Here is a 56825-nt window from a genome sequence, read left to right as displayed (position 1 = left end):
GATCTTCGCGCCGCGGAAGGAGCTGCGGCGGCCTCGCGGCGCGGGCCGCGCTTCCTGGCGCGCCGGCTGCGGACGGCGCGAAGGCGGTGGTCCGGTCCAACGCACCCAACGCCACATTGGGGCGCTTGGGCACCCACCTACGCGAGCCCCGGAACTGTCGGTGCCCACCGGTAGCGTGGAAAACGGGGGCTGCTCCGAACCGGAACACCGTGAAGGCCACCTTGAGGAACTTCAAGTTCCTCAAGGTGGCCTTCACGAAACGCCAGGAGAGCCGGGGTCAGGAACCTGGCTTGCTCCCCGTCGGGGAGAGCGGCTTCGCGCCGTTGCCGTTCGCGGGCTTGGTCGCCGGGCCGTTCTGCTTCGCGGGCGCACTGCCCGGCTTCGGCGCCGGGGCCGGCTTCGCCGCCTGAGGCGCGGGCTTGGCCGGTGCGGGAGCCGCAGCCGGAGCGGAGGCGGCAGCCGGTGCGGAAGCCGCAGCCGGTGCGGGAGCCGCAGCCGGAGCGGAGGCGGCAGCCGGTGCGGGAGCTGCAGCCGGTGCGGAAGCCGCAGCCGGTGCGGAAGCCGCAGCGGGAGCCGAAGCCCCAGCCGGTGCCGGCGCGGGAGCGGGAGCCCCAGCCGGGGCCGAGACCGAAGCCTTCACCGAAGCCGGGATCGGCGGCTGGACCACCGGAACCACCGGCGCAGCGGGCGTCGTGGCCGACTCCGCGTTCGTGTCGCCCCCGACCAGCTTCGACGCCTGCGGGATCACGGCTTCCTCGGGCAGCGTCGCCAGCTGCGTCTCGCTCCGGTTGAGGATGTCCTCCGCCAGCGCGAGGCTCTTGCGCGCCTGCTCGCGGATCTCCGCCAGCCGCTCGACCTTGCGGTTGGCCGCCGTCGTGCGCTGGGCCGCCTGGGTCGTCGCCTCGTCCAGGCGCCGCTTGGCCTCCGCCGTGGCCTCGTCCAGGCGCCGCTTCGCCTCGGCCGTCGCCTCCGCGATCCGGCGCTCCGCCTGGTTCTTGCTCGCCGTGCGCTGGTCGGCGATGTGCTTCTCCAGCGCCGCCCGCTGCGCGGCCTGGGACGCGTCGAACTCGCGCTCGATCTTCCGCCGCTTCCGCTCCGCCTCGTTGTCCAGCAGCTCGCGCCGCTGGGCCGCCTCGACGGTCAGCCGCTGGACCTCGGCCCGCGTCTCCGCCAGCGCGTTCTCGTGCTCCGAGTGCAGCAGGTCGGCCTGCTTGTCCAGCTCCGCGACGAGCTTCGAGTACCGCTCACGCAGCTTCGTCGACGCCTCGGTCGACGACGCCCACGTCTTCTCCGCGGCCGCCTCGGCGCGCTTGACGATCTCGTCCGCGCGGGCCTGGGCGAGCGTGACCGTGCGCTGCATCCGCTCGTCGAGGTCCTCGAGCCGCTCCGGCGGCTTCTTCAGCTCCTCCACGCGTGCTTCCAGAGCGGCGACCTGCTGCCGGACGGACTCGGCCTCGCGCGTCGCGGCGGCGGCCTGTGCCACCGCGGCGTCGCGCTCGCCGAGCACCCGGCGCAGCTGGGCTTCGACGTGGTCGAGGTACTGGCGGACTTCGTTGCGGTCGAAGCCGTGCCAAGCCTGGGTGTACTCACGACGGAGGGGGAGGAGGCCGTTGAGGGCGGTTGCGGCGGGGTCGCGCTCAGGAACCATGCGCCCGACCGTACCCGGGCACCCGCCGCCTCCGCCGTCCGGCTTAACGAATCACCGACACGTGTCGCGTGTCGCCGGAACGGCCGCACCCCTCGAAACGCTGCGTCACCAGTGGAAGCCGCGCGAGAGCCGCGCCAAGGCCATCGCCGCGCGCGAGAGGTGAATCTCGCCACGTCCGATCTTGAGCTTGCCCGAACCGCCCGCCGCGGTCGAATCCGGGAAGATCCGGAAACCCTGGTACGCGATCGCGTCGGTGAGCCCCGGCGTGAGCGTGTACGCCAGCCCGATCGCCTGCCCCGCCGGGGTTCCGATGTGCTTGGGCCGCTCGACGAGCGCCTTCATCACCATGTCCGCGGCCTGCTCCGGCGACTTCGTCGGGAACGCGTCGTAGATCTTCGTCGGCCGGATCATCGGCGTGCGCACCAGCGGCATGTGGATGGTGGTGAACGTGATCCCGTCGCCGTGCGTCTCGGTCGCCGCGATCCGGGAGAAGTAGTCCAGCGCCGCCTTCGACGCCGCGTACGCCGAGAAGCGCGGCGCGATGCCCTGGACGCCGATCGACGACACGTTCACGATGTGCCCGAACTTCCGCTCCGACATGTGCGGCAGCACCGCGAGGATCAGCCGCACCGCGCCGAAGTAGTTGATCGCCATCGCGCGCTCGTAGTCGTGCATCCGGTCGTACGACAGCTTGATCGACCGGCGGATCGACCGCCCGGCGTTGTTGACCAGCATGTCGATCCGGCCGTGCTCGGCCAGCATCGCGTCGACGGCCTTGTGCACCGAGTCCTCGTCGGTCAGGTCGGCCGGGTACACCGACGCCGTGCCGCCGGCGGCGACGATCTCGTCGCGCACCTCTTCCAGCTCGTGCTGGCGGCGCGCGACGAGCAGCGGGACACCACCAGCCGCCGCGACTTTGAGCGCGGTCGCCCGGCCGATGCCCGACGACGCGCCGGTGATGATCACGCGGCGGCCGTCCAGCTCACCGCGCGGGCCGTGCTTGCGGGCGCGGAACGGGTCGAGGTGCTCGCGCCAGTAGCGCCACAGCGTCGGCGCGTACTCCTCCAGCCGCGGCACGTCGACCGTGCCCGCGAGGGCCTTGCGCGTCTCGGCCGAGGAGAACACCGACGGGAACGCCATGGTCTCCAGCAGCACCGGCGGGATGCCGAACCGCTCCATCACGGCGTCGCGCGCGATGGTGACGCCGGGGATGTGCTCGGTCAGCTTGACCAGCCCGACGATCCGCTTCGAGACGCCTTCGCCCAGCTGCACGGTGATGGTCGGCGCGCCCGCGGCCCGCGCGAACGCGTTGTACACCGAAACGACCGGCTGCGGCTCGGGGTTGACCAGGTGGAAGGCGTGGCCGTCGAGCCCGGGCTTGACCACCAGCTCCAGCAGCGCCTCGGCGACGTAGTCGACCGGCACGATGTTGGTGTCGCCGAGGTCCGGGCCGACGAGCGGCAGCACGTCCGGCAGCCCGGCCAGCCGGTTGATCGCGGGGAAGAGGTAGTACGGGCCGTCGATCTTGTCCATCTCGCCGGTCTCGGAGTGCCCGACGACGACGGCCGGCCGGTACACCCGCCACGGCACCTCGTGCTGCTCGCGGACGATCTTCTCGGCTTCGAACTTCGTCCGGTGGTACGGCGTGACGAGCCGCTGGCCGGCGTCGAACATCTCCTCGGTGAAGACGCCTTCGTGGTCGCCGGCGACGGCCACCGACGACACGTGGTGCAGGCAGCCCGCGCGCAGGTCCGCGGCCAGGTCGACGACGTGCTGCGTGCCCTCGACGTTGGCCTTGACGCTGGCTTCGTCGTCGGCGGTGAGGTCGTAGAGGGCCGCGAGGTGCACGACGTGGTCGACGCTGCCGCGCAGCTCGTCGCGGTCGGCTTCGGACACGCCGAGCAGCGGCTCGGCGAGGTCGCCGGTGACGAGCGTGACCCGGTCGGAGTGCGGCCACTGGTCGACCAGCGCGGCCAGCTTGGCCCGCGAGGGCGCGCGCACGACGAGCGCCACGCGGTCGTCGTCGGGACGGGAGAGCAGCAGCCGGGTGAAGTGACGCCCGATCAGTCCGGTCGCCCCGGTCACCAAGAACGTCGCCATTGTCTTCTCACCTCTCGCCGCATCGCCCTGACCCTGGCATTCTGCTGCATCGTGACGGCACAGACCACCGCTCGGCGACGTGAAGTTACTCACGAGTAACTTAGTGGTACGCGGTGTCCCCCGTGTCTTCCGTGAGCAGCGTCTCGCCGTAGAGTAAAGTTGTCTTTACTCGACGGGAACCGCACGTCCCCGGCGGTCGTTGAACCCGATGCAGCGATGATCCACGAAGCAGCAGATCCAGGAGGATCAGGTGCGTTCCAGTAGCAACCCGGCGTTCCGCAACCTGCCCGGCGGAACCCAGACTTACGGGCAGTACGGGCCCCCGGTGGGCTTCAACCAACCCCAGGGCGGCGTGCCCGGGTACGGCCCCGGCCGGGCGACCGCCGGCGAGGGCGACCGCCCGATGACCGTCGACGACGTCGTCGTCAAGACGGGGATGTCCCTCGGCGTCGCGCTGCTCGTCGGGGTGGTCACGGCGATCTGGGCGCAGGTCCAGATCGCGGAGACCGGCCGGATCCCCGGTGCGCTCCTCGGCGCGATGCTCGGCGGCCTCATCGTCGGGCTCGTCGTCTCGCTGGTGATCATCTTCCGCCAGAAGCCGAGCGGCCCGCTGACGCTGACGTACTCGGCGGCCGAAGGCCTGTTCCTCGGCGCGCTGAGCGGCGTGTTCGAGGCGATCTACCCCGGCATCGCGCTGCAGGCGATCATCGGCACCGTGGGTGTGTTCATCGGCATGCTGGTCGTCTACAAGACCGGCGCGGTCAAGGTCACGCCCAAGCTGACCAAGTGGATCGTCGGCGCCGTCGTCGGTGCCGCGGTCCTGATGCTGTTCAACCTGATCAGCACGGTGGCGTTCGGTTTCAACCCGCTGCGCGGCGGCGGCACGATCGCCATCATCTTCAGCATCGTCTGCATCGGCATCGCGGCTTTCAGCTTCCTGCTCGACTTCGACCAGGCCGACCGGATGATCCGCGAGGGCATGCCGTCGAAGTGGGCCTGGTACACCGCGTTCGGCCTGATGACGACGCTGGTCTGGCTGTACCTCGAGATCCTGCGCCTGCTCTCGTACCTGCGCGAGTAACCTGGCTCACAGTCCCGCAGTGAAGGCGCTCCGTAATCGGCGGGGCGCCTTTTCTGTCGGTAATTCGTGCATTTGTGGACCCCGCTGCGGACCGCGCTCACCCTGCGTGTTGGATGTGCCGGTCGGTTCTTATTTCACATGTGTGAGGTTCACAGTGAGCGTTCCCCCTCCGGCCCCCGGGGGCCAGCAGCCGGTGGGTCAGCCCGATCCCTACGGTCCGCCGCCGGGCGGTCAGCCGCAGCAGCCCTACGGCCAGCCGCAGCCGCAGTACGGCCAGCCGGGTCCCTACGGCCAGCCGCCGCAGGGCCAGCCCGGACAGCCCGGCCCGTACGGCCCGCCGCCGGGGCAGTTCCCGCCGGGGCAGGGCTTCGCTCCCGGCCAGCCGGGCTTCCCGCCCGCGCCGCCGGCTCCGCCGAAGAAGTCGAAGGCCCTGTTGATCCGCCTCGTCGTCCTCGCGGTGGTCCTGGCCGTCGGCGGCACGGTGGCGTACATCAGCTTCCTGAACTCGCCCGAAAGCTCCAAGGTCGGCGACTGCCTGAAGGTCACCGAGTTCAAGTCCGGCGCCGAGCCGAGCAAGGCCGACTGCAACGACGTCAACGCGAACGTGAAGATCGCCGCCAAGCTGGACGGGTCCGGCGACCAGTGCCCCGGCACCGGGGACGGGGCCTATGACACCTACACCGTCAGCGGCCGCAGCTCGTACAAGCTGTGCCTGATGATCAACGCGAAGCAGGGCGACTGCCTGGCGAACTTCTCTTCGCAGACCCAGGGCTACAAGAAGGTCCCCTGCTCGGACCCGAGCAAGGACGCCGAGCTGGTCAAGGTCGTCACCGGCCAGGCCGACAAGAGCGTCTGCGAGGGCACCGACGCCACGCGCGTCGCGGTCTACCCGGAGCCGGCCACCACGATGTGCGTCAAGACGAACGAATAACCGCTCCACACGACGAAGGCCACCGCGCGCGAGCGTGGTGGCCTTCGTCGTGTCCGGGGTCAGGAAAGGCGCTCGATGATCATCGCCATGCCCTGGCCGCCGCCGACGCACATCGTCTCGAGGCCGAACTGCTTGTCGTGGTGCTGCAGCGAGTTGATCAGCGTCGACGTGATGCGCGCGCCGGTCATGCCGAACGGGTGGCCGACCGCGATCGCCCCGCCGTTGACGTTCAGCCGGTCGAGGTCGATGCCCAGGTCCTGGTACGACGGGATGACCTGCGCCGCGAACGCCTCGTTGATCTCGACGAGGTCGATGTCGCCGATGGACAGCCCCGCGCGCGAGAGCGCCTGCTTGGACGCCTCGACCGGGCCGTAGCCCATGATCTCGGGCGAAAGCCCGGTGACGCCGGTCGAGACGATCCGCGCCAGCGGCGTCAGGCCCAGCTCACGCGCCTTCGTGTCGGACATGACGATCAGCGCCGCGGCGCCGTCGTTGAGCGGGCAGCAGTTGCCCGCGGTGACCCGGCCGTCCGGGCGGAAGACCGGCTTCAGCCCGGAGACGCCCTCGACGGTGACGCCGGCGCGGGGGCCGTCGTCCTTCGAGACGACCGTGCCGTCCGGCAGCGTCACGGGGGTGATGTCCTTGGCCCAGAAGCCGTCCGCGATGGCCTTCTCGGCGAGGTTCTGCGACCGGACGCCGAACTCGTCCATCTCCTCGCGCGTGACGCCCTTCAGCCGCGCGAGGTTCTCCGCGGTCTGGCCCATCGCGATGTAGACGTCGGGGACGAGCCCGTCCTGCCGCGGATCGGTCCAGCTGCCGGTGCCCGACTCCGCCGTTGCCTGAGTGCGCTTCTCGGCCTCGGCGAACAGCGGGTTGTGGGTGTCCGGCCATGAGTCCGAGCTGCCCTTCGAGAACCGGGACACGGTCTCGACGCCGGCCGAAATGAAGACGTCGCCCTCGCCGGCCTTGATCGCGTGGAACGCCATCCGGGTGGTCTGCAGGCTGGAGGAGCAGTAGCGGGTGATCGTGCACCCGGGCAGGTGGTCGTAGCCGAGCTCGACGGCGACCGCGCGGCCCATGTTGAACCCGGACTCGCCGCCCGGCAGGCCGCAGCCCAGCATCAGGTCGTCGATGTCGGCGGGGTCCAGTTGCGGCACCTTGGCCAGTGCCGCCTGGATCATCTGCACGGTCAGGTCGTCGGGCCGCATGCTGACCAGCGAGCCCTTGTTGGCGCGCCCGATCGGCGAGCGCGCGGCGGAGACGATGACGGCTTCGGGCATGACGGACACATCCTCGTATCGGCTGTCACTAAGCGGTTGCTCACATACTGCCGCGTGGCGGGCCCGGGAGAAAGCCGAAGCCGGTGTGAGCTTCCCCGGAGGCTGGCAGGATCGTCCGGGTGGGGACCGAAGACGGCGTGCTGCGAACCAGGACGATCGTGCTGTGGAGTGCCGGCCTGCTGCTGGTGGCCGCGGTCGCCGCCGCGCTGCTGCTCGTCCTGCTCGGCGGTGGCCGTCCGGAGGACTCCGCCCGGCTGGACGCGCTGAAGACCGCCGCCAACATCGTCGTCGGCACCGGGGGTGCCGCCGCCCTGCTGCTCGCCGCGCGGCGGCAGCGCTCGGCCGAGCTGGACCTCGTGCAGAAGGACCACGACGCCACCGAGCGCCGCGTCACCGAGATCTACGGCAAGGCCGCCGACCAGCTGGGCAGCGACAAGGCGCCGGTCCGCCTCGCCGGCCTGTACGCCCTCGAACGGCTCGCCGGCGGATACGAAGAGCACCGGCAGACGATCGTCAACGTCCTCTGCGCCTACCTGCGGATGCCGTTCGAGAAGCCCGACGAGGACCTCGAGGAGCTGCAGGTCCGCAAGACCGCCCAGCGGATCCTGCTGCTGCACCTGCGTCCCGGGTCCGCCGAGCGGCCGGACGGCGGCTTCTGGCCGGACATCGACCTCGACTTCTCCGGGGCCACGCTCGTCGCGTTCACCCTCACGCACTGCTCGATCCGGTCGATCACCTGCTACGGGACGCGGTTCTCCGGACCGGCGTCGTTCCGCGGCACCGAATTCCGCACCAAAGCCGACTTCAACAAGGCGAACTTCGACGATCGCGCCGATTTCCGCGGCACGGTTTTCACTGACGGTTGCGAATCCTTCAACGGCGCCGTTTTCGCTGGTCCTGCCGTTTTCGGCAAGAAGTCGACGGCTCGGCTCGCCGGGGCGGAGGCGCGAAAGGGGTTTTCCAGAACCTGGCCACCGGGGTGGGAAGAACGTCCGATCGCCGATCGCGGGGACCGGGTGAAATTGACACGAAAAGACGAACCGGGGCAACCGGCGGGCCGATAGGATCGTCCCAGCAAGTGAACGCCGTCAAGCCACGGCACAGGAGGTGAAGTGGCGATGATCACCGACCGGGCCGCCTACTGGCTGTCCACGACCCCGCGGACGGGGTGTCGCACGGTGTCCGGCGCCGGGCGGAACCTCCGGGACGGGATGACGGCTCAGCGTGCGGCGGCCCTCGGGCCGGTATCGGCGTAGACGCGCGGCTTGGTGGCCGCCTCCGGTCTCCGCCGGGCGGTCCGACCCCGCGCTCGCGACCCGTCACTCCTGGCGCGCACCCGGACGACCGCCCGGGCCCGGCCGCCCACGAGTGGACAACGCCACCGGTGGGCCGTTTAGGCTGGTGTCCGTGGAGTACGCAGAGCACATCGCAGACCTCGTGGGCAACACCCCCCTGGTCAAGCTGAACTCGTTGACCAAGGGGCTCAAGCCGCTCGTGCTGGCCAAGGTCGAGTACCTGAACCCGGGTGGCTCGGTCAAGGACCGGATCGCGCTGCGCATGATCGAAGCGGCGGAGCGCTCCGGCGAGCTGCGTCCCGGCGGCACGATCGTGGAACCGACGTCCGGCAACACCGGCGTCGGCCTGGCCATGGTCGCCCAGCGCAAGGGCTACCAGTGCGTGTTCGTCTGCCCGGACAAGGTCAGCGAAGACAAGCGCAACGTGCTCAAGGCGTACGGCGCCCGCGTCGTGGTGTGCCCGACGGCGGTGCCGCCCGAGCACCCCGACTCCTACTACAACGTCTCCGACCGGCTGGTCCGCGAGATCGACGGCGCCTGGAAGCCCAACCAGTACGCCAACCCGCAGAACCCCGAAAGCCACTACCTCTCCACCGGCCCCGAGCTGTGGAAGCAGACGGACGGGAAGATCACCCACTTCGTCGCGGGCGTCGGCACCGGCGGCACGATCTCCGGCACCGGCAAGTACCTCAAGGAGGTCAGCGACGGCGCCGTGCGGGTGGTCGGCGCCGACCCGGAGGGCTCGGTCTACTCCGGCGGCAGCGGGCGCCCGTACCTGGTCGAAGGCGTCGGCGAGGACTTCTGGCCGGACACCTACGACCGGAACATCGCCGACGAGATCATCGCCGTCTCCGACGCCGACTCCTTCGACACCACGCGGCGGCTCGCGCTGGAGGAGGGCCTGCTGGTCGGCGGCTCCTGCGGGATGGCCGTCGCCGCCGCGCTGAAGCTCGCCGAGCGGCTCACCGAGGACGACGTCGTGGTCGTGCTGCTGCCCGACGGCGGCCGCGGCTACCTGACGAAGGTGTTCAACGACACCTGGATGTCCTCCTACGGCTTCCTGCCGCCGGACTCCTCGGGCGCGACGGTCGCCGACGTGCTCACGAAGAAGAGCGGCTCGCTGCCGGACCTGGTGCACTCGCACCCGAACGAGACGGTCGCCGAGGCCATCGCGATCCTCTCCGAGTTCGGCGTCAGCCAGATGCCCGTGGTCAGCGCGGAGCCGCCGGTGATGGCCGCCGAGGTCGTCGGCGCGGTCAACGAGCGTGACCTGCTGGACGCGCTGTTCACCGGCAAGGCGCAGCTGGCCGACCGGCTCGAGCAGCACATGTCCCCGCCGCTGCCGACGATCGGCGGCGGCGAGCAGGTGAGCTCCGCGATGAAGGCCCTGGAAGGTGCCGACGGCGCGCTCGTGCTGGTCGACGGCAAGCCGGCCGGGGTCGTCACGCGGCACGACCTGCTCGGGTTCCTGGCCGGTCGCTGACCGAACCCGAAGACATCCATATCGGCGGACCCGGCAGGGGCGTTACGAGCGCCCTGCCGGGTGATCCGATAGCGTGGACGTGAGTAGAACACTTTCGCGTCCTCGTCAAGGGGGTTCAAGACCCACATGAGTGCACCGCAGCCGCCGAACCAGCCGTGGGGTGGCGGCCAGCCACCTCAGGGCCCGCCGAGTGGCCCCCAGCCGCAGCAGGACGATCCGTTCGGCAGCCCGGAGCCCACCCAGGTCGTGCAGCCGAGCCAGCCGCCGAGCGGTTCCCCGTTCGGGGAGACGCCGGAGCCGACGCAGGTCGTCCAGCCGGGTGACGGCGGGGCGGGCGCCACCCAGGTGGTCCAGCCGGTCGACGCGAACGCGACCCAGATGGTGCACCCGGTCGGCGGTCCGGTCGCGGAGTCCACCCAGCTGGTGCCGCCGGGTTCCCAGCCGCCGGCGATCCCGTACACCCCGCCGCCGAGCGCGGCCGACAACCCCGCCGCGGCGTTCGGCCAGCAGCAGGGCGGCTTCGGCCAGCAGGGTGCGTACGGCCAGCCCCCGCAGCCCGGGTACGGGCAGCAGCCGGGCTTCGGGCAGCCCGCCCAGCCGCAGCAGGGCTTCGGCGGTCCCGGGTTCGGCGGCCCGCAGCAGCCGGGCTTCGGCGGCCAGCAGCCCTTCGGCGCCGCTCCGGCGCCGGGCGGCAACGCGCAGTTGTTCGGCTACATCGCGGCCGGCCTGCTGGCGGTCTTCGGCCTGCTCGCGCTCGTGTTCTTCTTCGTCGACATGTTCGACTCGAACTTCACCGACTACTCCGACGCGGTCAGCAAGGCCACCGACCAGGAGATCCAGGCGGCGAAGGACGCCAACCGGTACATCTCCCCGGGGCTGCTGAACATCTACTACATCGCCGTCCTGGTGGGGGCGCTCGCGACGCTCGCCGCGGCGGTGTTCACGTTCCTGAAGAACAAGATCGCGTCCTTCCTGGCCGCCGGCGGCGGTTTCGTGCTGCTGCTCGCCGGGATCCTGATCATGCTCGAGCTCAGCATCGACCTGCCGAGGGGCATCGACCTGAAGTTCGGCAACGGCCAGGCGCTCTACCTCATCGCCGGCGTCTTCGTGCTGGCGATCGGGCTGCTGGGGCTCCTCCCGCAGACCGCGCCGTTCGTCGGCCTCGGCGGTGGCGCCGCGCCGGGCGGGCCGCAGGGCTTCGGCGGTCCGCAGCAGGGTTTCGGTGGACCGCAGCAGCCGGGCGGCTTCGGCCAGCCGGGGCAGCCCGGCCAGGGCTTCGGCCAGCCGCAGCCGGGGTACGGCCCGCCGCCGGGGTACGGCCAGCCGGGCGGACCCAACCCCTCCAGCGGCGGTTTCCAGCAGCCGCCGCAGCCGGGCGGGTTCGGTCAGCCGGGCGGACCCAACCCGTCCAGCGGCGGGTTCCCGCAGCCGTCGAGCGGTGGCTTCCCGCAGCCGGGCCAGCCGCCGCAGCCGGGCGGGTTCGGCCAGCCGCCGCAGGGCTACCCGCAGCAGCCGGGGCAGCCGCCGCAGGGCTGGGGCACGCCGCCGGGCCAGCAGGGCCCGCCGAGCGGCGGGTTCGGCCAGCCCGGTCAGCCGGGCCAGCCGCCGCAGCAGTGGTGACCTGAGACGCGCTTTCGTGCCCCGGAGCCGATTCGGCTCCGGGGCACGTTGCTTTTCCGCGCCGGACACCCCATTGTCCGAAGAGGACAATGGGCCGGGTAGCGCACTCGCGGTAATCGCGTGACAGCATTTCTGCCACTACCGCACATAAATGATCTTGGGTTCCGCCGTCCGGCCGAATTCCTTTCTTTTTCCGGCCTGTTCACGCCGATCCCGACTAGGGTGAGCGCCGTCGCTCGCGCTCGTCGATGGGGGAGTTGTGCCCGGTCCGCACGGATATCCGGTCTCGCATTCGCATTCGTATTCATCGAATCGGCCATCCGGAGTAACGGCGGTTCTCGCCGCGGTGCTCGGATTGCCGGCCGCGGTCGCCGCGGGGTACGTGCCGGTCAAGATCTTCCTCGACATGCCCGCCGAATTCAGCCTCGGCGCCCTGCCCGGCTGGGTGCTGACGGACCTCGCCGGCTACCTCGTCGCCGGCCTCGTGCTCCTGCTCGGTTCGCTGGCGACGCTGTTCCGCGCGACGGCGGGCGCCGTCCTGCTGGGCCTCGGCGCGCTGCTGGCCGTCGGCGCGCTCCTGACCGAGCCGCTGTCGGTCGGGGTGCCGCCGGCCCGGTTCGCCGACGCGATGTTCACCCACGGCGGGTTCGCCATGGTCGACCGCGTCGGCCTCGCCGCGCTCTCGGTGCTCGTGCTGGTGCTGGCGTTCCTGCCGCCGACGTTCCGGTACCTGCGCTACCGCACGCCCACGCTGCCGGTCCTGTCCGGTCAGGGCGCGTACTCGTCGCGGAGTTGGTGAGTGGACGTCACGGCCCCGCCCAAGCCCGGTGCGGCGACCGCGCTCGCGGCCGGGGTGCTCGCCCTGATCGGCGGGCTGTGGTTCCTGCTGGGCATCTTCTGGGCGAGCCTCGTCCTGGGTTACGGCCAGTCGGACGTGCTCGTCCCCGGCCAGATCACCGACGTCGTGGTCGGCCTGCTGCTCCTGCTCGGCGGAGGCTCGCTGCTCGCGCGCGTGGAGGCGGGCCGGGTGCTGTGCCTGACCGCCGCGGTCCTCGCGCTGGTCGCGCTGATCGTCGGCATCGTGCTCCGCTACCAGCGGATCCTCTTCCTCGTGGGCGGCCCCACGGGCATCGACCCCGATGTGCCGCGCGCGATCGTCGTGGTGGCGCCGTGCGTGGTCCTGCTGGTGCTCGCGGCCCTGCCGGCCACCCGTGGGTGGACACGGCGATGAGATCCATCCCACCTGACGGGAATGCCGGGGGCGGCCCGTACGCTGAACCGATGGTGGACGACTACTCCGTACTGGGTTTCGAGACGCGCGCGATCCACGCCGGTCAGAAGCCCGACCCCCGCACCGGCGCCGTGATCGTGCCGATCTACCAGACCTCGACCTACGCGCAGGACGGCGTGGGCGGGACCCGCGAGGGCGACTACGAGTACTCGCGCACCGCGAACCCGACCCGCACGGCGCTGGAGGAGGCGCTGGCCTCGCTGGAAGGCGGCCGGCACGCGCTGGCCTTCGCGTCCGGCATGGCGGCCTCCGACGTGGTGCTGCGCAGTACCCTGCGCCCCGGCGACCACCTTGTGCTCGGCAACGACGCGTACGGCGGCACGTTCCGGCTGATCGACAAGGTGCTCAGCCTGTGGGGCGTGGAGCACACCGTCGCCGACCTCGCGGATCTCGACGCGGTGCGCGCGGCCATCCGGCCCGAGACGAAGCTGATCTGGTGCGAGTCGCCGACCAACCCGATGCTCGGCATCGCCGACATCGCCGCGCTGGCCGGTGTGGCGCACGAGGCCGGCGCCCGCTTGGTGGTCGACAACACGTTCGCGACCCCGTACCTGCAGAACCCCCTGGCCCTGGGCGCGGACATCGTCCTGCACTCGACGACGAAGTACCTCGGCGGCCACTCCGACGTCGTCGGCGGCGCGGTCGTCACGAACGAGGACGAGCTGCGCGAGCAGTTCTTCTTCCTGCGCAACTCCGCGGGCGCGGTCCCGGGGCCGTTCGACGCCTGGCTGACCCTGCGCGGCATCAAGACGCTCGCCCTGCGCATGGACCGGCACAGCGACAACGCCGAGCGCATCGTGCAGGCGCTGGTCAACCACCCCAAGGTGGCGAAGGTCTACTACCCGGGCCTGCCGGAGCACCCCGGCCACGAGGTCGCGGCCAAGCAGATGCGCCGCTTCGGCGGGATGGTCTCGTTCAGCCACGCCGACGGCGAGGAAGCGGCGCTGGAGGTGGCGTCGCGCACGAAGCTGTTCATCCTCGCCGAGTCGCTGGGCGGCATCGAGTCGCTGATCGAGCACCCGGGCAAGATGACCCACGCGAGCACGGCGGGCTCGACCCTGCAGGTCCCGGCGGACCTGCTGCGCCTGTCGGTCGGCATCGAGGACGGCCGCGACCTGGTCGACGACCTGCTGGCTGCCCTCGGCTGAAACAACCCCAATGTGGCGTTGGGTGCGCTCAACGCACCGAACGCCACATTCGGTGCGTCAGACGCACCCAACGCCACATTGGGGCGCTTGGGTCAGCCGAGGTCGAGGCCGCCGCCGTAGAGGCGGTCCACCCGGAGCTTGATGACGACCCGCTGGTCCTCGACCATGTTTCGCAGGAACGCGGCTTCGTCCTCGGGGTCGCTGAACGGCGCCTGCATGGCGAGCAGCTCCCGGCCGGTCTCGTCGCCGGGGACCGAGCTGACCGGGGACACCTCGGCCAGCCCCTCGGCGATCGCGAAGGACATGCGGTCGTCACTGCTGACATAGAGCGACGCGCGCGGGTTGCGGGCGAGCTGGCGGACCTTGGCCCGCCCCAGCGTCGACCCCACCCGCACGACGCGTTCCGCCGGGTCCCACGCGTAGGCGACGGTGGACACGTGCGGGTGACCCGCGCGGTTCACGGTGGCCAGCGCGCCCAGGCTGTGGGCACCGAGCAGGCGGCTCACCGCTTCTTCGGTGGGCTTGGCGGGGCCAGGCCCCCGGCCCGGCTCGTAAACGGTCTGTGTCATGCCGTTGATCATCGACGACCCCGCACCGGCCGCGGAAGAAGGCACATCGCCGTGCCAGGGGAACATCGGGGTAACACCGCAGGCAGCGAACCCGGCCGGCGAAACTTTTCTCAGGGGTTGTAGTTGCCGTGCACGACGCCGCCGCTCTTCGGGGTGCCGTTGGACGGCAGGCTCGAGCCGTCGACGCAGCCGCCGACCAGCTCGACGTGGCTGTCGTGGCGGATGTACTGGGCCGGGCCGCAGCTGGCGCTGTCCACGGTGAGGTACGCCGCTCCGGTGAGCGCGGCCGCCGACGCCAGGCCGATCACGAGCGGGAGCAGGCCGGCGGAGCGGGTGGCGCGAGCCCGTCGGGCCGTCTTCGCGTCGTTCCCCGATGCCATGGTTGCTCCTTGTTTACCGCGTGTTGACGCGACCCAGGGTACCCGGCTCGCGGTCCGGTCAACCTGAGGAGTTCCTGAGTGGCATCATCCCGGCCATGGAACTCGTCACCCTCGAGCGGATCCGCGCCGCCCGGGAGCTCCTCAAAGGAGTGACCCGGGTGACGCCGATGGAGCACGCGCGCGACCTGCGCAAGCTCCACGGCGGCCCGGTGCACCTGAAGTGCGAAAACCTGCAGCGCACCGGGTCGTTCAAGATCCGCGGCGCCTACACCCGCATCCACGGCCTCACCGAGGACGAACGCGAGCGAGGGGTCGTCGCGGCCAGTGCCGGCAACCACGCGCAGGGCGTCGCGCTGGCGTCGTCGCTGCTCGGCATCCGGTCCACCGTCTTCATGCCGCTGCGGGCCCCGCTGCCGAAGCTCGCCGCGACCCGCGGGTACGGCGCCGACGTCCACCTCCACGGCGCGCTGCTGGAGGAGACCCTCGCCGCGGCGATCGAGTTCGGCGAGCGGACCGGGGCGGTGTTCATCCACCCCTTCGACCACCCGGACGTCATCGCCGGCCAGGGCACGGTCGGCCTCGAGATCCTCGATCAGGTGCCGGGGGTGAAGACCGTCCTGGTCGCCACCGGCGGCGGCGGGCTGGTCGGCGGGGTCGCGTCGGCGGTGAAGGCACTGCGCCCGGACGTCCGCGTGGTCGGTGTCCAGGCGGAGGAGGCCGCGGCGTACCCGCCGTCGCTGGCCGCGGGCGCGCCGGTGCGGCTGGGCCAGACCGCCACCATGGCCGACGGGATCGCCGTCGGCGAGCCCGGCCTGGTCAGCTTCGCGCACGTCGAGTCGCTGGTCGACGACGTCGTGACGGTGACCGAACAGTCCCTGTCCCGTGCGGTGCTGCTCTGCCTGGAGCGGCGGAAGCTGGTGGTCGAGCCGGCCGGCGCCGCGCCGGTCGCCGCGCTGCTGCAGCACGTGGGCGCGTTCGAGCCGCCGGTCGTGGCCGTCCTGTCCGGCGGCAACGTCGACCCGGTGCTGCTCCTGCAGATCATCCAGCACGGCATGACGGCGGGCGGCCGTTACCTGCGCCTGCGGCTGCGGGTCCCGGACCGGCCCGGCTCCCTGGTCGGCGTGCTGTCCTGCGTCAGCGAACTGGGCGCGAACGTGCTCGACGTCGAGCACTCGCGCATCTCGGGCACCCTCGACCTCGGTGAGGCCGACGTCGAGCTCGCCCTGGAAACCCGCGGCCCGGAGCACTGCAAGGAGGTCGAGGTCGCCCTGACGAACGCTGGTTACACGGTCGTCTGAGGTGCCTCGCCGGTGATCGCCGCCAGCGCCAGGTCCTTGGCCGGTTCCGGGACGTCGGCGGGGGCGGTGAAGCGGCGGGCCCGGATGTGGGCGAGGAGGTCCGGGTCCGGCGGCACCCCGTGTTCTCGCAGGTAGTACGCCACCGCGCCGGGCCAGGCCCAGGCGCCGTCGGTGCGGAAGTTCATCGGGACCGCGTCCGTGCGCTCCGGCGCGAACGCGTCCGGGCCGTTGCTGCGCGAGGCCAGGATGACCGGGCCCGCGTCGAGGTACGCCAGCACCCGCTCGGCCTCCGCCGGGGCGAGCGGCTGACGGCGGATGAGCGGCCGCCCCGACGCGTCCAGGCCGTCGTAGATCCGCGGCGTGCGGACTTCCCCGCCGGCGGCCGGCGGGGTCAGCCCGGCGCGCTCCCGCAGCCACCCGGGGATGTGCTCGTCGGCGCGCGGGAAGAACCGCAGCTCGTCCTGGAACCCGATCGGAGGCGGCGGCCGCCGGAACGGCGGTTCGAGGTCCGGCCGCACGAAGTCGACGTCCGGCGCCTGCCCCGGCTCGAACACGAGGATCGCGCCCAGCCAGGTGCCCAGGCCGGGCTGGTACATACCCGACCGCAGGACGCCGAGCAGCCGCACGGCTTCCGGGTGCGGCGACGCCGGCCGGGGCACGCCGTCCGGCCCGGTCACCAGCAGGTCGGTCTCGACGTGCCGGCCCGCGGCGCGGTATTCGACCCGCAGCTGCCGCCACCCCGGAGGCAGCTGGGCCGTCAGCACCGCGCCGATCTGCCGGACCAGCTCGCGCTGCTGGTCCGGTCCCGGCGGCTGGTTCATCTACCGGATCCTTTCGGGCGTCGGGTGGCTCACGTCGTGTGCTCGCCGACCCACGAGCCGGCGAGGAGGTTCGCGGGCAGGTACTCCGACTCGACCTCGATGGTGACGCCCGCGTCGCGGGCCAGGCACGCGATGGCCAGCGGCCCGAGCGCGACGTACCCGCTCGGGTTGTTCCGCTCTTCCTCCGTGGACCAGTAGCGCCGGTGCAGCTCCAGGGCGTTGTAGAGGGCGTCGTTGAACTTGGCGTCGTCCCGCTGGGTGAGGTGGTAGAACATCTCGATCGGCGGGTAGTAGCGCTGGAGGACGGCGTCCGGGTCGAGCTGCCGGAGCCCGGCCGGGTCGGTGCCGGCCATCGCGTTCAGAATCTGGTCCACGAGACCTTCGCCGCGCGTCCAGTACGTCTGCAGCGCGCCCACCCACGAGTAGACGAACTCGTCGTACTCGATCGTGGACGCGCGCAGCAGGTCCTGCGGGATCGAGGCGAGCAGGTCGATGCGCGGCCGTTCCCGGCAGATCATCGCCAGCCACAACGCGTCCAGCCACATGGTCGCGTTGCCGTACATGTTCGGCCCGACCGCCGCCCGGCGGAGGGTTTCCTCGCCGAACCGGAACTCGATTTCGCCTTCGGTCCGGCTCGTCGCGAGGAACAGGGCCGCGCCCGCCTGCATGGCGCGCACGGTCGCTTCCCACGTGTCGAGCCAGGCCGCCCGCGGATCGCCGATCAGGCGGAGCCCCAGCTCTTCGAGGGAGCGGGTCATCGCGAGGCGCAGGCCACCCGTGTGGGGGCTCTGCACGATCACCATCGGGAGCTTCCCGAGTCCCTGTTCGAGGGTCTTGAGGCGCTGTCCGGCGGCCGCCTCGTCGACCGGGTGCCTGCTGACGCTACGCACGATCTCCCCTGTCGTCGTTCATCGGGTCGTGACGCTCATGTCGAAGTGCTTGAGGTTGTAGCCACCGTACACGGGCTTTTTCACCGGTTTCCCGTTCTCCATGACCGGCTGTCCATCGGTTCCGACCACGACTTCTTCGCGAACCCTGGCCTTCGCCACCGAGTAGTCCAGCTGACCGAGCTCCTTGGCCATTTCCAGGTCGTCGGCGAGCGCCTGTTCCGCGGGCGTCCCGTTCTTGCGCATGTTCGCGATGACGCTGTCGACGTAGAGCGGGTGTCCTTGTTCGTAGTTGGTTTTCCCGTCGACGCCCTTTCGGGTGCCGAGCTCGGCGTTCGGGCCCTTCGCCTCGACGATCACGTGCCGGGTCTCGCCGGTCGTCCGGTCGGTGACCGCGTAGATCTGGTCGAACCGGCCGGCGCCGGGCTTCTCCCCGCCACCTGGACGGGTGTTGTCCCCGTGGATCTCCGGGTCGGGCAGTTCCTTGACGTCGTACCGCTCGGGCGGGTACCGGTCGGCCACCGCGTCGCTCGCGGCGTGCTCGCCGAGCTCTTCGCCGTAGTCGGTCCGGGCCTTGTGCGCCGCCGCGCGCTGTTCCTCCAGCTCGTCGGTCAGCGTTCCGGCCTTGCGGTGCTCGACGTAGTCCTTCTCGACGTCCCGTGCGTGCGCGTTCGCCTGGGCCCGCTCGTCGATGAGCTGCTGCGCCCGGTCCTTCTGCGCCTGCGTGGCCTTGTGCTCGACCTCCGGGATGTCCTCCCGGTACTGCGCGGGGACGTAGTCGTCGGACTTCGTCTCGAACCGGTCGCCCAGCTCCTTGTCCGTGTCTTCCCGGATCTTCTCGACGCGCTCGCCGTTGTGGTCGTACTGCTCGGCGTTCTTGCGCTTGAACTCGCCGTTGGTGTCCGGCCCGTCGTAGTACTTGTTGCGGTAGTGGAGGTCGTTGATCTTTTCCTTCATCGACGCCGGCGGCTGCCGCGTCTCGATTTCGACCGGCGCGGCGGGAATCGGCCGCCGCCCGCGTTCCACGGCGTCGTCGGCGTCGATGTCGTGCTTGTGCGACTCGTGCGTGTCCGGGGTGAAGCCGTCCTCCCCGGCGGGGTGCACGGAGCCGTCCGGGTGGTGGGTGTTCCACTCGCCGTCCGGCGGGATCCGCGGCCGCATCCGGCCGTCCGGCCCGATCTCGTAGTCGGAGGAGAAGACCCGGCCGTGCGAGTCGGTCCACGCGGGCTTCGTCGGCGCCATGACTTCGGTGTCGAGTTCCCGTGAGAGCCGGTGAGCGAAGTCGTTGGAGCTGGCGTCGCACCCGATGAGCCGAATGGGCCGGCCGTCGTAGTCGCCGTTGCGGCGCAGGATGTCGGCGAATTCTTCGGGGGTGTAGAGCCGGTTGCCGATCCGGGCGTGCCCGTCCGGGGTGACGTGGACGTCGACGGTGTAGCGCCCGTCGGCGTCGGGCCGCACCCGGTGTGGCAGGTCGCCCATTTCGGGGTCGCCGGCGTGGTAGGAGCTGCCCGACGGGGTGCTCTCGGCGTGCCGGGCGTTGACCTCGTCCGGGGTGAGGGGCCCGGAGTCGCCGTGGTGCGGCGGGGTGCCGTCCGGGCCGTTTTCGTGGGGGCCGTTTTCGTGGGGGCCGGGCCCGGACGCGGGGTCGTGCGGGCCGCCGGGTCCGTTGTGGCCAGGTCCGCCGGAGCCGGCGTGGCCTGGGCCGGTGCGGCCTGGGCCGCCGGGTCCGTTGTGGCCGGGTCCGCCCGGAGCTGTGTGGCTGGGGCCGGCGTGGCCGGGCCGGGTGACGGGGCCGGGGGCACGGGTGTCGGGGCCGTGCGTGCCGGGGCCGAAGCCGCGGGCAGCCGGCGCGGGGGTGTCGGGCGTGCGCGGACGCGGACGGCCTTCGGGCAGGTCACCGCCGGGGCGGGGCCGTCCGGGCGCGTCGACGTGCGGGGTGCGGGCCCCGGGGCTGCCCGGGGTACCGGTCCATCCGGCACCACCGCCGGTGCGCGGCGAACCACCACCGAAACCGCTGCCGCCGGGTGCCCCACCGGGCGGCATGCCACCGCCCATCATGGGCTGGCCACCCTGAGGCGGGATACCGGAGGCGGCACCGTCCCCACCACGCGGGGACGGGAACTGGGTCCCGGGATCCCCGGTGCGCGGAGCGGTCGGCGCGGTACCGCTGGCAGCGGTGGTCCCATCGACCCGCGGCGGCGCGGCACTGCTGGGGGTGTCGGTGCCGGGGTGAGTGCCGGGCGCATCGGCGCGTGACGCGGGTGCCGAGCCGGAGTGCGCGGGGCTGCCACCGTTGGCGTGACTGGGTGAGCCGGAGTGCACCGGACTGTTGTCCCCGGAGCGCGACGGACTCGAGTCTCCCGCACGCGAAGGCGCGGGGGTGGGGTCGCCTGCGTGGGAGGGCGGGTTGCCGCCGCCGCGGGCGGGACTGGAGTCACCCGCGTGAGAAGGCGAACCATCGCCGCCGCGGGTGGGCGAGGGATTGCTGTCCCCCGCGTGCGAGGGAGTGTTGTCCCCGGCGCGGGCGGCGAAGGAGTCGCCGGCGTGGGAGGGGGTGTTGTCCCCGCTCCGGGTGGCCGACGGGCTCGAGTCGCCCGCGTGCGAAGGCGCGCGGGAGGGTGGGGCGCTGGAGTCGCCTGCGTGCGAAGGTGAACCGCCGTTGTGCCCGGCGCGCGAAGGCGCGCTCTCGCCTGCGTGGGTGGGTGAACCGCTGTCGCCGGCGTGCGAAGGCGCGCTCTCGCCTGTGCGCGAAGGCGAACCGCCGTTGTCCCCGGCGCGCGAAGGTGCACTCTCGCCCGCGTGGGTGGGTGAACCGCTGTCGCCGGCGTGCGAAGGCGCGCTCTCGCCCGGGTGGGCGGGCGAGGAATCCCCGGCATTCGAGGGCGCCCCATCCCCGGCCCCGCTGTCGCCGGAGCGGGCGCGGGATGTGCTGTCGCCCGACCGCGCCGCCGATGGTTCGCCGTCCGCGGAGGGCGAACCGTCCTCGCCGTGCCCCGAAGGCGAGTCCCCGTCGTCCGCGTGCGAAGGCGCGCTTTCCGCGTCCCGGCCGGAACCCGAGTCGGCGTCCGGCGAGTCCGCGTCGCCGTGGGCCCGGGCGTGCACTCCGCCGCCCTCTCCCTTGGAAACCCGGTGGACGAAGCCGCCTTCCTTGACCTTCAGCCCGTCCAGGCCGCTGACCTTGCCCAGTACCTTGCCGAAGACCTTGGCGATCTTCTCGAAGATGTCGACCAGCTTCGACAGCAGCGGCGACACTTTCCGGATCGTGTCGGTCAGCTTCTTGAGCAGCTCGCCGATCTTCTTGCCCCACTTGGCGATCGCGGCCGTCGCCTGCGCCACCACCACCGGTGTGCCGAAGCCGAGGGAGAAGACCTCCTCCATCACCCACGCGATGAGCTTGCCGACCAGGTCCGCGATCAGCTGCCGGACCGTCTCGCGGACGAACGACACGACCTGGCCCATGATCATCGTGACCGTGCTGATCGCGCCCGCCACCGTCGCCGCGCCCGACAGTGCGTCCGAATGCTCCGCCGCGAAGGCCCGGTAGGAGTCCGCGCCCGCGCCGGTCCAGCCCGTCGTCCCGTTCTTGACCGCGTTGTCGAAGTCGGTCTTGCGCTCGCCCAGCGCCTTCGAGACGTTGCCCCACGTGTCCGCGTAGGACTGGATCACCGGCGGGTTGCCCGCGACGGAGTCCAGCATGTCCTTCAGCGGCTGCACGTGCTCCATCAGGAACGACGCCACCGACGACATCAGGTACCCGAACGGGTCGATCGCCGCCCCGGCGATCTCGCCGGCCAGGCTGAGCATCCCCAGGCCGCCGGAAACCCAGTCGCCGTCCTTGATCCCGTTGAACGCGTCCATCGACGACTCGGCGATGCCGATGCCGCCCGCCCAGCCGTAGTCGCCGTTGCCCGCCGTGAACGCCCCCGGCCCGTCCGGGTCCTTCTTGGACTCCGCGACGAGCGGGTTCCCCTCCGGCATCACACGCCGCCCGCGGAGGAGTTCAGGTCGTCGGCGACGCCCGTCTCGTACGTGCGGTAGGCCGCCGCGGCCTCGCGCACCTTGCCCGAAACCGCCGTCATCGCCTGGACGGCGTCCTTCAGCGCGTCGATCCCGTACTGCTCGACCGGGTCGAGCATCATCCGGAACGGCTGGCAGAGAATGCCGTACGCGTCGGTCGGCATGCTGACCTGGTTCGCCGCGTCGACGGCCTGCTGCAGCCCGTCACCGATGGCGTCGAGCTGCTTCGCGTGCGCCGTGAGGTCGGTGCTGAGTTCCACGTCTGCCACGGTTTTCCCCCTCAGGAAAGAATCGGTCCGCCGAAGTCGTCGTCATCGTCGTTGCCGGCCGGACGGCGGCGCCGCGGCGGTTGCTGCTGCGGTGGTGGCGGCGTCCGCGGTGGCGCCGGCGGAGGCGGCTCCTCGGTGTCCTCCGGCAGGAACCGGCGGACGCGGTCGGGTTCCGGGAACGCCGGCTCGGCCTCGGGTGGCGGCTCCGGGAAGGTGCTCCGCGCCTCGCGGACGATCTCGGCCGCGGCCTGGTCGCCGGTGCCGGTGGTCTCGGTCATGGCTTGCTGCAGCAGCTCCGGGATCCGCGCCTGCGCCCGCTGGACCAGCTGCATCACCTGCGCCGACACCTCGGCCATCCGCTTGCCGGCCGCCGTCTCGGCGATGACCAGGTTCTTCAGCAGCCCGCGCGAATCGACGGTCACCTGGACCGTGCCGTCCTTCGACCGCTCGGTGACCGTCTGGCCCTGCATGCGATCGGCCAGCGCCTGGTACCGGGCGGCGTTCTCCTCGAGCCGCTTGGTCCAGTTGTCGATCATCGCGTCGCTGGCGTCGATGCTGTCCGGCATCCCGGCCCCTCCTCTTGAGCTTCTCCACACTGACGGATCCGGGCCGCCCGCGGTTCCCGAATCACGTCAAAGGCCACCATAGGGGACCCGGAGGTCCCTCATGGTGGCCTTCGCCGAGAAGTGTCAGAGGTTGCCTCGGCGCTCCTGTTCACGCTCGATGGCCTCGAACAACGCCTTGAAGTTGCCCTTGCCGAAGCCGAGCGAGCCGTGCCGCTCGATCAGCTCGTAGAACACGGTCGGGCGGTCGCCGATCGGCTTGGTGAAGATCTGCAGCAGGTAGCCGTCCTCGTCGCGGTCGACCAGGATGCTGTGCTCCTTGAGCACCTCGATCGGCACGCGGACGTTGCCGATCCGGGCCCGCAGTTCGGGGTCGTCGTAGTAGGAGTCCGGGGTGTCGAGGAACTCGACGCCGGCGGCGCGCATCGCCGTCACCGTGGCGATGATGTCGTTGGTGGCCAGCGCGATGTGCTGGCAGCCCGCGCCGTCGTAGAACTCGAGGTACTCGTCGATCTGCGACTTCTTCTTCGCCACGGCGGGCTCGTTCAGCGGGAACTTGACCCGGTGGTTGCCGTTCGAGACGACCTTGCTCATCAGCGCCGAGTACTCGGTCGCGATGTCGTCGCCGACGAACTCCGCCATGTTCACGAAGCCCATGACGCGGTGGTACCAGTCGACCCAGTAGTCCATCTTGCCGAGCTCGACGTTGCCGACGCAGTGGTCGACGGCCTGGAACAGCCGCTTCGGCGCGCCTTCGGGCCGCTTGATCGTGCTCTCGCGCGGCTCGTAGCCGGGCAGGTAGACGCCGTTGTAGCGCGACCGGTCGACCAGCGAGTGGCGGGTTTCGCCGTAGGTCGCGATCGCGGCCATGCGGACGGTGCCGTGCTCGTCGGAGACGTCGTGCGGCTCCTCGAGGATGGTCGCGCCCTGCGCGCGGGCGTGCTCGACGCACTTGTCGACGTCGGTGGTCTCCAGCGCCAGGTCGATGACGCCGTCGCCGTGCTTGCGGTGGTGGTCGAGCAGCGGCGAGTCCGGCTTCACGCCACCGGTGATGACGAACCGGGCGGAGCCGGACTTCAGCACGTAGGACTTGCGCTCGTAGACGCCGGTCTCCGGGCCGGAATACGCGACGAGCTGCATCCCGAACGCGATCTGGTAGTACCAGGCGGTCTGGGTGGCGTTGCCGGCGATGAACACCACCGCGTCCATGGCCTTGACCGGGAAGGGGTCGGTCGAGGCGTCATGGTCGACGAGGCCGACGAGCTGACGCAGCTGGTCGTAGCTGACGTCGTCGAGGGCGGCCTGCGGTTCGGCAGTCTGGGTCATACCTCGAAGGATCGGCTTGCGGGGCAAGATGTGCAATGGTCGAAGATTTTGCTGGGCAAGATGACCAGTGTCTGCCCGAGTTCGGCGGTCATCATGGACAATCTGTGCATGCCGGAGAACTTGGATGCCCTGGACGCGCGCCTGCTGCTGTTGCTCACCGATTCGCCGCGGCTGGGCGTGCTGGAGTGCGCGCGCCGGCTCGGCGTCGCCCGCGGCACGGTCCAGGCGCGCCTCGACCGCCTGACCGAGCGCGGCATCCTCGGCGGCTTCCCGCCGGAGCTGGACCTCGCGGCGATGGGCTACGGCCTGACGGCGTTCGCGGTGCTGGAGATCGCGCAGGGCCGCCGGGCGGAGGTGGCGGAGGCGTTGTCGGCGATCGACGAGGTGTGCGAGGTCCACGCGACGACCGGGCAGGGCGACCTGTTCGTCCGGATGGTGGCACGCGGCAACGACGACCTGCAGCGGGTGATCGACGAGGTCGTCGGCGTCCCGGACGTGCTGCGGACGTCGACGTCGATCGCGCTGTCGACGCCGGTGCCGCCGCGGGTCCGCCCCCTGCTGGAGCGGACCGCGCGGGGCTGACGCGGAGCTTTCACGTGAAAGCTCTCTCTTAAGCCTCGTCGATCACGTGGGCCAGGTAGCGCTTGGCCGAGCGCTGGACGACCTCGTAGCCGTCGGTGCGCACGATCCGGTCCCACCACGCGCCGTAGATCGCCTCGAACTGGTAGCCCGCGAGGAGCTCCGCCGCCCGGCGGACGACGTGCGGCCGCTCGGGGATGAGGTTCGGGTAGCTGTACATGAAGCCGACGTGCGTGCGGTCGGGGATCACCTGCACGATGTCGCCGGACAGCAGCGCGCCGCGGCCCTCCTCGCCGTCCGGCCAGTGCAGGACCGTGCCGCCGGTGAAGTGCACGCCCAGGTTGATCAGGCGCAGGTCGTCGGCGACGTCGAGGGTCGTGCCCGACCACAGCTTCACCGCCGGGTCGGGCCTGCCGATCCACTGCTCGTCGGCCTCGTGCAGGTAGATCGGCACGTCGAACGCGTGCGCCCACTCCACCATCGTCGTGTAATAGTGCGGGTGGCTGATCGCGATGCCGGTGATGCCACCCAGGTCGCGCACCTGCTGGACCAGCGCGTCGTCGAGGTACGCCGCACAGTCCCAGAGGAAGTTCCCGGACCGCGCCCGCACCAGCAGGGCGCGCTGCCCGATCGCGAACCCCGGCGTCGAGCCGACGCCGATGATGCCCCGCCCCTCCTCTTCGACGCGCGGGGTGTAGTCACCGCTCGCCCGGAGGGTTTCGAGGTTCGTCCACCGCTGCCCGGACTGCGGGACGTACTGGCGTTCGTCCTCGCAGACCGGGCAGTTGTCCCGGGCCACGGCGTACTGCATGCCGCAGGCCTGGCAGATGGGTTCCGTGCTCACAACTCAGTCCTCCCAGAATGTGGATCCTGGGAGAACACGCTAGCCGCGACTGTGCCGATGGTGACCAATCCGACCACAGCCACGGCCGCACGGCTTCGTGGTAATGGTGGCGTGCCGCTCGGAGGGGCGGCCTACTTTGGCCGAATTGGTCACTTGGCGTCGGTGTACGGAACCGCCTTGACGAGGGTCACCTTCTGGATCTTGCCGTTCGGCAGTTCGTACTCGCGGGACTCGCCCTCCTTGGCGCCGAGCAGGGCCTTGCCCAGCGGCGACTCCGGGGAGTACACGTCGAGCTCGCCCTCGGCGCCTTCTTCGCGGGTGGCGAGCAGGAACTTCTCGTCCTCGTCGTCACCCTCGTACCGGACGGTGAGCACCTTGCCGGGGCCGGCGGTGCCGTCGTTCGCGGGCGCCTCGCCGACCTTGGCCGAGCGCAGCAGCTCCTGGAGGTGCCGGATGCGCGCTTCGGCCTGGCCCTGCTCTTCGCGGGCGGCGTGGTAGCCGCCGTTCTCCTTGAGGTCGCCTTCTTCGCGGCTGTCGTTGATGCGCGCGGCGATGACCGGACGATTCTCGATCATTTCGTCGAGCTCGTGCTTGAGCCGGTCATAGGCATCCTGGGTGAGCCAGGTCACCTTGGTGTCGCTCACGGTCACCATCTCCTCGTCGGGCCTGCCAGGCTTGCGTGTTCAAGCCGGCCCACGCGGGCGTAGGTGCCCGCGTGGCTGAGATAAAGGAAAAACACGGCCCGTCGCGGGCCGTGCTGAGGGGTCAGAGTATCACGGCGCGAGAGGCCGACGCCCGTTAATTCCGCACGCCCCGGGCGGTTGGGCGCGCGGTTCACCCCGTTGGCCGCTATGGGGTTGACAGATAGCGTGGTATTTCGTACGAGCAGCCGAAAACGTCGGCCGTGACCGGTTCCCCGATGCTCTTGATCGTCGTGGTCATCCTGCTGTACTTCGCGCCGGCGGGGATCAGGAGCTCTTTGCGGCCGCTCTCGGCGCCGGTCTTGTCGCGGACCCGGACGATGCAGACGCCCGGCCGGCTGTTGTCGTCCCGGGTGACGTTGATGGTGATTTCCATCGCGTTGCCCGGTTTCGCGCTGAACGCGATGCGCTCGGCGTCGATCGGCGCCGAGCCGAGGTTGACGTACGCGACCCACGCGATCACGCCGCTGACCAGCAGGGCGATGGCCAGGAACAGCCAGCGGCGCCAGCGCCGCGACGTCGGCGCGCGCCCGGTGCCGTACCGGCCCGCGGGCAGCACGGGCGCTGCCGTTTCCGCCGGTCCGCCTGCCAACCCGGGCCTCCTGCTCGTTCTTGTCGTACCCGTGAGGACAATGGAGAGGCGGGTACGCACCGAGTATCCGCCCGCTGGGTGGGCGGCCCGCAGGTGGGTCGCGGAATAAGGGCAGAAGGGGAGTCGTTCGGAGCATGGTGGACGCCGACGAGCTGAGGAACACCGCCAAACCGCGCCTGCGCATGATGGCCGTGCACGCGCACCCGGACGACGAGTCGAGCAAGGGTGCCGCCACGATGGCGCGCTACGCCGCCGAGGGGCACGAGGTGCTGGTCGTCACGTGCACCGGGGGCGAAGCCGGCAGCATCCTGAACCCGGCCATGGACCGGCCCGAGGTCCTGGCGAACATGACCGAGATCCGCCGGGAGGAGATGGCCCGCGCGGCCAAGATCCTCGGCGTGAGCCAGCGCTGGCTCGGCTTCGTCGACTCCGGCCTGCCGGAGGGCGACCCGCTGCCGCCGGTGCCCGAGGGGTCGTTCGCGGTCGTGCCCCTCGAGGAGTCGACCGAGGCGCTGGTGCGCGTGATCCGCGAGTTCCGCCCGCACGTGATCACGACCTACGACGAGAACGGCGGCTACCCGCACCCCGACCACATCCGCACCCACGAGGTGTCGATGGCGGCGTGGGACGCGGCGCCGGACCCGGACCGCTTCCCCGACGCCGGCGAGCCGTGGCAGCCGCTGAAGCTGTACTACATGCACGGGTTCTCGAAGGCCCGGATGATCGCCTTCGACTCCGCGCTGAAGGAGGCCGGGCTCGAGTCGCCGTACACCGAGTGGCTGGCCAAGTGGGACCCCGACCGCGCCGATGTGATGGAGCGGGTGACGACCCGAGTCGAGTGCGGTGAATACTTCGAGGTGCGGGACGAGGCGCTGAAGGCGCACGCCACGCAGATCGACCCGAACAGCCGCTGGTTCTTCGTCCCGTTGGAGATCCAGCGCGAGACTTGGCCGACCGAGGAGTACGAGCTGGTCAAGTCGCTGGTCGACAGCACGTTGCCGGAGGACGACCTGTTCGCCGGCATCGACGGCACCGAGGAGAAGGTGAACACATGAGTCTGACGCTGCCGGCCGGCCTGGCGCTCCCGGTGACCGCGTCGGCCCTGGTCTTGACGCAGCAGCCGGGCAACGGCGACAACGGCGGGCAGGGGGAGGACTTCGGCAAGTCCTCCCCGGTCGGCTTCCTGGTGCTGATCCTGTTCCTCATCGCGGTGGCCTTCCTGGTCCGTTCGATGACGAAGCACCTGAAGCGCGTCCCGGCCAGCTTCGACGACCCGCCCGCGGAGGAGGCCTCGGCCACCGAGCCGCCGGCCAAGGCCGAGGCCCCGGCGGAGCCGGAGAAGAAGCAGCCGAACGGCGCCTCCCCGGCCAAGTCCGACTAGCCGGCCCCAAACGCCCCAATGTGGCGTTGGGTGCGTTGGACGCACCGAACGCCACATTGGGTGCGTTGAGCGCACCCAACGCCACATTGGGGTTTTCTCAGTAGCGTCGATGTCTGGTGTGGTGAGGAGGGTTGCCTCGCGCGGCTACCTGCACCCGGCGAGCTCCGGTGGCCAGCGGCAGCCGTGAATCCCGCGGGCTGCGGGTGTCTTGAACGAGTCGTTCAGGACACCCCAGGTCCTGAACGACTCGTTCAAGACATGAGCGGGCCGCAGCCGGCCGAGTGGCCTGCCATGCCCGACCCACGCAGCCCGCCAGTGAGAAAACCTCATTGGGGCGCATTCAGAGCCGCGGGTCCACCGGGTCCGACTCCAGGGCGAGCACCGCGAACACGCACTCGTGCACCCGCCACAGCGGCTCGCCCCGCGCGACGCGCTCCAGCGCCTCCAGTCCCAGCGCGTACTCGCGCAGCGCCAGCATGCGCTTGCGGTTGAGGCCGCGCTTGCGCAGCCGTTCCAGGTTGTCCGGCAGCGTGTAGTCCGGGCCGTAGATGATCCGCAGGTACTCGCGCCCGCGCACCTTCACCCCGGGCTGGACCAGGCCGCGCGTACCTCGCGTCAGGTTCGCCGACGGCTTGACGACCATGCCCTCGCCGCCGGCCGCCGTCAGCTCCTCCCACCACGAAACACCCTCGGCGACCGATGCGGCGTCCAGCAGGTCCACGTTGAGCGTCCGGGTTCGCTGGAACCGCGGCCCGGTCATGAGATCGAGCATCGCCAGGTGCCACGAATGCGGCCGGTCGTGGTGCGCCTTCCCTTCGGACGCCAGCAGCTGGAACGGCGCGAGCCGCACCCCGTCCAGGCCCGACGTCGGCCAGCAGTAGCGCCGGTAGGCCGCCCGGTAGGCGTCCACGGTGGACTCCCGGACCGCCGTCCTGGCCAGCAGGCCGGAGACGTCGATGCCGCGCGCGGCCGCCGTCGTCAACGCCGAAACCGCCGCCGGCAGCACCGCCTGGGCCGCCGCCCCCACCGACGCGTATTGCGAAGCGATCAGCGAACCGGCCTTCACGCTCCACGGCAGCAGCTCGGCGTCCAGCAGCAACCAGCCGGAACCCAGCTCTTCGAACAGCCCGGCCGCCGCCGACCGCGCGTCCGCCAGGAGCGCGTCGTTCTGCGAAGCCGAGAAGAACGGCCGTCCGGTCCGCGTGTACACCGCGCCGCCGCCGCGGATCCCGAAGCGCCGGTAGGCGACGTCGTCGTCCCGGCACACCAGCACGACGGCCCGCGAGCCCATGTGCTTCTCCTGGCAGACGACCGACTGCACGCCCGCCGCCCGGTACTCCGCGAACGCCTCCTCGGGGTGCTCGAGGTAGCCGGAGCGGGACGACGTCGAGCACGGCGCCATCGTCGGCGGCAGGTACAGCAGCCACCGCGGGTCGACCGCGAACCGGCTCATCACCTCCAGGGCCGCCGCCGACTGCTCCGCCGAGACGCCGACCCGGCCGTGGTGCGCGGTCTGCACGATCCGCTTGCCCGTGACGTCGGCCAGTTCCAGCACCGCCGGCTCGCGGCCGCCCAGCGGCCGGGACGCGTCGAGCGGACGGGACGGCTCGTACCAGACCCGGTGTGCCTTCACCGAGACGACTTCACGCTCCGGATACCGCAGCGCGGTCAGCTTCCCGCCGAACACCGCACCGGTGTCGAGGCACATCGTGTTGTTGACCCACTCCGCCTCCAGCGTCGGCGTGTGCCCGTACAGGACCATCGCGGACCCGCGGTAGTCGCGGGCCCACGGCAGCCGCACCGGAAGGCCGTATTCGTCGGTCTCGCCGGTCGTGTCGCCGTAGAGGGCCATGCTGCGCACCCGTCCGGACGCGCGGCCGTGGTACCGCTCGGGCAGCCCGGCGTGCGCGACGACGAGCTTGCCGCCGTCGAGGACGTAGTGCGCGATCAGCCCGTCGCAGAATTCGTGCGCCTTCCGCCGGAACTCCTCGCTCTCCGCGGCGAGCTGCTCGAGCGACTCGGCGAGCCCGTGCGCGGCGTTGACCTTCCGCCCGTGCAGCGCGCGCACCAGCTTCTGCTCGTGGTTCCCGCAGACGACCAGGGCATTGCCGGACGACGCCATCGCCATCACGCGGCGCAGCACGCCCGGGGTGTCCGGGCCGCGGTCGACGAGGTCGCCGACGAACACCGCGGTCCGCCCGTCCGGGTGCACGCCGTCGGCGTACCCCAGCTCGGCCAGCAGCTCCTCCAGCTCGGCCGCGCAGCCGTGGACGTCGCCGATCACGTCGAACGGCCCGGTCAGCTCGCGCTTGTCGTTGCGCAACGGCTCGACGACGATCTCCGCCTCGGCCACCTCGGCTTCGCTGCGCAGCACGTGCACGCGCCGGAAACCCTCGCGCTCCAAGGACTTCAGCGACCGCTGCAGCTCGCCGCGCTGCCGCCGGATCACGTGGTCGCCGAAGTCGCGGTCGGGCCGTCCGGCATTGCGCGCGACACAAACGCCGATCGGCAGGTCGAGCACGATCGCCGTCGGCAGCACGTCGTGCTCCTTCGCGAGCTTCACCAGGCTCGCCCGCGAAGCGCGCTGGACGTTCGTCGCGTCGATGACGGTCGTCCGCCCGGCCGCGAGCCGCTTCGCCGCGACGTAGTGCAGCGCGTCGAAGGCATCGGCCGAGGCCGATTGGTCGTTTTCGTCGTCGGCGACGAGCCCGCGGAAGAAGTCGCTGGAGAGCACCTGCGTCGGCGCGAAGTGCGTGCGCGCGAACGTCGACTTGCCGGAGCCGGAAGCGCCGACGAGCACGACGAGCGACATGTCGGGGACGGTCAGCTTCACGCGGCCACCTCCTTTTGGGTGGTGAAGACCGCCATCTGGGTCGGCGGTCCCGATTCCTGGTCCTCCGGTCCGATCGGCAGGTATCGGACGTCGTAGCCGCGCCGGGTCGCGACGCCGTCCGCCCAGGCGCGGAACTCGGCTCGCGTCCATTCGAACCGGTGGTCGGCGTGCCGGAAATGCCCCATCGGCAGGAACTCGAACAGCCGGTTGAACTCCGCGTTGGGCGTCGTGACGACCACCGTGCGCGGTGCCGCGACGCCGAACACCGCGTGTTCCAGCGCCGGGAGCCGGTCGGAGTCGACGTGCTCGACGACCTCCATGAGCACGGCGGCGTCGTACCCCTTCAGCGCCGGGTCGGCGTAGGTCAGCGCGGACTGCCGCAGCGTGACGCGCGTGCTGCCCTTCAGCCGCTTCTCCGCGAGGTTCAACGCGCTGCTCGACACGTCGACGCCGACGATCTCGGTGAACGAGCGGTCGCTTTCGAGGACGCGCAGCAGCGCGCCGGAGCCGCAGCCGAGGTCCAGCACGCGCCGCGCGCCCGCGGCCCGCAACGCGGCGAGCACGCTGCCGTGGCGCTGCGACGCGAGGCTCTCGGGCCTGTCCGGCACCTCGGTGACCCGCGCCTCGGCTTCCGCCGGGACGTCGTCCGCCTCGGCCAGCCGCGATAGCGCGTAGTTCACGACCGCGCGGCGCCGCTCGAGGTAGCGGTTCGTGATGAGCGTCCGCTCGGGGTGCCCGGCGAGCCAGTCTTCGCCGGCGCGCAGCAGCTTGTCGGCCTCGTCCTGGCCGACCCAGTAGTGCTTGTCGCCGTCGAGGGCCGGCAGCAGGACGTACAGGTGGCGCAACGCGTCGGCGACACGCTGGGTGCCGGCGAGCCGCAAGTCGACATAGCGACTCTCGCCCCACTGCGGGAACTGCGGGTCCAGCGGGATCGGCGCGGTCGTGACGCGCCAGCCGAGCGGCTCGAACAGCTTGTGCACGACCTCGGCCCCACCGCGCGCGGACAGCGACGGCACGTGGATCTCCAGGTCGAAAGGCTCGTCGACCAGTTCGGGACGTGCGGCGCAGCGCCCGGCGAGCGCCGTCGTGAACGCGGCCCGCAGCGCGACCGCGAGGTACGAGCCACCCGCGTACGGCCGGTCGTTGACGTACTGGGTCAGTGAAGTCCCGCCACCGCGCACGAGCCCGACGGGATCGATCTCGACGAACAGCGCGACGGTGCACCGTTCCGGCGCGGCCTCGGGGTAGAAGACGTGCGCGCTCCCGGCCGACAGCGTGACGGACTGCGCTTTCTCCGGATGCTTGTGCAGGAGAAAGCCCAGGTCGGTGGCGGGGTTCCGGGTCGTCGTGATGGTCAGCAACACCGGCCCAGTGTGGCCGAGGAGGCGGTGACCGCGCGCCCGGATTTCCCGGCGCGCGGTCACCAGCCGGCTACTTGAGCGGTGTCCCGCCGGAGTTGTGGTACGCGATCGTCTTCTTGATCAGGTTTCCGCCGTCGGTCTCGACCGTGGTCTGTTCCTGCTGTCCCGCGCCGAACAGGATGGCGGCGACGTGCGCGTCCGCCACCTGGGCCAGGTGCGAGAAGAAGTAGTCCACCTTGTCGTCCTGGTAGTGGTTCATGGTGTTGTTCTGCGCCATGTTGCCCACCGGGACCTGCCACAGGACCACGGGCTTGCCCACCGACTCGGCCATGGTCTTGTAGAACTTCAGCGCGGCGGCGGCCTGCTGGTCGGTCCAGAAGGTGTTGCGGCCGCCGTTCGCCGGCTTCGCGTACCAGCCGGCGTCGCGGTCCGACACGTCGGTGACCAGGAAGTCGGCGTTCTTCGCGCCGAGTTCCGCGTAGTCCTTCACGCATCCCTGGACGTCGGTCTCCCAGTCCCAGCAGGTGAGGTGCAGCCCCGCGCCCGTGTTCGGCGCGTACTTGTGCGCCATCGACACCAGGCAGGCGGCCAGGCCGGCGGCACTGTTCTCCTGTGAGCCGCAGTCCGTCGGGTTCGCGGCCTTGACCTGCGCGGGGACCTGGCGCGGGCTGCCGAGGGAGCGGACGTAGCCCCAGAAGTCGGGCTCGATGTCGATCATGTCGTGCGAGGTGCCGATCTTCTGGAGGAAGAAGCGGTAGTCGTTCAGGTAGCGGGTGAGCAGGTCGGTCCGGTTGATGGCGACGACCTCGCCGGGACCGTCGCCCTGGCCCGCCGCATCCCCGAGGTCGCGCAGCGAATACCAGGTCCAGAGATACTTCTGCGGGCGCGGCTTGCCCTGGTAGGTGGCCTGGGCCACGTGCTGGTCGCCCCAGGTCACGTAGAAGCCGGGCGCGGTGGTTTCGCCGGTCCAGCAGCCCCACCAGCTAGACCACTCGGCCTTGCACCGCGCCGCCGTGTAGTACTCCGAGGAGGGTGCGGGCTGGCTGTGCACGTAGTTGTACCGCACGTCGAACGGCGCGGCCGCCGCCGAGGCGTCGTTCATCGAACCGCCGATGAGCAGCGTGCTGCTGCCCATGAACCGGCTCGTCGAAGCACCGCTGTCGGTGGCCGGAGCCGGCGACGTCGGCGACGCCGCCGAAGAGGTGCTGCTCGGGGCCTGGCTCGCCGCCGCGCTGGTGCGCGGTGTGGTGGGCGTCGTAGGCGCGGTGGCGCTGCCGGAGCTGTCGATACTCCCGGCCGGGACGAGCTGCCACTGCTGGTTGGGCCCACCCCAGTCGTAGTACTGCGCGATGCGGGCCCCGGTGGTCCTGGAACCGGCCGGGACCTCGACGGCCATGCCGCTGAAGCGGTTGATCAGGCGCACGTGGCCGTCCGGCGACTTCTCCACGCGGAACTGCTGGTTGGCGCCGTTCAGGTCGTGCCACTGCACCATGGCGGAGCCGGGGGTCTTCGACCAGCGGTAGTCGTCCAGCACGTTGCCGGAGTTGCGGTTCTGCAGCCGGTAGTAGCCGTCACCCGCGTCGATGAACCGCCACTGCTGGTTGGCCCCGTAGAGACGGCCCCACTGGACCACCGCCGCACCGTCGTTCCTGGCGTAGGCGAAGCCGTCCAGCGCCTGGCCGCTGGTGCGGTTGACCAGCACGTACCAGGACTTCGGGTCCACGGTGTCCGCCGAGGCCGTGCTGACCATGACCACGGAGCCGGTCAGGACGGACAGGACGACGGCCGCCCAGAAACCCCGGTGCCGGAACAGCCGGTGACCGCGATGCCGTCCCCGGCGGGGGCGGCCGCGGCCGCCGGCGGGGGACGCCTGTGACGGCGTGGGTGGGCGAGGGGACATGTCGGTGCTCTCTTTCGGTCGCTGCCTCTGACGCCGACCGCGTGGCCGGACGAACACCTGGTTGCCACCGGTCGCGGAAAGGTTGCCGCGGCCCGGCGAGTTTTCCCGCGGCCGTCGCGCGCCCGGTTTTCCCGGGTGCGACCCTGGACCCATGAACCGCCTCGCCAGCGCGACCAGCCCGTACCTGCTCCAGCACGCGGACAACCCCGTCGACTGGTGGCAGTGGGGGCCCGACGCGCTCGCCGAGGCGCGGCGGCGGAACGTGCCGATCCTGCTTTCCGTCGGCTACGCCGCGTGCCACTGGTGTCACGTCATGGCGCACGAGTCCTTCGAGGACGCCGACACCGCGGTCGCGATGAACACGCACTTCGTCAACATCAAGGTCGACCGCGAGGAACGGCCCGACATCGACGCGGTGTACATGGCCGCCACCCAGGCGATGACCGGGCAGGGCGGCTGGCCGATGACCTGCTTCCTCACCCCGGACGGCGAGCCGTTCCACTGCGGCACCTACTACCCGCCGACGCCGCGGCCGGGCCTGCCGTCGTTCCGGCAGCTCTTGGCCGCCGTCGCCGAAGCGTGGCGGGAGCGGCCGGACGAGCTGCTGGACGGGGCGAAGCAGATCGTCGCGCACCTCGCCGAGCAGACCGGGCCGCTCCAAGAGTCCGTTGTGGACGAAGCGGTGCTCGCCGGGGCGGTCGGGAAGCTCCAGCAGGAGGCGGACCCGGTCAACGGCGGGTTCGGCCGCGCGCCGAAGTTCCCGCCGTCGATGGTCCTGGAGTTCCTGCTGCGCCACCATGAACGGACCGGCTCGCAGGTGGCACTGTCCCTTGTGGACAAGACCGCCCAGGCGATGGCCCGCGGCGGGCTGTACGACCAGCTGGGCGGCGGGTTCGCGCGCTACTCCGTGGACGCCGAATGGATCGTGCCGCACTTCGAGAAGATGCTGTACGACAATGCGTTGCTGCTGCGCTTCTACGCCCACCTCTGGCGTCGGACCGGCTCGGCCACGGCGTGGCGCGTCACCAACGGAACCGCGGAGTTCCTCTTCGAGAGCCTGCGGACGCCGGAAGGCGGGTTCGCGTCTTCGCTGGACGCGGACACCGACGGCGTCGAAGGCTTGACGTACGTCTGGACGCCGTCGCAGCTGCGTGAGGTGGTTGGTGACGACTCGGCCGCTGAGCTGTTCGGCGTCACGCCCGAGGGCACTTTCGAGGAGGGCGCTTCGACGTTGCGCCTGTTCGGCGACCTGCCGGAAGCCTTGCGTGTCAAGCTCCTGGACGCGCGCGCGAAGCGGCCGCAGCCGGGCCGGGACGACAAGGTGATCGCGTCCTGGAACGGCTTGGCGATCACGGCGCTGGCCGAGGCGGGCGTCGCCCTGGATCGTCCACAGTGGATCGGATGGGCGGTCGCGGCGGCTGATTTGCTGTTGCGGGTGCACGTCGTCGACGGACGGCTGCGGCGCAGCTCGCGCGACGGCGCCGTCGGCGAATCCGCCGGGGTGCTCGAGGACTACGCCTGCGTCGCCGACGGCTTCCTGGCCCTCCATCAGGCGACCGGCGACGCGAAGTGGCTCACCGAAGCGACCCGGCTGCTCGACCTGGCGCTGGCGCACTTCGCTTCCCCGGACGTCCCGGGCGCGTACTTCGACACCGCCGACGACGCCGAGACGCTGGTCCAGCGCCCGGCCGACCCGGGCGACAACGCCAGCCCGTCGGGGGCGTCCGCGCTGGCGGGGGCGCTGCTGACGGCGTCCGCGCTCGCGGGGCACGACGGCTCGGCCCGGTACCGGGAGGCGGCCGAGCAGGCGCTGCGGCGGGCCGGCGTGCTCGCCGGGCGGGTGCCGCGGTTCGCCGGGCACTGGCTGTCGGTCGCGGAGGCCCTGCGGGCCGGCCCGGTGCAGGTCGCGGTGGCCGGCGCGGACCCGGCGTTGCGGCTCGCGGCCGCCCGGGGCATCCACGGCGGCGGGATCGTCCTGGCCGGCGAGCCCGACGCTCCCGGCGTCCCCCTGCTGGCCGGCCGCCCCCTGGTCGACGGCGCCCCGGCGGCGTACGTCTGCCGCGGCTACGTCTGTGACCGCCCGGTCACCACGGCGGAGGCCCTCGCCGCCCAGCTCTGATCGCCCTGGGTGAACGTCGTCCCGAATGGCTTGCAACGCGCGTAGCGTCAGTAGCGTTGTAATCATGTAATCGCGGAGGTGGAGTCATGGGACGAGGCTGGAAGGGCGGCCGCGGCTGGCAACAGGCCGAAGTGCCCCCGGCGGACGACGCGGCGGCCTGGTTCGGCGGGCGCCTGCCCGACGGCTGGTTCACCGGCGCGCCGCAGGTCACGGTCGACCGCGAGGAGATCATCGTGGTCGGCGACCTGCCGCCGCTGACCGAGGAGTACGCGGACGACGCGGCCCGTGCGGCGGCCGAGGAGGGCCGGATCAGCCGGTTCCGCGAGGAGACGCGCGACGAGCGCATCGAGATCGCCCGCCAGGCCGAACACCGCTACCAGCGCAAGGTCGCGTGGGGAGCACGCCAGGGCGGGACGACGGCGCTGTTCACGACGCATTCGGCCCCGGTGATGACCCGCCTGCGGCAGCCGGAACGCCTGGTGCTGGACACCCTGGTCGACGCGGGCGTGGCGCGGTCCCGGTCGGACGCGCTGGCCTGGGCGGTCCGCCTGGTCGGCCAGCACGCGGACAGCTGGCTGGGCGAGCTGCGGGAAGCCATGAGCAAGGTCGACGACCTGCGCTCGAAGGGCCCGGACCTGGCCTGACCCGCTTTCCGCCGAAGTTCGTGAAGGCCACCTTGAGGAACTTCAAGTTCCTCAAGGTGGCCTTCACCCACTTCGCGTGGCCTGGACCTCGGGTGGGTGCTCCGCCTAGAGTTCGTCGTGCCCGCGGTCCGTGCCGCGGTTCCGCCGTCGCACCAGGTCTTTCCCGTGAAGGAAGTGTCCATGGACGGCAGGTTCACCCGGCGGCAGCTGATCAAGGGCGGGCTCGCGGTGGCGGCGGTGCCGCTGCTCCCGGCCGTCGCCTCGGCGGCACCGCGCATCGACGTTCCCGCGCTCCCGTGGCCGGCGGCGAACGACATCGTCGCGAACACGACGGTCCCCACGTTCCCGGACCGCAACTTCCCGATCACCGGCTACGGCGCGAAGAACGACGGCAAGACCGACAACACCGCGGCGATCAAGAAGGCGGTCGACGCCTGCGCCGCGGCCGGCGGCGGGCACGTCGTCGTGCCGTCCGGCGGCAGTTTCCTCACCGGCGCCATCTACCTCAAGAGCAACGTCGACCTGCACCTCGAAGCCGGCGCGGTGCTGAAGTTCAGCGGGGACGCGTCGAAGTTCCCGAACGTCCTGACGCGCTACGAAGGCATCGAGTGCGTCAACCACTCGCCGATGATCTACGCCTACGGGGAGAAGAACATCGGCCTGACCGGCGCCGGCACCCTCGACGCCGCGGCGACGTCGTCGTGGAACAAGGGCAGCGACCGGGCCTACCTGGAATCACTGGTGGCCAAGGGAACCCCGCCGGAGAAGCGGGTGGTGCCGGGCTCCGGGCACACCATGCGCTCGACGTTCGTCGAGCCGTACAACTGCGAAAACGTGCTGATCCAGGGCATCACGCTGAAGAACTCGATGTTCTGGCAGCTGCACCCGACGCTGTGCCGCAACGTCACGGTCGACGGCGTCAGCACCGACCCCAGCACCGCGCACAGCAACACCGACGGCTGCGACCCGGAGTCGTGCGACCACGTCGTCATCGCCAACTGCAACTTGGGCGCCCACGACGACAACATCGCCATCAAGTCCGGCCGGGACGCCGACGGCCGCCGGGTGAACGTCCCGTGCCAGAACCTCGTCGTCGTCAACTGCGTGATGAACGGCAACTGGGGCGCGATCACCTGCGGCAGCGAGCAGACCGGCGGCATCCGCAACGTCTACGCGTACAAGCTCACCGTGAAGGGCGACACCAAGTTCGCGCTGTACGTCAAGTCGAACACACTGCGTGGCGGGTTCTCCGAGAACATCAACCTCGACAGCGTTTCCGGCACCTTCGCGCGGAACTTCGTGTACGTGACGTCCACATACAACAGCCAGACCGGCAGCTACGTCCCATCGTTCGGCCCGTTCACGATCAGCAACTGCTCCAGCACGAAGATCGCCGGCAAGACGTTCGACGTCAGCGGGCTTTCGAACGCTCACATCCACGGGCTCTCCGTGGCGAACTCCACGTTTAACGGCGTATCGGATACCTCGAACACCCTGAAATACGTGGACAACGCCAAATTCACCAATGTGACGGTCAACGGCAAGCCACTCTGAACCTGCGGGATCGGCGACGCTGCGGCAGGCTTACTACCAACGAGTAGGAAGCCTGCCGCTCGTCCTTTCCGGAGGTAACCGTGGACGTCCCCGAAGTGCCCTCGAAGGTGGGTCCGGACGCGCTGACCGCCGTCCTCGACGGCCGCTGGGCCGAGCTGCGCCGCGGGGTGCGGGCGCAGATGGCCGAGACGCAGTTCCGGGACCCGGTGGACCTCGACATCGAGGCGCACCGCGCCCAGGTGCTCGACCAGCTGCGCGCGCTCGCCGAGACCGACCGGCCCGGCCTCGGCTTCGACCCGGCGTACGGCGGTGGTGGCGACGTCGGCGGCTCGGTGACGTCGTTCGAGATGCTCGGCTACGGCGACCTGTCGCTGATGGTGAAGGCCGGCGTCCAGTGGGGCCTGTTCGGCGGCGCCGTCCAGCTGCTCGGGACCGCCCGGCACCACGAGCGCTACCTGCGCGCGATCATGGACCTCGACCTGCTGGGCTGCTTCGCGATGACCGAGCACGGCCACGGTTCCGACGTCCAGCACCTGCGCACCACGGCGACCTTCGCGGACGGCGGCTTCGTCGTGCACACGCCGGATGCCATGGCGCGGAAGGAATACATCGGCAACGCGGCCCGCGACGGCCGGCTGGCGGTGGTGTTCGCGCAGCTGGTGACGGGCGGCGAGTCGCGCGGCGTGCACGCGTTCCTGGTGCCGATCCGCGACGAGACCGGCGCGCCGATGCCCGGGGTGTCCATCGAGGACTGCGGGCCGAAGGCCGGGCTCAACGGTGTCGACAATGGACGGTTGAGCTTCGACAATGTCCGTGTCCCGCGTGAGGCCCTGCTGAACCGCTTCGGCGAGGTCGCCGGGGACGGGACGTATTCGAGCCCGATCGAGAGCGACAGCCGCCGGTTCTTCACGATGCTCGGCACGCTGATCCGCGGCCGGGTGAGCGTCGCGGGCAGCGCGGGCAGCGCCACGAAACGCGCGCTGACGCTGGCGATCCGCTACGGCGAGGTCCGCCGCCAGTTCGCCAAGCCGGACGGCGACGAGGTCGTCGTCCTCGACTACCTCGCCCACCAGCGGAAACTCCTGCCGGCGCTGGCGAAGACGTACGCCCTGCACTTCGCGCAGGAAGAGCTGGTCTCGAAGCTGCACGACATCGACTCGTCGGCGCCCGAGGAGGAGCAGCGCGAGCTGGAATCGCGCGCCGCCGGCCTCAAGGCGCTCGCGACCTGGCACGCGACGTCGGCGATCCAGGCCGCGCGCGAGGCGTGCGGCGGCGCGGGTTACCTGTCGGAGAACCTGCTGCCCGGGCTGAAGGCCGACACCGACGTCTTCACGACGTTCGAAGGCGACAACACGGTGTTGCTGCAACTGGTCGCGAAAGGGCTGCTGACCAGCTACAAGCAGGACTTCGAGGACCTCTCGCCGCTGGCGACGGCGCGGTTCTTCACCGACCAGGTGGTCAGCACGATCCTGGAGCGGACGTCGGTGCGCAAGGCGCTCGAGTCGCTCACCGAAGGGTCCGACTCGGACGTCTTCTTCCGTCGCGAGTGGCAGCTCCGGCTGTTCGAGGACCGCGAAGAGCACGTGGTCGAAGGCGTGGCGAAACGCCTCCGCAAGGCGGCTTCCGACCCGTTCGGCGTGTTCAACTCGGCGCAGGACCACGTCCTGCGCGCCGGCCGCGTCCACGTCGAACGGCTGGTGCTGGAAGCGTTCGCGTCGGCGGTCGAGCGTTGCGAAGACCCGGACGCCCGGGCGCTGCTCGAGCGCGTCTGTGACCTGTACGCGCTGTCGGCGATCGAAGAGGACCTGGCGTGGTTCCTGGGCCACGGCCGCCTGACGGCGTCGCGCGCGAAGGCCGTCACGTCGGCGGTGAACCGGCTGTGCTCCCAGCTGCGCCCGCACGCGCGCACGCTGGTGGACGCGTTCGCCATCCCGGAACAGTTCCTCGCGGCGCCGATGCTGCGCTCCTGAACCTGCCGTGGTGACCCGCGGGGGTGGCCGGCATCGGGGACCGGCCACCCCCGCGGGAGCCGTCAGTGGCGCCGTTCCCCTTCGTCGCCGGTGACCTCGAACCGCTCCTTGCGGACCTCGCCGGACACGGTCCGCTCGTCGCTGACCGTCTCGGTCCGCAGGCGCGCCCGCTCGACCGGCACGGTTTCCTTGCGCACCACGGGCTTTTCGGCGTGCAGCACGACGTCCTGTTCCGCCTCGCCGATCTCGGCGCCGCGTTCGCCGCGGGTGACCGGTTCCCGTTCGACGCGGACCTCTTCGTGCCGGACCGGGACGGTGACCTGCTGTTCTTCGGTGACGACGTACTTGCGCAGCCGCACGCGCCCGGTCTCGACCTGCTCGGTGCCGACGTTCAGCCGCTCCTCGGAGCGGGTCATGCCCTTGCCGTCCATTCCGGACCGGTCCCGGCCGCCGGCCCGGTCCGTGCGCCCGTCGGGCGACGTGCGCGGCACCGGCAGGCCGTAGTGGTGGTAGAGCCGCTCGCTCTCCTCGGGCGAAAGGTGCCCGTCGGCGTCGATGCGCGGCGCGCCGGAGACGCTGTCCTTGCCGACCTGGACGTGGACGCCGTCCTCCTCCGTGTGCGCGCCGGAGAGCGGGACGAAGCTCTCCTTGGTGCCGAACAGGCCGGTCTTGACGGTGATCCACTCCGGGCGGCGTGTCGCGTCGGCGAGGTAGACGTTGCCGACCTTGCCGAGCTTGTTGCCTGCCGGGTCGACCACGGCGCTGTCGATGAGTTCCTGGGGCTGCATGGTCTTGGCCATCGCGGTCGGGCTCCTTCCCCTCGTCGGTTCCTGGTCAGCCCACCGTCGGCCGCATCGACGAGCACGGCAACCGTCGCGGTGTCCCGGTGGGTGACCCCTGAACGTGGTGGTTTGAAGCGCTCTCCGCGGGCCAGGCGGGGATGGGTGCCGCAGGTGGAGCGGGGTGTCCCGGGCGTGACCGGCGGCGCGGGCGATGCCGCGAAGGTGTGCACGTGACCGGCGTCACGTCGGGGGCTGTCACAACGCCGTCGCGCACCTCGTCAAGGGGGTGAAGCACAACGATGAAAAGGGGAACACCATGGAAGCGCGGCTCAACATGTTCGAGAACGAGATCGTCGGCAAGTTCGTCAAGCGCCTGATCACGGCGTCGCGGCCGGTCGAGGAGTCGTCGCTGCCCAAAGCGACGCAGGAGCTGGTGAAGATCCGCGCGAGCCAGATCAACGGCTGCGGGATGTGCCTCGACATGCACACGAAGGACGCGGCGGCGGCCGGCGAGACGGCGGTGCGCCTGGCGATGGTGGCGGCGTGGCGCGAAGCGGTGGTGTTCAGCGAAGCGGAGCGCGCGGCCCTGGCGCTGACGGAGGAGGGCACCCGGCTGGCCGACGCCCACGAGGGTGTCAGCGACGATACGTGGGCGACGGTCCGCAAGCACTACGACGACGAGCAGATCGGCGCGCTGATCGCGCTGATCGCGTCGATCAACGCGTGGAACCGGCTGAACGTGATCGTCCGCAACCCGGCCGGGGAGTACCAGCCGGGCATGTTCGGCTGACTGTCCGAAGAGGAGCAAGGGGGACGCTCAACCGTGGCACAGGTCCCCGGACTCCGCCGGGCGCAACGTGTTCGAGTGCCGTTACGGGTGATGTTGACCAGCTCATCGGGTGATGTCGATAAAGGACTGACCCTGATCGCCCGATGGTTTGACCATGATGAAGAAAACGCTCTTCGCAGCCGCAGTCATCGGTGGCGCCATGCTCGCTGTTGCCGCGCCGGCTTCCGCCGGTGAGAGTGGCCACCACCCGGGTGGCGGCATCAGCATCGGCGACAACCTGTGCGCCGCCCCGTGGCAGTGGAACGGTCCCTTCGAAGTCCTGCACGCCGGTCACGCCCCCGCGTACGCGGCCTGCAACAACAACTCCACCGGCGGCGGTGGTGGCATCAGCATCCTCAACAACGCCTGCCTGCTGCCGTGGCAGTGGAACGGCCCGGTGGAGCTGCTGACGGTCGACCACAACCCGTCGTACGTCGCCTGCAACGGCAACTCGGCGGGCTGACGGCCTGACCAAGAGGATTCGCGGGTGGGTGGTTGAGTGTGCATCAGCCACCCGCGGTCCCTCTGCCAAAAGCGCGGCCACTCCTCGAGTGGCCGCGCTTTTCGTGCATCCGGTGTTCGTGGTCCGCCGCAGGGTGGGGCTGACCGGTCAGGCGTACATGGCCAGCCAGATAGCGATGTAGTGCGACACGGCCGCCAGCACGGTGCACGCGTGGAAGTACTCGTGGTACCCGAAGGTCTCAGGCCAGTGGTTGGGCCACTTGACGGCGTAGAACACCGCCCCCAGCGTGTAGAACAGCCCGCCCACGCACAGCAGCACCAGTGCCGCGGCTCCGGCGTGCGTCGCCAGTTCCGGGAACACGAACACCGCCACCCAGCCGAGCGCGATGTAGATCGGGACGCCGAGCCAGCGCGGTGCGTGCGGCCACAGCATCTTCAGCGCCACGCCCGCGATGGCGCCGCCCCAGACGATCGACAGGATCACGTAGCCCGTCGGCTTCGACATCGCCAAGAGCGTGAACGGCGTGTACGTGCCCGCGATGAACAGGAAGATCATCGAGTGGTCGGCGCGCTTCATCCACTTGTACGCGCGGGGGCTCCAGAAGCGGCGGTGGTACAGCGCGCTCACGCCGAACAGGCCCAGCACCGTCAGGCCGTAGACCGACGTCGCCAGTGCGGCGACCGGGGACACCGTGGCCGCCGCCAGGCTGATCAGCGCCGCCGCCGCGGCCAGGGCTCCGAAGAACGTCCAGAAGTGGATGTGCCCGCGCAGCCGGGGGCGGAGGTCCACTACGGGCTCGGGTGGTTCCGTCATCGTCTGGCTCACTCATCCAGGTTACGGGAGCGTAGGTTCTCCGGCAGTGCTCAAGTCACACGCCTCACACCGGGTGCGTACGCTGGCTCGACGTGAGTGTGCGCTCCTTCTTGTCCGACGTCGTGTACAGCGCCTACGGCAGGCGCCTCATCCAGCAGGCCGCCGGGCGGCATCCCCGGCACATCGCCATCATGCTCGACGGCAACCGCCGTTGGGCCCGTGAAGCGGGCTTCACGGACGTTTCGGACGGCCACCGGGCCGGGGCGAAGAAGATCGCGGACTTCCTGAGCTGGTGTCAGGAAGCCGACGTCGAGGTCGTCACCATGTGGCTGCTGTCCACCGACAACCTCAACCGCGACCCGGACGAGCTCACGCCGCTGCTGAAGATCATCACCGACGTCACCGACGAGCTCGCCGCGCCCGGGACGCCGTGGCGGCTGCGGATCGTCGGCGCCCTCGACCTGCTGCCGGCCGAAGTCGCGAAGCGGCTCAGCGAAGCCGCCGCGCGGACCGAAGGCCGCACCGGGATGGAGGTGAACGTCGCCGTCGGTTACGGCGGGCGGCAGGAGATCGCGGACGCCGTGCGCAAGCTGCTGCTCCAGCACGCCGACGAGGGCACGTCCATCCACGAGCTGGCGAAGATCCTCGACGTCGACCACATCTCCGAGCACCTCTACACCTCCGGGCAGCCGGACCCCGACCTGATCATCCGCACCTCCGGTGAGCAGCGGCTTTCCGGGTTCCTGCTCTGGCAGTCCGCGCACTCGGAATTCTGGTTCACCGAGGCGTACTGGCCCGCTTTCCGCCGCGTCGACTTCCTGCGTGCGATGCGTGACTACGCGTGGCGGCACCGCCGGTTCGGCTCGTAGAACACCTGGTCAGCGCCGCGGGAGTCACTCAGCGTCGATGCCCGGTGGGCGTCGGTGAGGTGACGGTTTGGCGAATCACCGTGTTGGCTCCCTGCGCGAACCCGCTTTCGTGGGTACCTTCCGAGGTGAGGGCGCGCGTCCCATGCGGGTCCTCGCGGGAGGCCCTGGTCGTGGCGGTGATCGAGGGGGCGGCTCAGCCGCCCACGAGACGCTCGAGGGGGCCGGCACCCGGCCCTCGTGGCCGCGCCACCTGACTCACCGGTCAGGAGGAGTGGTCCAGCCAGGGAGGTGCCCGGCCCAGCGAGTGCGGGCGTGAGGTGCACACGCCCTCGAGGGAGATGCCGTCGTGACTGCGCAGCGTTTGCCCCGTAAGGCCTCTGGCCACTCTTCGACCGGTGCCGCTTCCGGCCCGGAGAAAGCCTCGACCTCGCCCGAATCCCAGCAGCACATGTACGTGCTCGACACGTCGGTCCTCCTTTCGGACCCGTGGGCGGTCACCCGCTTCGCCGAGCATGCCGTCGTGCTTCCGCTGGTCGTCATCAGTGAACTGGAGGCGAAGCGCCACCACCCGGAGCTCGGCTGGTTCGCCCGGGAATCCCTGCGCATGCTCGACGACCTGCGCCGGCAGTACGGCAGGCTCGACGCGCCGCTCCCCATCGGGGACCACGGCGGCACGCTGCAGGTGGAGCTGAACCACTCGGACCCGTCGGTGCTCCCGTCCGGGTTCCGGACCGACTCCAACGACCACCGCATCCTCGCCTGCGCGCTCAACCTCGCGGCGGAGAACCAGGCGGTCACGCTGGTGACGAAGGACATCCCGCTGCGGGTCAAGGCCGGGGCCGTCGGTCTCGAGGCGGACGAGTACCGCGCGCAGGAAGTGACGCCGTCGGGCTGGACCGGCATGGCGGACGTCGACGTCCAGCAGGAACTCCTCGACGCGCTGTTCGGCGGCAGCACCGTCGACCCCGTCGAATGGGGCATGGACGAGCTCGCCGGGCTGCCCTGCCACACCGGGCTGCGGCTGCTCGCGGGCAGCTCCAGCGCGCTGGGGCGGATCACCGCGGACAAGCGCATCCGGCTGGTCCGGGGCGACCGCGAGGCGTTCGGCCTGCACGGCCGCAGCGCCGAGCAGCGCGTCGCGCTCGACCTGCTGCTCGACTCCGACGTCGGCATCGTGTCGCTGGGCGGCCGGGCCGGCACCGGCAAGTCGGCGCTCGCGCTGTGCGCCGGCCTGGAGGCGGTGATGGAACGCCGTCAGCACCGCAAGGTCGTGGTGTTCCGGCCGGTCTACGCGGTCGGCGGCCAGGACCTCGGCTACCTGCCCGGGTCCGAGAGCGAGAAGATGCAGCCGTGGGCGCAGGCGGTGTTCGACACCCTCGGCGCGCTGGTCAGCCAGGACGTCCTCGACGAGGTCTTCGACCGCGGCATGCTCGAGGTGCTCCCGCTGACGCACATCCGCGGCCGCTCGCTGCACGACACGTTCGTCATCGTCGACGAGGCGCAGTCGCTGGAGCGCAACGTCCTGCTCACGGTGCTTTCGCGGCTCGGCACGGCATCGCGGGTGGTGCTCACGCATGACGTCGCCCAGCGTGACAACCTGCGCGTCGGACGGCACGACGGCGTCTCGGCGGTGATCGAGAAGCTGAAGGGTCACCCGCTGTTCGCGCACGTCACGCTGACGCGCTCGGAGCGGTCGCCGATCGCCGCCCTCGTCACCGAGATGCTGGAGGACCACGGCTGACCTGCACCCGGAGGTCCGGCAAACGTTTCCGCGTTTGCCGGGCTTCCGGTGAAAAACCCGCTCGGCCGCTATGCGGCCGATCCGGCGCTGGGCATAGTGAGCCGGATGGGGCCGGAAAATCTTTCTCGTCGTGAGCTTCTCGTCCGCAGTGGCGCAGCCGCTGCCGCGCTGACCGTGGCCGGGGCGGGGGTGGCCGAAGCCGAACCGGACGCCGGACCGGGCGGTGTGGTGCTGCGGCAGGGCACGAACATGTCCGCCGCGCTGTCCCCGGACGGCCGGTGGATCGCGGTCGACCTGGTCACCGGGATCTGGGTGCTGCCCGCCGCCGGCGGCCGCGCCCGGCGGCTCACCGACGACCTGCAGGACGCGACGCTCCCCAGCTGGTCGCCGGACGGCCGCCGGATCGCGTTCCAGTCCTACCGCGACGGCAACTTCCACCTCTACGTCATCGATGTCGCGGGTGGCCCGCCCCGCAAGCTCACCAGCGGGCGGTTCGACCACCGGGAGCCCGTGTTCTCCCCGGACGGCACCAAGCTCGCCTTCAGCAGCGACCGGGACGGCAGCTACGGCATCCACCTGCTCGACGTCGCCTCCGGAGCGATCAGCACCGTGGTGTCCACCGCCGACGAAGAGGCGTCGCCGCGGTGGTCGGCCGACGGTACGAAGCTCGTCTTCACCGTGAACGACACCGCCATCGACGTCGTCACCCTGGCCACCGGCGCCCGCTCGCGCCTGGTCACCGCGACCGGCACCGACAAGGTCTACGGCCCCGCGTTCGGTCCCGGCGGGCAGCCCAGCTACCTGCGGCTGCGCGGCGCCGACGCGGACCTCATGCTCGGTGACCAGCAGCTGACCAAGGGCGAGGACGTCTTCGGCTTCGCCGCGAACTGGTCCGGGTCCGCCGTGCTCTACACCGCCGACGGGCACATCCGGCGGCGCGAGGAATCCGGCGCCGTCAAGGACATTCCGTTCGAAGCGGGCGTGTCCACGGCACCACGGGACTACCGGAGGCGGGTCCGTGACCTCGACTCGGCCGCGCCGAAGCCCGTCCGGGGCATCGCCGGTCCGGTGGTGTCCCGGGACGGCAAGCGGATCGCGTTCCGGGCCCTCAACGCGATCTACGTCGTCGCGGCGGGCGGGGGCCGGCCGCAGCGGCTGATCGGCGACGGCTACTTCAACTCCGACCCGGACTTCCACCCGGACGGGACGAAGCTGCTCTACACCAGCGACCGGCTCGGCACCGCCGACCTGTGGCTGCACGACTTCGGCACCGGCCAGGACACCGTCCTCACCCAGCAGGCGGGCGCCCAGGTCGCGCCGCGGTGGTCGCCGGACGGCGGCCGGGTGGCGTACGCCGACCAGGACGGCGCCACGTGGATCTACGACGTGGCCACGGCCAAAGCCCAGCAGGTGACACCGCCGCTGTTCATGCCGGGCCGGCCCACCTGGTCGCCCGACGGGTCGGTCCTCGCGCTGGCCGCGGTGAAGCCGTACTCGCGGCGGTACCGCGAAGGCACCAGCCAGATCCTCACCGTCGGTCTGAAGACCGGCGAACTCCGCTACGCCGAGCCGATGCCGTTCCGTTCGCTCGCCACCCGCGGCGACGACGGTCCACTGTGGTCACCCGACGGCCGGTACCTCGCGTTCACGGTCGAAAGCGTGGCCTGGATCGCTCCCGTCGACGGCACCGGACGGCTGATCGGGGCGCCGAGGCAGGTCACCCACGACGTCACCGATTCCCTGGCCTGGCAAGGGAACGACACGCTCGTGTACCTGTCGAAGGGGCAGCTCAAGGCCCAGAAGATCGCCGGTGGCGAGCCGCGCACGATCCGGCTCGACTTCACGTGGGCCCGGCCGCGCCCACCGCGGCGGACCGTCATCCACGTCGGCGCGGCGTGGGACGGCGTCGCCCGGACGCTGAGGCGGGACGTCGACATCGTCGTCGACGGCGGCCGGATCGCCGACGTCCGGCCGCACCGGGACGCGCCCGGGACCGTCGACGCGCGCGACCTGACCGCCATGCCCGGGCTGATCGACATCCACAACCACTGGCACCTGCGCGGCCGGCAGTGGGGTGACCGGCAGGGCAGGCTGTGGCTGTCCTACGGCATCACCACGACCCGCTCGCCCGGCGACCCGGTGTACCAGATGCTGGAAACACGCGAGGCGCTGGAATCCGGAAACCGCGTCGGGCCAAGGTACTTCGGCACCGGCGAAGCCATCGACGGCTCCCGGATCTACTACAACTTCATGCGGCCGACGCTTTCGCCCGAGCAGCTGGACCTGGAGCTGTCCCGCGCGGTCGAGCTGGAGTACGACATGATCAAGACGTACGTCCGGCTTCCCGTGGCCTCCCAGCAGGCCGTAGTCCGGGCCGCACACCGGGCGGGGATCCCGCTGTCGTCGCACTACCTGTACCCGGCGGCGAACATCGGCATGGACGCGATGGAGCACACCGGGGCCACCAACCGGCTCGGGTACTCGCACACCGTCAGCCGGGTCGGCCGGTCGTACCAGGACGCGATCGCCCTGTTCGCCCGCTCGGGGATGTCGATCACGCCGACGTTGTTCACGTCCCGGGCGTTGTACGCGGACGACAAGTCGCTCGTGACCGACGAGCGCACCGAGGTCCTTTTCCCGCCGTGGGAGTACGCGCTGCTCAAGACCACGGCGGACACCGCAGGCAACCCGGAGAACGCCTACGTCCGCCAGGTCCTCGCCGGGAACGTCGACATGGTGCTGCGGATCCACCGGGCGGGCGGGTTCGTGGTCACCGGCACGGACTCCCCGCTGGACAACGTGGCCGTCTCCACCCACCAGAACCTGCGGGCCATGGTGACGTTCGGGTTCACGCCGTACGAGGCGCTCACCACGGCCACCCGCAACCCGGCGCGGTGGCTGGGGCTCGAGGACCGGATCGGGGTGCTCAAGCGAGGGGCGTACGCCGATCTGTCGCTCGTCAGCGGCAACCCCTTGCAGGACATCAAGGCGGCCGCGAACGTCCGCACTGTCATGGTCGGCGGGGTGCTGCGGACGGTCGGCGAGCTGCTGGCGCCCTACCGGAACCAGCCGGGCGCGCGGGCAGCCACCGAAGTGGTGCCCGCGGCGCGGTCGGCGGAGAAACAGCACTGGTGGCACGTTCCGGAGTGGTCCGAACACGTGTGCTGCGCGGGCTGAGTCACCAACCCGAAGGCAGCGGACGGCCTTCGGCGAAGCCGGCGGCCGACTGGACGCCCAGCAGCGCGCGCTCGTGGAACTCCTCCAGGGTCCGCGCACCGGCGTAGGTGCAGGACGAACGCACGCCGGAGCCGATCGAATCGAGGAGGTCCTCGACGCCCGGGCGCTGCGGGTCCAGCGACATCCGCGACGACGAGATGCCCTCCTCGAACAGCGCCTTCCGCGCGCGGTCGAACGAGTTGTCCGTCCGCGTCCGCGCGCCCACCGCACGCTTCGACGCCATGCCGAACGACTCCTTGTAGGGCCGTCCCTGCTCGTCGAACCGCAGGTCGCCGGGGGATTCGTAGGTGCCGGCGAACCACGAGCCGACCATCGCCGCGGACGCGCCCGCGGCCAGCGCCAGCGCGACGTCGCGCGGGTGGCGGATCCCGCCGTCGGCCCAGACGTGCTTGCCCAGCTCGCGCGCGGCGGCCGCGCAGTCGGCGACCGCGGAGAACTGCGGGCGGCCCACGCCGGTCATCATCCGGGTGGTGCACATCGCGCCCGGCCCGACGCCGACCTTGACGACGTCGGCGCCGGCCTGGATCAGGTCGCGCGTGCCCTCGGCGGTCACGACGTTCCCGGCGACCACCGGGACCTGCGGCGACACCGACCGGACGGCCTTCAGCGCGGCGATCATCTTCTCCTGGTGCCCGTGCGCGGTGTCGACGACCAGCACGTCGACGCCCGCTTTCAGGACCGCGTCGGCCTTCGCCGCGACGTCGCCGTTGACCCCGATCGCGGCCGCGACCCGCAGCTTGCCCGCGTCGTCGACGGCCGGGGTGTAGATCTCCGCGCGCAGAGCCCCGACGGCGGTCAGGACGCCCGCGAGCCGGCCGTCGGCGTCGAGGCCGAGCGCCAGGTGAGCGCCGTGGCTGGTCAGCAGCTCGAACACCTCGCGCGCCGGCGTCGTGAGCGGGACCGCGACGCTCGCCGGCTGCGCGACGTCGGCGAGACGCGCGAAGCGGTCGACGCCCGCGCAGGCCGCTTCGTCGACGATGCCGACCGGGCGGCCTTCGCCGTCCACGACGACGACAGCGCCGTGAGCGCGCTTGTGGACCAGGTTGAGGGCGTCGGCGACCGCGTCGCCGCCGGTCAGCACCAGCGGCGTGTCCCAGACCGTGTGGCGGCTCTTCACCCAGGTGACGATCTCGGCGACGGCGTCGGGATCGACGTCCTGCGGGAGCACGACCAGCCCGCCGCGGCGGGCGACGGTCTCGGCCATCCGGCGGCCGGCGACCGCGGTCATGTTCGCGACCACGATCGGGATGGTGGCGCCGGTGCCGTCCGCGGTGGAGAGGTCGACGTCGAAGCGGGACTCCACGTCCGAACGGTTCGGCAGCAGGAACACGTCGTCGTAGGTCAGGTCGTGGGCGGGCCGGTGGCCGTCGAGGAAACGCACGAGTCACCAGACTACCTGCCGGGCCCGTGGCAGGATCTGAGGGTATGAGCCGCCGCGACCGGGATGCCGAAGGACGGGCACGCAACGCACGGCCGCGCGACGGCCTCGGCCGGCCGTTGCCGTACGGCTCCGACGGCGTCGAGCGCCAGCCGGAGGGGGTCGTGCGGACCCCGGCGCAAACGCTTGCGGAGGCCCAGCGGCTGCTCGACGACGGCAAGCCGTTCCACGCGCACGAGGTCTTCGAGGACGCTTGGAAGACCACCGACGGCCCGGATCGCGAACTCTGGCGCGGCCTCGCGCAGCTGGCCGTCGGCCTGACGCACGCCGCTCGCGGCAACAACGTCGGCGCGGTGTCGCTGCTGGAGCGGGGCGCGGCGAACATCGAGCCGTTCCGGAGCGACCCGCCGCACGGCATCGACGTCGGCGGCCTGCAGGAGTGGGCGCTCACGCTGGCGGAAGAAGCCAAGCAGCGGGTCCGGGTGTCGCCGAGCGCACCGCGGCTGACGTGCTGACGGCGCTCGGTGCCGCGGTCATCGCGGCGATCGCGTCCCTGGTCGGCGTCACGCTGGGCGCGCTGGTCGAACCGCTGAAACTCAACGCCGCCCGGCGCGCGAAGGTGCGCCAGGACCGGGCCGACCGCTGCGGCAGGTACATCGAGGCCGCCGCCCGGGCGCGGCAGCACCTCGTCAGCATCAACGTCAGCTACCGCCAAAAGGCCGACGAGCGGGTCTCGGCGTACGAAGACGACTACTACACGGCGCGCGCGGAGATGCGGTCCCTGCTCGGGCTCCTGGTGATGAGCGGGCCGGACGAACTGGTCGACGCGGCCAAGGACGTGCGGCGGAAGGACATGGACCTGCACCACGTGCGGCACGCGCCGGACGACGACGGCGTGTTCACCCGGGTCGTGCTGCCGACGGCCGTCCGGGACGCCGTGGTCGCGCTGGACCGGTCGATCGAGGAGTTCGCCCTCGTCGCCCGGAAGCACACCTCCTGACGGGGCACTTTCACGGGAAAGTGCCCCGTTCCTAGGGCTGGTCCCAGCCGGCCGAAGCGGCCTTCTCGGCGGCGATCGTCGTGCCTTCGCCGTGTCCGGTGTGGACCTTCGTGGTGTCCGGGAGCGTGAACAGCTTCTCGCGGATGGACTGCACGATGGTCGGATAGTCCGAATAGGACCGTCCGGTGGCGCCGGGGCCGCCGTGGAAGAGCGTGTCGCCGGTGAACAGCACGCCGAGCTCCCCGGCGTACAGGCAGACCGCGCCGGGCGCGTGCCCCGGCGTGTGGATCACGCGGAGTTCCGTGCCCGCGACCGTGAGCGCCTGGCCGTCCTTCAGCTCGCCGTCCGGCGCGCGGTCCGGGTGGGTCTGGTCCCAGAGGACGCGGTCGTCCGGGTGCAGCAGGATCGGCGCGCCGGTGGCCGCGGCGAGCTGTGGCGCGGCGTTGACGTGGTCGTTGTGCGCGTGCGTGCAGACGATCGCGAGCAGCTTCCGCTCGCCCACGACGTTCTCGATCGCCTTCGCGTCGTGGGCCGCGTCGATGACGATCACTTCGGCGTCGTCGCCCACGACCCACACGTTGTTGTCGACGTCCCAGCTGCCGCCGTCGAGCCGGAAGACGCCGGAGGTCACCAGGTTCTGCACGATCGCCGTCATGCGCCCGACCCTAGTGGGCGAACCGGCGGTCGTACAGGAAGGCGCCGGCGCCGAGCGCGGTGAAGAAGAGCCCGATGAAGACGCAGTTCAGCGCCACCTGGCCGTAGCCGAGGGCGGCCGCGTCGACGAACGGGTACGGGTAGAAACCGGTGAGCGCGCCGCGGGGGAGCGTGAACGCGAGCCACGTCAGCGGGTAGGCCAGCGACCACCAGACGGTGCGCCACGTGAAGGCCACGCGCGGGCCGGCCAGGAGCCAGCCGAGCACGAACAGGATCGGCGTCACCTTGTGCAGCATCGTGTCGGCGAAGAACGCGAGACCGTGCAGGTCGTGCAGGCCGGCGAGGGCGACCTGGTAGACGATGCCGGTCACGATGATGCCGGCCAGCGCGTCGAGCCAGAGCACCCGGAACAGCACGCCCCGCGCCGCGCCGAAGGCCACCAGCGCCGACGTCGCGATGACCAGCAGGTTCGAGTCGATCGTGAAGAAGCAGAACAGGTTCGCCACCCGGCCCGCGACCGTCGTGAAGCGGCCGCCGGTGTCGCCCGCGGTGACGATCACCTGGACGACCAGGCCGGTCAGGGCGACCAGTGCGGTGACCGCGAACCAGGCGCGGGTGAGCTTCGGACTGTGCATCCACCGACAATACCGGTCGGTAACTCCATTGTGGACTACCCGATCGGTTCTCGGCGGGCTGGGGCTGCCCAGCGCGTGGACAGCCCCGAGGGGGTGCTACGCCGCGAGGAGCGTGTCCCGGAGTGCGACGAACGCCTCGTACTCCGCCTTCTGCTCGACCGGCAGCTGGTAGGCGGCGGCCAGGAGCTTCGTCACGGACGGGATGATGCTGAGCCGGAACGTCCGGCCGTCGGTCGTCTTGATCACGAACCGGCCCTGCAGGTCGCGCTTCTTCACCGACGCCCGGTTGGCGTCGTTGATCGTCAGCGGCGAGCCCGCCGTGACGGTGCCGTTCTTCTCCTCGAGCGGGACGAGGACGAGGTCGGTCTGCCCGGGCTTGAAGCCCAGCGCGAAGTTCGCGACCGACGTGGTGCGGAAGACCAGGTAGTTCTTCTGCCTGATTTCCGCGGCGTACACCTTGGTGTAGCTCGCCCCGTCGGCGACGACCGAATCGAAAGCGGCGTGGATCGCCGCCTTCATCTGTTCCTTGCTGACCACTTCTGGCTCCTCCGTGACCGCTCGGGAAGTGAGCGGGATCGCTTGCGAGGAGCGCACTCTAGGGATCGCCGAAGCCCGGCCGGGTCGGGAAAAATGTCGCCATTTCGGCACGGCTTCGCCGCGGAGGTGACGTTCGAACGGTCGAACGTCACCTCCGTGGCCGGACGAGTCAGCGCAGCGCTTTCACCAGCGCCGGGACGAACACCGAGGCGTCGACCGTGCCCCAGCCGGTGGCGATGTCGAAGCCCTTCGCCGCGGTGAAGCCGACGACGCCGTCCTGGCTGTTGTCGCCCTCGGTGACGTCGACGATCCCCGCCTTCGTGCCCGCCGGGCCCAGCTTCTCGTACAGCGCCGGGTTGATCTGGCCGAGCTTGCCGTGCTTGGCCTGCACCGCGAGCGCGAGCACGCCGGCGAACAGCGGCGCGGACTGCGACGTGCCGAAGACGCCTTCCATGCTGATGTCCGGGAACGAGCGCATCTTGCTGCCGGTGATCTTCTTGACGCCGTCCTGCCAGTTCGGCCGCGCGTACGTCTTCGACAGCCCGGCGCCCTCCGCGAACCCGTTGTCGGCGACGTTCACGACGTCGTCCGGCTTGGTGCGGTTGCCGTTCGCGTCGAGGTGCAGCTGGGTGCCGCCGAGCGTCGTCACGCGCGGGTCGGACGCCGGCCAGCTCGCGACGCGGTACGGGTAGTTGCCCGGGCCGTAGAGGTACCCGCCGGTCGGGCCGTCGTCGCCGGAGGACGCGACCATCGTGATCCCGGCCTTGCTCGCGCGGTCCAGCGCCGGGTCGAGCGTCTTGATCGAGTCGAACGACGGGAAGTTCTCCTCGGTCGTGCCGAAGCTCATCGAGATGACGTCGACCAGCTTGTGCTCGGTCATGTAGTCGACGGCGTGCATCATCTCGGGCAGGCCGGTGAAGCCCTGCGTCTCCGCGACCGGCGTCGCCGCGACGATGATCTTCGCGTTCGGCGCCATGGCGTGCATCATCGTGACGTCGAGGTCGGTCTCGCCGCCCCAGCCCTGGCAGGTCGCGGTGTCGACACCGGGAGCGGTGCACGCGGGCACCGGCCCGGACGGCTGGATCACCTCGAGGTTCGCCGGCGGCAGGCCGTGGTTCTTCGAGTAGGTGTCCAGGACCTGCTTGACCTTGTCGTCGCCGAAGGACACCAGCGTCGCGACGGTGCTGCCCGCGCCGGTGATCCCGGCGTTCCACAGCTTCGTCGCGTTGTAGGCGGTGCTTTCCTTCGGCAGCGACGCCATCGCCGCTTCCAGTTTGGCGACGCGCTTCTCCACGGTGTCGGCACCGGCGAACGATCGCGCGGCCGCCGAGAAGTGGTGCTTCGACGGCTGGTGCCCGGCGCCCGGCGTGCTCGGCACGGGCGTGGCGGACGCCGGGACGGCGAACGCCGTCACGAGCAGGGTGGTGCTCGCGAGCAGGCCCGCGGTGGCGCGCAATCTCATGCTGGTTCTCCCCTGGCTGCCGGAAATTCCGTCAGCCACTCTGTCGAGGACGGGGAGCGGGCAACATCGACTTTCGTCTTTCCTTTTGCGGGGAAAGCACCACCGACGTACGAGATGTCGTGATCGAGACTTTGGTAGCTCTTTCCGGGGCCGCGACGGGCATCTGGCGTGACTGCGGGGGCATCACGCGTGATTGGAAGGGCATCACACGTGATTGGAGGGTCGGCTCGCGTACTTGGAGGGTCGGTTCGCGTGCCTGGAGGGGCGGGTCAGGGGTCTTCCGGGCGGTCGCCGTGGAGGAGGCCGCGGACCGTGTCGATCGTGTCCGCGTCCGCCGGGTCCTTGTCCGGGCGGTAGCGGACCACGCGGGCGAAGCGCAGCGCAAGGCCGCCGGGGTAGCGCGTCGAAACCTGGGCGCTGTCCAGCTCGATCTCCACCACCACCTCGGGGCGGACGTAGACCGTCCAGTCGTCGCGGCGGGTCTCGATCTCCTGGAACTTCTCCGTCTGCCAGGCGAGCAGCTCGTCGGTCATGCCCTTGAACGTCTTGCCCACCATGATCGGCGGGCCGCCGTCCGGGTCGCGGGCGCCCAGGTGCAGGTTCGACAGCGTGCCCGTGCGCCGCCCGTGGCCCCACTCCGCCGCGAGCACCACCAGGTCGATCGTGTGCACCGGCTTGACCTTCAGCCACGCCCGCCCGCGCCGCCCGGCCGCGTACGGCGACGCCAGGTCCTTGACCATCACCCCTTCGTGGCCCGCTTTCATCGCCGCCTCCAGGACCGAAGAAGCCCGCGAAGTGCCGATCTCACCGGGGATCACGTGCGCCCCGGCGACCTTGCGCAGCGCCGCGTTGCGCTCCGACAGCGGCGCGTCCAGCAGGTCGACGCCGTCGAGGTGCAGGCAGTCGAAGAAGTACGGCCGCAGCAGCAGCGCCTTCACCTGCTCCTCCCGCGTGCTGCCGAACCGGCTCATCGTGTCCTGGAACGGCCGCGGCCGCCCGGCGTCGGTCAGCGCGAGGGTTTCGCCGTCCAGCACCACCGACTCGCACGGCAGCGCCCGCACGAGTTCGACCAGCTCGGCGACGCTGCCGGTGATCTCCCGCAGCGTGCGCGTCCACACGCGCACCTCGTCGCCCTGGCGGTGCACCTGGATCCGCGCACCATCCATTTTGTACTCGACGATCGCCTCCGCGTGCTCGGCGACGGCTTCGTCGAGCGACTCCGCCGGCGACGCCAGCATCGGCTTGATCGGCGTGCCGAGGGTGAGCCGGAACTCCGCCAGCGCCGCCTGCCCGCCGGTCATCGCCGCGACGCCGGTGACGCCCAGCTTCCCGGACAGCATGAAGGCCCGCCGTACGTCCCCGGCCGGGACTTCGGCCGCCGCCGCGATGGCGTCGACCATCACGCCTTCCAGCGCGCCCTGCCGCAGCTCGCCGGTGACCAGCCGGAACATGAACTGCTGCTCGTCCTTCGTCAGCCGCTCGAACAGCGCTCGCAGGACTTCCTGCCGCCGGGTCGCGGAGCCGGTGCCCGCCGCCACGCCGGCCGCCGCGGTCAGGGCCGCGTCCACCTCCAGCACCGAGGCCACCGGTCCGGCGGCGGAACCGGCGCCCAGCCCGGCCAGGGTGCGCCAGCCCGCCCCCAGCCTGTCCTGCGCGGTCTGCCCGGTCAGGTACGCGATCACCGTGGGCAGCTCGGCGATCTCCGCCGCGCGCAGCACCGCGGCCAGGAGGGCGATCTTCGCCTTCCTGGACCTGGTCGCCGCCAGCTCGGCGGACGCGCGGACCAACTCGCTCAGCAACACCCCGACATCATGACCCGCACCACCGACAATTTCAGGACGCGAAGGTCCGTGAAGGCCTCCTTACCGGCCATAAGAGCCGGTAAGGAGGCCTTCACGGCCGGCCAGCAAGCCGAGCGCGCGCTCACTTCCGGACCCTGG

49 protein-coding genes are annotated in these 56825 nt (G+C 70.9%); 24 read left to right on the top strand and 25 right to left on the bottom strand.

The features are described 5' to 3' along the window. Window positions 1-277: 277 nt before the first annotated feature. Together AB0G28_RS38750 and AB0G28_RS38745 are read right to left on the bottom strand one after the other, a co-directional pair. Window positions 278-1648, bottom strand: a complete 1371-nt coding sequence (locus tag AB0G28_RS38750; protein ID WP_361101414.1) for a cell division protein DivIVA — start codon at window positions 1646-1648, stop codon at window positions 278-280. Window positions 1649-1753: 105 nt separating this feature from the next. Beyond that, window positions 1754-3748 (bottom strand): SDR family oxidoreductase, encoded by a 1995-nt coding sequence (locus tag AB0G28_RS38745; RefSeq protein ID WP_361101411.1) that lies wholly within the window; start codon window positions 3746-3748, stop codon window positions 1754-1756. A 250-nt stretch (window positions 3749-3998) separates the two neighbouring features. Between AB0G28_RS38745 and AB0G28_RS38740 the strand changes: the two genes are divergently transcribed. Both AB0G28_RS38740 and AB0G28_RS38735 read left to right on the top strand, forming a co-directional pair. Further along, window positions 3999-4829: a Bax inhibitor-1/YccA family protein gene (locus AB0G28_RS38740; RefSeq protein ID WP_361101408.1), complete on the top strand. Its 831-nt coding sequence runs from the start codon at window positions 3999-4001 to the stop codon at window positions 4827-4829. 154 nt (window positions 4830-4983) lie between these two features. After that, window positions 4984-5760, top strand: a complete 777-nt coding sequence (locus AB0G28_RS38735) for a hypothetical protein (RefSeq protein WP_361101405.1) — start codon at window positions 4984-4986, stop codon at window positions 5758-5760. A 59-nt stretch (window positions 5761-5819) separates the two neighbouring features. Here AB0G28_RS38735 and AB0G28_RS38730 read toward each other — a convergent pair whose 3' ends face one another. Then, window positions 5820-7040, bottom strand: coding sequence for an acetyl-CoA C-acetyltransferase (locus AB0G28_RS38730; protein ID WP_361101402.1), 1221 nt, complete (start codon window positions 7038-7040; stop codon window positions 5820-5822). A 119-nt stretch (window positions 7041-7159) separates the two neighbouring features. Between AB0G28_RS38730 and AB0G28_RS38725 the strand changes: the two genes are divergently transcribed. From AB0G28_RS38725 to AB0G28_RS38695, 7 genes are all read left to right on the top strand, one after another. Further along, the gene (locus tag AB0G28_RS38725; RefSeq protein WP_361101399.1) at window positions 7160-8104 is read left to right on the top strand and encodes a pentapeptide repeat-containing protein; all 945 of its coding nucleotides are present in this window, start codon (window positions 7160-7162) and stop codon (window positions 8102-8104) included. A 48-nt stretch (window positions 8105-8152) separates the two neighbouring features. Then, window positions 8153-8296: a hypothetical protein gene (locus AB0G28_RS38720; protein WP_361101396.1), complete on the top strand. Its 144-nt coding sequence runs from the start codon at window positions 8153-8155 to the stop codon at window positions 8294-8296. Window positions 8297-8447: 151 nt separating this feature from the next. Further along, window positions 8448-9818, top strand: a complete 1371-nt coding sequence (locus tag AB0G28_RS38715) for a cystathionine beta-synthase (RefSeq protein ID WP_361101393.1) — start codon at window positions 8448-8450, stop codon at window positions 9816-9818. A gap of 126 nt (window positions 9819-9944) precedes the next feature. Beyond that, window positions 9945-11438, top strand: a complete 1494-nt coding sequence (locus AB0G28_RS38710; RefSeq protein WP_361101390.1) for a hypothetical protein — start codon at window positions 9945-9947, stop codon at window positions 11436-11438. Window positions 11439-11784: 346 nt separating this feature from the next. Beyond that, window positions 11785-12237, top strand: a complete 453-nt coding sequence (locus AB0G28_RS38705; protein ID WP_361101387.1) for a hypothetical protein — start codon at window positions 11785-11787, stop codon at window positions 12235-12237. Then, complete coding sequence (locus tag AB0G28_RS38700) at window positions 12238-12669, top strand: hypothetical protein (RefSeq protein ID WP_361101384.1); 432 nt, start codon at window positions 12238-12240, stop codon at window positions 12667-12669. 50 nt (window positions 12670-12719) lie between these two features. Next, window positions 12720-13877, top strand: a complete 1158-nt coding sequence (locus tag AB0G28_RS38695; RefSeq protein ID WP_361101381.1) for a cystathionine gamma-synthase — start codon at window positions 12720-12722, stop codon at window positions 13875-13877. A gap of 92 nt (window positions 13878-13969) precedes the next feature. Here the strand turns inward: AB0G28_RS38695 and AB0G28_RS38690 are convergent, their stop codons facing one another. After that, complete coding sequence (locus AB0G28_RS38690) at window positions 13970-14446, bottom strand: TIGR03618 family F420-dependent PPOX class oxidoreductase (RefSeq protein WP_361101378.1); 477 nt, start codon at window positions 14444-14446, stop codon at window positions 13970-13972. A 110-nt stretch (window positions 14447-14556) separates the two neighbouring features. Next, window positions 14557-14826 (bottom strand): hypothetical protein, encoded by a 270-nt coding sequence (locus AB0G28_RS38685; RefSeq protein ID WP_361101375.1) that lies wholly within the window; start codon window positions 14824-14826, stop codon window positions 14557-14559. 95 nt (window positions 14827-14921) lie between these two features. On the opposite strand from AB0G28_RS38685, the gene ilvA reads away from it, so the two are divergent. After that, complete coding sequence (ilvA, locus tag AB0G28_RS38680) at window positions 14922-16124, top strand: threonine ammonia-lyase (protein ID WP_361101372.1); 1203 nt, start codon at window positions 14922-14924, stop codon at window positions 16122-16124. On the opposite strand, the gene AB0G28_RS38675 is transcribed toward ilvA, so the two are convergent. The 6 genes from AB0G28_RS38675 to hppD form a co-directional block, all read right to left on the bottom strand. After that, complete coding sequence (locus tag AB0G28_RS38675) at window positions 16109-16945, bottom strand: ferredoxin (RefSeq protein ID WP_361101369.1); 837 nt, start codon at window positions 16943-16945, stop codon at window positions 16109-16111. The two genes, ilvA and AB0G28_RS38675, sit on opposite strands and share 16 nt — an antisense overlap. A gap of 29 nt (window positions 16946-16974) precedes the next feature. After that, window positions 16975-17835, bottom strand: coding sequence for an immunity 49 family protein (locus AB0G28_RS38670; RefSeq protein WP_361101366.1), 861 nt, complete (start codon window positions 17833-17835; stop codon window positions 16975-16977). Window positions 17836-17853: 18 nt separating this feature from the next. Next, window positions 17854-21810: a hypothetical protein gene (locus AB0G28_RS38665; protein ID WP_361101363.1), complete on the bottom strand. Its 3957-nt coding sequence runs from the start codon at window positions 21808-21810 to the stop codon at window positions 17854-17856. Then, window positions 21810-22118 carry a type VII secretion target gene (locus AB0G28_RS38660; RefSeq protein WP_361101360.1) on the bottom strand — a complete coding sequence of 103 codons (309 nt, stop codon included), beginning with the start codon at window positions 22116-22118 and terminating at the stop codon, window positions 21810-21812. Before AB0G28_RS38660 ends, AB0G28_RS38665 begins: the two co-directional genes overlap by 1 nt. 11 nt (window positions 22119-22129) lie before the next feature. Further along, window positions 22130-22684, bottom strand: coding sequence for a YbaB/EbfC family nucleoid-associated protein (locus AB0G28_RS38655; protein ID WP_361101357.1), 555 nt, complete (start codon window positions 22682-22684; stop codon window positions 22130-22132). Between the two features lie 123 nt (window positions 22685-22807). Next, window positions 22808-24007 carry a 4-hydroxyphenylpyruvate dioxygenase gene (hppD, locus tag AB0G28_RS38650; protein ID WP_361101354.1) on the bottom strand — a complete coding sequence of 400 codons (1200 nt, stop codon included), beginning with the start codon at window positions 24005-24007 and terminating at the stop codon, window positions 22808-22810. 108 nt (window positions 24008-24115) lie between these two features. Here hppD and AB0G28_RS38645 point away from each other — a divergent pair, with 108 nt between their 5' ends. Next, entirely contained in the window at window positions 24116-24589 is a 474-nt protein-coding gene (locus AB0G28_RS38645) for an Lrp/AsnC family transcriptional regulator (RefSeq protein WP_361101351.1), read from the top strand. Window positions 24590-24617: 28 nt separating this feature from the next. Here AB0G28_RS38645 and AB0G28_RS38640 read toward each other — a convergent pair whose 3' ends face one another. From AB0G28_RS38640 to AB0G28_RS38630, 3 genes are all read right to left on the bottom strand, one after another. Then, complete coding sequence (locus tag AB0G28_RS38640) at window positions 24618-25430, bottom strand: MBL fold metallo-hydrolase (protein WP_361101348.1); 813 nt, start codon at window positions 25428-25430, stop codon at window positions 24618-24620. Window positions 25431-25579: 149 nt separating this feature from the next. After that, on the bottom strand, window positions 25580-26083 hold the full coding sequence (gene greA / locus AB0G28_RS38635) for a transcription elongation factor GreA (RefSeq protein WP_361101345.1): 504 nt from the start codon (window positions 26081-26083) through the stop codon (window positions 25580-25582). Between the two features lie 196 nt (window positions 26084-26279). Continuing rightward, window positions 26280-26723 carry a DUF4307 domain-containing protein gene (locus AB0G28_RS38630; protein ID WP_361101342.1) on the bottom strand — a complete coding sequence of 148 codons (444 nt, stop codon included), beginning with the start codon at window positions 26721-26723 and terminating at the stop codon, window positions 26280-26282. 134 nt (window positions 26724-26857) lie between these two features. Between AB0G28_RS38630 and mca the strand changes: the two genes are divergently transcribed. Then, entirely contained in the window at window positions 26858-27778 is a 921-nt protein-coding gene (gene mca / locus AB0G28_RS38625; protein WP_361101339.1) for a mycothiol conjugate amidase Mca, read from the top strand. Next, entirely contained in the window at window positions 27775-28104 is a 330-nt protein-coding gene (locus AB0G28_RS38620) for a hypothetical protein (RefSeq protein WP_361101336.1), read from the top strand. The genes mca and AB0G28_RS38620 overlap by 4 nt, the downstream gene beginning before the upstream one ends. Window positions 28105-28444: 340 nt before the next feature. On the opposite strand, the gene AB0G28_RS38615 is transcribed toward AB0G28_RS38620, so the two are convergent. The 3 genes from AB0G28_RS38615 to AB0G28_RS38605 form a co-directional block, all read right to left on the bottom strand. Further along, a complete protein-coding gene (locus AB0G28_RS38615) occupies window positions 28445-30937 on the bottom strand; it encodes a polynucleotide kinase-phosphatase (RefSeq protein WP_361101333.1) in 2493 nt (830 codons plus the stop codon). Further along, the gene (locus AB0G28_RS38610; protein WP_361101330.1) at window positions 30934-32301 is read right to left on the bottom strand and encodes a 3' terminal RNA ribose 2'-O-methyltransferase Hen1; all 1368 of its coding nucleotides are present in this window, start codon (window positions 32299-32301) and stop codon (window positions 30934-30936) included. The genes AB0G28_RS38615 and AB0G28_RS38610 overlap by 4 nt, the downstream gene beginning before the upstream one ends. Window positions 32302-32368: 67 nt before the next feature. Next, on the bottom strand, window positions 32369-34198 hold the full coding sequence (locus AB0G28_RS38605) for an RICIN domain-containing protein (RefSeq protein WP_361101327.1): 1830 nt from the start codon (window positions 34196-34198) through the stop codon (window positions 32369-32371). Window positions 34199-34349: 151 nt separating this feature from the next. On the opposite strand from AB0G28_RS38605, the gene AB0G28_RS38600 reads away from it, so the two are divergent. From AB0G28_RS38600 to AB0G28_RS38585, 4 genes are all read left to right on the top strand, one after another. Continuing rightward, a complete protein-coding gene (locus AB0G28_RS38600) occupies window positions 34350-36317 on the top strand; it encodes a thioredoxin domain-containing protein (protein WP_361101324.1) in 1968 nt (655 codons plus the stop codon). A gap of 86 nt (window positions 36318-36403) precedes the next feature. Continuing rightward, window positions 36404-36961 (top strand): hypothetical protein, encoded by a 558-nt coding sequence (locus AB0G28_RS38595; RefSeq protein ID WP_361101321.1) that lies wholly within the window; start codon window positions 36404-36406, stop codon window positions 36959-36961. 180 nt (window positions 36962-37141) lie between these two features. Next, complete coding sequence (locus AB0G28_RS38590; protein WP_361101318.1) at window positions 37142-38515, top strand: glycosyl hydrolase family 28 protein; 1374 nt, start codon at window positions 37142-37144, stop codon at window positions 38513-38515. Between the two features lie 80 nt (window positions 38516-38595). Beyond that, on the top strand, window positions 38596-40485 hold the full coding sequence (locus AB0G28_RS38585; RefSeq protein ID WP_361101314.1) for an acyl-CoA dehydrogenase: 1890 nt from the start codon (window positions 38596-38598) through the stop codon (window positions 40483-40485). A gap of 62 nt (window positions 40486-40547) precedes the next feature. On the opposite strand, the gene AB0G28_RS38580 is transcribed toward AB0G28_RS38585, so the two are convergent. Then, window positions 40548-41285, bottom strand: coding sequence for a PRC and DUF2382 domain-containing protein (locus AB0G28_RS38580; protein ID WP_361101311.1), 738 nt, complete (start codon window positions 41283-41285; stop codon window positions 40548-40550). A gap of 298 nt (window positions 41286-41583) precedes the next feature. Between AB0G28_RS38580 and AB0G28_RS38575 the strand changes: the two genes are divergently transcribed. Together AB0G28_RS38575 and AB0G28_RS38570 are read left to right on the top strand one after the other, a co-directional pair. After that, window positions 41584-42057 (top strand): carboxymuconolactone decarboxylase family protein, encoded by a 474-nt coding sequence (locus tag AB0G28_RS38575; RefSeq protein WP_361101308.1) that lies wholly within the window; start codon window positions 41584-41586, stop codon window positions 42055-42057. A 154-nt stretch (window positions 42058-42211) separates the two neighbouring features. Then, the gene (locus AB0G28_RS38570) at window positions 42212-42559 is read left to right on the top strand and encodes a hypothetical protein (RefSeq protein WP_361101305.1); all 348 of its coding nucleotides are present in this window, start codon (window positions 42212-42214) and stop codon (window positions 42557-42559) included. A gap of 147 nt (window positions 42560-42706) precedes the next feature. Here AB0G28_RS38570 and AB0G28_RS38565 read toward each other — a convergent pair whose 3' ends face one another. Beyond that, on the bottom strand, window positions 42707-43372 hold the full coding sequence (locus AB0G28_RS38565) for a hemolysin III family protein (protein ID WP_361101417.1): 666 nt from the start codon (window positions 43370-43372) through the stop codon (window positions 42707-42709). A 92-nt stretch (window positions 43373-43464) separates the two neighbouring features. On the opposite strand from AB0G28_RS38565, the gene AB0G28_RS38560 reads away from it, so the two are divergent. The 3 genes from AB0G28_RS38560 to AB0G28_RS38550 all read left to right on the top strand — a co-directional run bounded on the left by AB0G28_RS38560 (window position 43465) and on the right by AB0G28_RS38550 (window position 49159). Beyond that, a complete protein-coding gene (locus AB0G28_RS38560) occupies window positions 43465-44241 on the top strand; it encodes an isoprenyl transferase (RefSeq protein ID WP_361101302.1) in 777 nt (258 codons plus the stop codon). A gap of 448 nt (window positions 44242-44689) precedes the next feature. Further along, a complete protein-coding gene (locus tag AB0G28_RS38555; RefSeq protein WP_361101299.1) occupies window positions 44690-45982 on the top strand; it encodes a PhoH family protein in 1293 nt (430 codons plus the stop codon). Window positions 45983-46087: 105 nt separating this feature from the next. After that, entirely contained in the window at window positions 46088-49159 is a 3072-nt protein-coding gene (locus AB0G28_RS38550; protein ID WP_361101296.1) for an amidohydrolase family protein, read from the top strand. 1 nt (window position 49160) lies between these two features. Here AB0G28_RS38550 and AB0G28_RS38545 read toward each other — a convergent pair whose 3' ends face one another. Further along, window positions 49161-50600: a GuaB1 family IMP dehydrogenase-related protein gene (locus tag AB0G28_RS38545; RefSeq protein ID WP_361101293.1), complete on the bottom strand. Its 1440-nt coding sequence runs from the start codon at window positions 50598-50600 to the stop codon at window positions 49161-49163. Window positions 50601-50644: 44 nt separating this feature from the next. Between AB0G28_RS38545 and AB0G28_RS38540 the strand changes: the two genes are divergently transcribed. Then, window positions 50645-51112 (top strand): DUF309 domain-containing protein, encoded by a 468-nt coding sequence (locus tag AB0G28_RS38540; protein ID WP_361101290.1) that lies wholly within the window; start codon window positions 50645-50647, stop codon window positions 51110-51112. Beyond that, window positions 51106-51597 carry a hypothetical protein gene (locus AB0G28_RS38535; RefSeq protein ID WP_361101287.1) on the top strand — a complete coding sequence of 164 codons (492 nt, stop codon included), beginning with the start codon at window positions 51106-51108 and terminating at the stop codon, window positions 51595-51597. The genes AB0G28_RS38540 and AB0G28_RS38535 overlap by 7 nt, the downstream gene beginning before the upstream one ends. Window positions 51598-51628: 31 nt before the next feature. On the opposite strand, the gene AB0G28_RS38530 is transcribed toward AB0G28_RS38535, so the two are convergent. From AB0G28_RS38530 to AB0G28_RS38510, 5 genes are all read right to left on the bottom strand, one after another. Further along, complete coding sequence (locus AB0G28_RS38530) at window positions 51629-52252, bottom strand: MBL fold metallo-hydrolase (protein WP_361101284.1); 624 nt, start codon at window positions 52250-52252, stop codon at window positions 51629-51631. Between the two features lie 10 nt (window positions 52253-52262). After that, complete coding sequence (locus tag AB0G28_RS38525; protein WP_361101281.1) at window positions 52263-52886, bottom strand: Pr6Pr family membrane protein; 624 nt, start codon at window positions 52884-52886, stop codon at window positions 52263-52265. A gap of 96 nt (window positions 52887-52982) precedes the next feature. Continuing rightward, on the bottom strand, window positions 52983-53423 hold the full coding sequence (locus tag AB0G28_RS38520; protein WP_361101278.1) for a hypothetical protein: 441 nt from the start codon (window positions 53421-53423) through the stop codon (window positions 52983-52985). Window positions 53424-53592: 169 nt separating this feature from the next. Continuing rightward, a complete protein-coding gene (locus AB0G28_RS38515; protein WP_361101275.1) occupies window positions 53593-54885 on the bottom strand; it encodes a S53 family peptidase in 1293 nt (430 codons plus the stop codon). A gap of 269 nt (window positions 54886-55154) precedes the next feature. Continuing rightward, window positions 55155-56687 (bottom strand): ATP-dependent DNA ligase, encoded by a 1533-nt coding sequence (locus AB0G28_RS38510; RefSeq protein WP_361101272.1) that lies wholly within the window; start codon window positions 56685-56687, stop codon window positions 55155-55157. Window positions 56688-56825: the final 138 nt, after the last annotated feature.

The sequence above is a fragment of the Amycolatopsis sp. NPDC021455 genome (assembly GCF_040640995.1).
Lineage (GTDB): Bacteria > Actinomycetota > Actinomycetes > Mycobacteriales > Pseudonocardiaceae > Amycolatopsis.
The sequence above is the reverse complement of the archived record's forward strand: the minus strand, read 5'-3'. Positions and strand labels throughout refer to the sequence as shown.

Excerpts from the sequence above, each read along its gene's own strand:
- AB0G28_RS38565 (WP_361101417.1), bottom strand. The coding sequence starts at position 43,372 with ATGACGGAACCACCCGAGCCCGTAGTGGACCTCCGCCCCCGGCTGCGC.
- mca (WP_361101339.1), top strand. The coding sequence starts at position 26,858 with ATGGTGGACGCCGACGAGCTGAGGAACACCGCCAAACCGCGCCTGCGC.
- AB0G28_RS38730 (WP_361101402.1), bottom strand. The coding sequence starts at position 7,040 with ATGCCCGAAGCCGTCATCGTCTCCGCCGCGCGCTCGCCGATCGGGCGC.
- AB0G28_RS38525 (WP_361101281.1), bottom strand. The coding sequence starts at position 52,886 with ATGCACAGTCCGAAGCTCACCCGCGCCTGGTTCGCGGTCACCGCACTG.
- AB0G28_RS38575 (WP_361101308.1), top strand. The coding sequence starts at position 41,584 with ATGGAAGCGCGGCTCAACATGTTCGAGAACGAGATCGTCGGCAAGTTC.
- ilvA (WP_361101372.1), top strand. The coding sequence starts at position 14,922 with ATGGAACTCGTCACCCTCGAGCGGATCCGCGCCGCCCGGGAGCTCCTC.
- AB0G28_RS38555 (WP_361101299.1), top strand. The coding sequence starts at position 44,690 with ATGTACGTGCTCGACACGTCGGTCCTCCTTTCGGACCCGTGGGCGGTC.
- AB0G28_RS38580 (WP_361101311.1), bottom strand. The coding sequence starts at position 41,285 with ATGGCCAAGACCATGCAGCCCCAGGAACTCATCGACAGCGCCGTGGTC.
- AB0G28_RS38685 (WP_361101375.1), bottom strand. The coding sequence starts at position 14,826 with ATGGCATCGGGGAACGACGCGAAGACGGCCCGACGGGCTCGCGCCACC.
- AB0G28_RS38605 (WP_361101327.1), bottom strand. The coding sequence starts at position 34,198 with ATGTCCCCTCGCCCACCCACGCCGTCACAGGCGTCCCCCGCCGGCGGC.
- AB0G28_RS38675 (WP_361101369.1), bottom strand. The coding sequence starts at position 16,945 with ATGAACCAGCCGCCGGGACCGGACCAGCAGCGCGAGCTGGTCCGGCAG.
- AB0G28_RS38600 (WP_361101324.1), top strand. The coding sequence starts at position 34,350 with ATGAACCGCCTCGCCAGCGCGACCAGCCCGTACCTGCTCCAGCACGCG.
- AB0G28_RS38550 (WP_361101296.1), top strand. The coding sequence starts at position 46,088 with ATGGGGCCGGAAAATCTTTCTCGTCGTGAGCTTCTCGTCCGCAGTGGC.
- AB0G28_RS38750 (WP_361101414.1), bottom strand. The coding sequence starts at position 1,648 with ATGGTTCCTGAGCGCGACCCCGCCGCAACCGCCCTCAACGGCCTCCTC.
- AB0G28_RS38620 (WP_361101336.1), top strand. The coding sequence starts at position 27,775 with ATGAGTCTGACGCTGCCGGCCGGCCTGGCGCTCCCGGTGACCGCGTCG.
- AB0G28_RS38690 (WP_361101378.1), bottom strand. The coding sequence starts at position 14,446 with ATGACACAGACCGTTTACGAGCCGGGCCGGGGGCCTGGCCCCGCCAAG.
- AB0G28_RS38655 (WP_361101357.1), bottom strand. The coding sequence starts at position 22,684 with ATGCCGGACAGCATCGACGCCAGCGACGCGATGATCGACAACTGGACC.
- AB0G28_RS38645 (WP_361101351.1), top strand. The coding sequence starts at position 24,116 with ATGCCGGAGAACTTGGATGCCCTGGACGCGCGCCTGCTGCTGTTGCTC.
- AB0G28_RS38540 (WP_361101290.1), top strand. The coding sequence starts at position 50,645 with ATGAGCCGCCGCGACCGGGATGCCGAAGGACGGGCACGCAACGCACGG.
- AB0G28_RS38590 (WP_361101318.1), top strand. The coding sequence starts at position 37,142 with ATGGACGGCAGGTTCACCCGGCGGCAGCTGATCAAGGGCGGGCTCGCG.
- AB0G28_RS38745 (WP_361101411.1), bottom strand. The coding sequence starts at position 3,748 with ATGGCGACGTTCTTGGTGACCGGGGCGACCGGACTGATCGGGCGTCAC.
- AB0G28_RS38570 (WP_361101305.1), top strand. The coding sequence starts at position 42,212 with ATGATGAAGAAAACGCTCTTCGCAGCCGCAGTCATCGGTGGCGCCATG.
- AB0G28_RS38530 (WP_361101284.1), bottom strand. The coding sequence starts at position 52,252 with ATGACGGCGATCGTGCAGAACCTGGTGACCTCCGGCGTCTTCCGGCTC.
- greA (WP_361101345.1), bottom strand. The coding sequence starts at position 26,083 with ATGGTGACCGTGAGCGACACCAAGGTGACCTGGCTCACCCAGGATGCC.
- AB0G28_RS38710 (WP_361101390.1), top strand. The coding sequence starts at position 9,945 with ATGAGTGCACCGCAGCCGCCGAACCAGCCGTGGGGTGGCGGCCAGCCA.
- AB0G28_RS38595 (WP_361101321.1), top strand. The coding sequence starts at position 36,404 with ATGGGACGAGGCTGGAAGGGCGGCCGCGGCTGGCAACAGGCCGAAGTG.
- hppD (WP_361101354.1), bottom strand. The coding sequence starts at position 24,007 with ATGACCCAGACTGCCGAACCGCAGGCCGCCCTCGACGACGTCAGCTAC.
- AB0G28_RS38695 (WP_361101381.1), top strand. The coding sequence starts at position 12,720 with ATGGTGGACGACTACTCCGTACTGGGTTTCGAGACGCGCGCGATCCAC.
- AB0G28_RS38665 (WP_361101363.1), bottom strand. The coding sequence starts at position 21,810 with ATGCCGGAGGGGAACCCGCTCGTCGCGGAGTCCAAGAAGGACCCGGAC.
- AB0G28_RS38515 (WP_361101275.1), bottom strand. The coding sequence starts at position 54,885 with ATGAGATTGCGCGCCACCGCGGGCCTGCTCGCGAGCACCACCCTGCTC.